Origin of the sequence: Xanthomonas codiaei, from assembly GCF_002939785.1 — a bacterium.
GTDB classification, from domain to species: Bacteria; Pseudomonadota; Gammaproteobacteria; order Xanthomonadales; family Xanthomonadaceae; genus Xanthomonas; species Xanthomonas codiaei.
Map to the genome: position 1 here is coordinate 172,559 of NZ_MDEC01000001.1, position 56,557 is coordinate 229,115.

The 56,557-nt window shown below is 66.3% G+C and carries 49 protein-coding genes, 1 tRNA gene and 1 other RNA gene (2 of these 51 cut by a window edge); 32 read left to right on the top strand and 19 right to left on the bottom strand.

Annotated features, from left to right (window positions below):
* The 3 genes from XcodCFBP4690_RS00685 to XcodCFBP4690_RS00695 form a co-directional block, all read right to left on the bottom strand.
* Window positions 1–1,427, bottom strand: partial view of a TonB-dependent receptor plug domain-containing protein gene (locus XcodCFBP4690_RS00685; RefSeq protein WP_104539147.1) — the 5' portion only. Its footprint begins 961 nt before the window's first position; the window shows 1,427 of its 2,388 coding nt (coding positions 1–1,427); it begins with the start codon at window positions 1,425–1,427; its stop codon lies beyond the left edge, outside the window.
* 275 nt (window positions 1,428–1,702) lie between these two features.
* Window positions 1,703–2,128: a VOC family protein gene (locus tag XcodCFBP4690_RS00690; RefSeq protein ID WP_167394405.1), complete on the bottom strand. Its 426-nt coding sequence runs from the start codon at window positions 2,126–2,128 to the stop codon at window positions 1,703–1,705.
* 590 nt (window positions 2,129–2,718) lie between these two features.
* Window positions 2,719–5,100 (bottom strand): TonB-dependent receptor plug domain-containing protein, encoded by a 2,382-nt coding sequence (locus XcodCFBP4690_RS00695; protein WP_104539148.1) that lies wholly within the window; start codon window positions 5,098–5,100, stop codon window positions 2,719–2,721.
* A gap of 181 nt (window positions 5,101–5,281) precedes the next feature.
* On the opposite strand from XcodCFBP4690_RS00695, the gene XcodCFBP4690_RS00700 reads away from it, so the two are divergent.
* Together XcodCFBP4690_RS00700 and XcodCFBP4690_RS00705 are read left to right on the top strand one after the other, a co-directional pair.
* The gene (locus tag XcodCFBP4690_RS00700) at window positions 5,282–7,201 is read left to right on the top strand and encodes an ABC-F family ATP-binding cassette domain-containing protein (RefSeq protein ID WP_104539149.1); all 1,920 of its coding nucleotides are present in this window, start codon (window positions 5,282–5,284) and stop codon (window positions 7,199–7,201) included.
* Between the two features lie 50 nt (window positions 7,202–7,251).
* A complete protein-coding gene (locus tag XcodCFBP4690_RS00705; RefSeq protein WP_104539150.1) occupies window positions 7,252–7,752 on the top strand; it encodes a YcxB family protein in 501 nt (166 codons plus the stop codon).
* 23 nt (window positions 7,753–7,775) lie between these two features.
* Here XcodCFBP4690_RS00705 and ampR read toward each other — a convergent pair whose 3' ends face one another.
* Window positions 7,776–8,651, bottom strand: coding sequence for a LysR family transcriptional regulator AmpR (gene ampR / locus XcodCFBP4690_RS00710; protein ID WP_104539151.1), 876 nt, complete (start codon window positions 8,649–8,651; stop codon window positions 7,776–7,778).
* Window positions 8,652–8,751: 100 nt separating this feature from the next.
* Here ampR and bla point away from each other — a divergent pair, with 100 nt between their 5' ends.
* A complete protein-coding gene (gene bla, locus XcodCFBP4690_RS00715) occupies window positions 8,752–9,645 on the top strand; it encodes a class A beta-lactamase (protein WP_104539152.1) in 894 nt (297 codons plus the stop codon).
* Between the two features lie 152 nt (window positions 9,646–9,797).
* Here the strand turns inward: bla and XcodCFBP4690_RS00720 are convergent, their stop codons facing one another.
* The 5 genes from XcodCFBP4690_RS00720 to XcodCFBP4690_RS00740 all read right to left on the bottom strand — a co-directional run bounded on the left by XcodCFBP4690_RS00720 (window position 9,798) and on the right by XcodCFBP4690_RS00740 (window position 16,600).
* On the bottom strand, window positions 9,798–11,945 hold the full coding sequence (locus tag XcodCFBP4690_RS00720; protein WP_104539153.1) for a phosphocholine-specific phospholipase C: 2,148 nt from the start codon (window positions 11,943–11,945) through the stop codon (window positions 9,798–9,800).
* A gap of 337 nt (window positions 11,946–12,282) precedes the next feature.
* Window positions 12,283–14,706, bottom strand: coding sequence for a TonB-dependent receptor domain-containing protein (locus tag XcodCFBP4690_RS00725; protein WP_104539154.1), 2,424 nt, complete (start codon window positions 14,704–14,706; stop codon window positions 12,283–12,285).
* 289 nt (window positions 14,707–14,995) lie between these two features.
* On the bottom strand, window positions 14,996–15,436 hold the full coding sequence (locus XcodCFBP4690_RS00730) for a protein tyrosine phosphatase family protein (RefSeq protein ID WP_104539155.1): 441 nt from the start codon (window positions 15,434–15,436) through the stop codon (window positions 14,996–14,998).
* A 37-nt stretch (window positions 15,437–15,473) separates the two neighbouring features.
* Window positions 15,474–16,268 carry a sulfite exporter TauE/SafE family protein gene (locus XcodCFBP4690_RS00735; RefSeq protein ID WP_208622663.1) on the bottom strand — a complete coding sequence of 265 codons (795 nt, stop codon included), beginning with the start codon at window positions 16,266–16,268 and terminating at the stop codon, window positions 15,474–15,476.
* A complete protein-coding gene (locus XcodCFBP4690_RS00740; RefSeq protein WP_104539157.1) occupies window positions 16,256–16,600 on the bottom strand; it encodes an ArsR/SmtB family transcription factor in 345 nt (114 codons plus the stop codon). The genes XcodCFBP4690_RS00735 and XcodCFBP4690_RS00740 overlap by 13 nt, the downstream gene beginning before the upstream one ends.
* Window positions 16,601–16,685: 85 nt before the next feature.
* Here XcodCFBP4690_RS00740 and XcodCFBP4690_RS00745 point away from each other — a divergent pair, with 85 nt between their 5' ends.
* The 3 genes from XcodCFBP4690_RS00745 to XcodCFBP4690_RS00755 are packed head-to-tail and all read left to right on the top strand — an operon-like array spanning window position 16,686 to window position 18,390.
* A complete protein-coding gene (locus XcodCFBP4690_RS00745; RefSeq protein ID WP_167394407.1) occupies window positions 16,686–17,561 on the top strand; it encodes an MBL fold metallo-hydrolase in 876 nt (291 codons plus the stop codon).
* Complete coding sequence (locus XcodCFBP4690_RS00750; protein ID WP_104539159.1) at window positions 17,558–17,971, top strand: YeeE/YedE family protein; 414 nt, start codon at window positions 17,558–17,560, stop codon at window positions 17,969–17,971. Before XcodCFBP4690_RS00745 ends, XcodCFBP4690_RS00750 begins: the two co-directional genes overlap by 4 nt.
* A gap of 2 nt (window positions 17,972–17,973) precedes the next feature.
* The gene (locus XcodCFBP4690_RS00755) at window positions 17,974–18,390 is read left to right on the top strand and encodes a DUF6691 family protein (RefSeq protein ID WP_104539160.1); all 417 of its coding nucleotides are present in this window, start codon (window positions 17,974–17,976) and stop codon (window positions 18,388–18,390) included.
* A 225-nt stretch (window positions 18,391–18,615) separates the two neighbouring features.
* Here XcodCFBP4690_RS00755 and XcodCFBP4690_RS00760 read toward each other — a convergent pair whose 3' ends face one another.
* The gene (locus XcodCFBP4690_RS00760) at window positions 18,616–19,860 is read right to left on the bottom strand and encodes an MFS transporter (RefSeq protein WP_104539161.1); all 1,245 of its coding nucleotides are present in this window, start codon (window positions 19,858–19,860) and stop codon (window positions 18,616–18,618) included.
* A 393-nt stretch (window positions 19,861–20,253) separates the two neighbouring features.
* Between XcodCFBP4690_RS00760 and XcodCFBP4690_RS00770 the strand changes: the two genes are divergently transcribed.
* Both XcodCFBP4690_RS00770 and XcodCFBP4690_RS00775 read left to right on the top strand, forming a co-directional pair.
* Window positions 20,254–20,565: an FmdB family zinc ribbon protein gene (locus tag XcodCFBP4690_RS00770; protein ID WP_104539163.1), complete on the top strand. Its 312-nt coding sequence runs from the start codon at window positions 20,254–20,256 to the stop codon at window positions 20,563–20,565.
* 72 nt (window positions 20,566–20,637) lie between these two features.
* Window positions 20,638–21,225: a hypothetical protein gene (locus XcodCFBP4690_RS00775; RefSeq protein ID WP_244183552.1), complete on the top strand. Its 588-nt coding sequence runs from the start codon at window positions 20,638–20,640 to the stop codon at window positions 21,223–21,225.
* A 99-nt stretch (window positions 21,226–21,324) separates the two neighbouring features.
* On the opposite strand, the gene XcodCFBP4690_RS00780 is transcribed toward XcodCFBP4690_RS00775, so the two are convergent.
* Window positions 21,325–22,092: a DUF3011 domain-containing protein gene (locus XcodCFBP4690_RS00780; protein WP_104539165.1), complete on the bottom strand. Its 768-nt coding sequence runs from the start codon at window positions 22,090–22,092 to the stop codon at window positions 21,325–21,327.
* Between the two features lie 157 nt (window positions 22,093–22,249).
* Here XcodCFBP4690_RS00780 and aspS point away from each other — a divergent pair, with 157 nt between their 5' ends.
* The 19 genes from aspS to XcodCFBP4690_RS00875 all read left to right on the top strand — a co-directional run bounded on the left by aspS (window position 22,250) and on the right by XcodCFBP4690_RS00875 (window position 39,809).
* Entirely contained in the window at window positions 22,250–24,016 is a 1,767-nt protein-coding gene (aspS, locus tag XcodCFBP4690_RS00785; protein ID WP_104539166.1) for an aspartate--tRNA ligase, read from the top strand.
* 383 nt (window positions 24,017–24,399) lie between these two features.
* Entirely contained in the window at window positions 24,400–24,927 is a 528-nt protein-coding gene (locus XcodCFBP4690_RS00790; RefSeq protein WP_104539167.1) for a GNAT family N-acetyltransferase, read from the top strand.
* Window positions 24,928–25,084: 157 nt separating this feature from the next.
* Complete coding sequence (locus tag XcodCFBP4690_RS00795; protein WP_146091797.1) at window positions 25,085–25,762, top strand: esterase/lipase family protein; 678 nt, start codon at window positions 25,085–25,087, stop codon at window positions 25,760–25,762.
* A gap of 89 nt (window positions 25,763–25,851) precedes the next feature.
* A complete protein-coding gene (locus XcodCFBP4690_RS00800) occupies window positions 25,852–26,580 on the top strand; it encodes a YebC/PmpR family DNA-binding transcriptional regulator (protein ID WP_104539168.1) in 729 nt (242 codons plus the stop codon).
* Between the two features lie 112 nt (window positions 26,581–26,692).
* On the top strand, window positions 26,693–27,217 hold the full coding sequence (gene ruvC / locus XcodCFBP4690_RS00805) for a crossover junction endodeoxyribonuclease RuvC (RefSeq protein ID WP_104539169.1): 525 nt from the start codon (window positions 26,693–26,695) through the stop codon (window positions 27,215–27,217).
* Between the two features lie 157 nt (window positions 27,218–27,374).
* Window positions 27,375–27,959, top strand: a complete 585-nt coding sequence (gene ruvA, locus XcodCFBP4690_RS00810; protein WP_104539170.1) for a Holliday junction branch migration protein RuvA — start codon at window positions 27,375–27,377, stop codon at window positions 27,957–27,959.
* Window positions 27,960–28,012: 53 nt separating this feature from the next.
* Window positions 28,013–29,920, top strand: coding sequence for a potassium transporter Kup (locus XcodCFBP4690_RS00815; RefSeq protein ID WP_104539171.1), 1,908 nt, complete (start codon window positions 28,013–28,015; stop codon window positions 29,918–29,920).
* Between the two features lie 2 nt (window positions 29,921–29,922).
* Window positions 29,923–31,041, top strand: a complete 1,119-nt coding sequence (locus XcodCFBP4690_RS00820; protein ID WP_104539172.1) for an SMI1/KNR4 family protein — start codon at window positions 29,923–29,925, stop codon at window positions 31,039–31,041.
* A gap of 39 nt (window positions 31,042–31,080) precedes the next feature.
* A complete protein-coding gene (gene ruvB / locus XcodCFBP4690_RS00825) occupies window positions 31,081–32,118 on the top strand; it encodes a Holliday junction branch migration DNA helicase RuvB (RefSeq protein ID WP_104539173.1) in 1,038 nt (345 codons plus the stop codon).
* A 52-nt stretch (window positions 32,119–32,170) separates the two neighbouring features.
* On the top strand, window positions 32,171–32,629 hold the full coding sequence (gene ybgC / locus XcodCFBP4690_RS00830) for a tol-pal system-associated acyl-CoA thioesterase (protein ID WP_104539174.1): 459 nt from the start codon (window positions 32,171–32,173) through the stop codon (window positions 32,627–32,629).
* 11 nt (window positions 32,630–32,640) lie between these two features.
* Window positions 32,641–33,420, top strand: coding sequence for a protein TolQ (gene tolQ / locus XcodCFBP4690_RS00835; protein ID WP_104539175.1), 780 nt, complete (start codon window positions 32,641–32,643; stop codon window positions 33,418–33,420).
* Between the two features lie 157 nt (window positions 33,421–33,577).
* Window positions 33,578–34,027, top strand: a complete 450-nt coding sequence (gene tolR / locus XcodCFBP4690_RS00840) for a protein TolR (RefSeq protein ID WP_104539176.1) — start codon at window positions 33,578–33,580, stop codon at window positions 34,025–34,027.
* Window positions 34,017–35,057, top strand: a complete 1,041-nt coding sequence (gene tolA / locus XcodCFBP4690_RS00845; RefSeq protein ID WP_104539177.1) for a cell envelope integrity protein TolA — start codon at window positions 34,017–34,019, stop codon at window positions 35,055–35,057. The genes tolR and tolA overlap by 11 nt, the downstream gene beginning before the upstream one ends.
* 222 nt (window positions 35,058–35,279) lie before the next feature.
* Window positions 35,280–36,599 carry a Tol-Pal system beta propeller repeat protein TolB gene (gene tolB, locus XcodCFBP4690_RS00850; RefSeq protein ID WP_104539178.1) on the top strand — a complete coding sequence of 440 codons (1,320 nt, stop codon included), beginning with the start codon at window positions 35,280–35,282 and terminating at the stop codon, window positions 36,597–36,599.
* A gap of 57 nt (window positions 36,600–36,656) precedes the next feature.
* Window positions 36,657–37,175, top strand: a complete 519-nt coding sequence (gene pal, locus XcodCFBP4690_RS00855; protein WP_029220381.1) for a peptidoglycan-associated lipoprotein Pal — start codon at window positions 36,657–36,659, stop codon at window positions 37,173–37,175.
* A gap of 6 nt (window positions 37,176–37,181) precedes the next feature.
* Window positions 37,182–38,000 (top strand): tol-pal system protein YbgF, encoded by an 819-nt coding sequence (gene ybgF / locus XcodCFBP4690_RS00860; RefSeq protein WP_104539179.1) that lies wholly within the window; start codon window positions 37,182–37,184, stop codon window positions 37,998–38,000.
* 43 nt (window positions 38,001–38,043) lie between these two features.
* Window positions 38,044–38,727, top strand: a complete 684-nt coding sequence (queE, locus tag XcodCFBP4690_RS00865) for a 7-carboxy-7-deazaguanine synthase QueE (protein ID WP_104539180.1) — start codon at window positions 38,044–38,046, stop codon at window positions 38,725–38,727.
* Between the two features lie 284 nt (window positions 38,728–39,011).
* On the top strand, window positions 39,012–39,686 hold the full coding sequence (gene queC, locus XcodCFBP4690_RS00870) for a 7-cyano-7-deazaguanine synthase QueC (RefSeq protein WP_104539181.1): 675 nt from the start codon (window positions 39,012–39,014) through the stop codon (window positions 39,684–39,686).
* Window positions 39,687–39,733: 47 nt separating this feature from the next.
* Window positions 39,734–39,809 (top strand) — tRNA-Lys (locus XcodCFBP4690_RS00875).
* Between the two features lie 130 nt (window positions 39,810–39,939).
* On the opposite strand, the gene XcodCFBP4690_RS22980 is transcribed toward XcodCFBP4690_RS00875, so the two are convergent.
* On the bottom strand, window positions 39,940–40,257 hold the full coding sequence (locus tag XcodCFBP4690_RS22980) for a hypothetical protein (protein WP_244183545.1): 318 nt from the start codon (window positions 40,255–40,257) through the stop codon (window positions 39,940–39,942).
* Between the two features lie 476 nt (window positions 40,258–40,733).
* On the opposite strand from XcodCFBP4690_RS22980, the gene XcodCFBP4690_RS00885 reads away from it, so the two are divergent.
* A complete protein-coding gene (locus tag XcodCFBP4690_RS00885) occupies window positions 40,734–41,741 on the top strand; it encodes a sensor histidine kinase (RefSeq protein ID WP_104539183.1) in 1,008 nt (335 codons plus the stop codon).
* Complete coding sequence (locus XcodCFBP4690_RS00890) at window positions 41,738–42,100, top strand: response regulator (protein WP_104539184.1); 363 nt, start codon at window positions 41,738–41,740, stop codon at window positions 42,098–42,100. Before XcodCFBP4690_RS00885 ends, XcodCFBP4690_RS00890 begins: the two co-directional genes overlap by 4 nt.
* A 251-nt stretch (window positions 42,101–42,351) precedes the next feature.
* Here XcodCFBP4690_RS00890 and XcodCFBP4690_RS00895 read toward each other — a convergent pair whose 3' ends face one another.
* Window positions 42,352–42,558 (bottom strand): hypothetical protein, encoded by a 207-nt coding sequence (locus XcodCFBP4690_RS00895; protein WP_167394408.1) that lies wholly within the window; start codon window positions 42,556–42,558, stop codon window positions 42,352–42,354.
* Window positions 42,559–42,738: 180 nt separating this feature from the next.
* Here XcodCFBP4690_RS00895 and XcodCFBP4690_RS00900 point away from each other — a divergent pair, with 180 nt between their 5' ends.
* Together XcodCFBP4690_RS00900 and XcodCFBP4690_RS00910 are read left to right on the top strand one after the other, a co-directional pair.
* Window positions 42,739–43,449 (top strand): rRNA pseudouridine synthase, encoded by a 711-nt coding sequence (locus XcodCFBP4690_RS00900; RefSeq protein ID WP_104539185.1) that lies wholly within the window; start codon window positions 42,739–42,741, stop codon window positions 43,447–43,449.
* Window positions 43,450–44,838: 1,389 nt separating this feature from the next.
* Window positions 44,839–44,914: non-coding RNA, sX9 sRNA (locus XcodCFBP4690_RS00910), on the top strand.
* A gap of 105 nt (window positions 44,915–45,019) precedes the next feature.
* Here the strand turns inward: XcodCFBP4690_RS00910 and XcodCFBP4690_RS00915 are convergent.
* The 4 genes from XcodCFBP4690_RS00915 to XcodCFBP4690_RS00930 all read right to left on the bottom strand — a co-directional run bounded on the left by XcodCFBP4690_RS00915 (window position 45,020) and on the right by XcodCFBP4690_RS00930 (window position 48,883).
* The gene (locus XcodCFBP4690_RS00915; RefSeq protein WP_104539285.1) at window positions 45,020–45,424 is read right to left on the bottom strand and encodes a response regulator; all 405 of its coding nucleotides are present in this window, start codon (window positions 45,422–45,424) and stop codon (window positions 45,020–45,022) included.
* 78 nt (window positions 45,425–45,502) lie between these two features.
* Complete coding sequence (locus XcodCFBP4690_RS00920; RefSeq protein WP_104539286.1) at window positions 45,503–45,985, bottom strand: hypothetical protein; 483 nt, start codon at window positions 45,983–45,985, stop codon at window positions 45,503–45,505.
* A 137-nt stretch (window positions 45,986–46,122) separates the two neighbouring features.
* Entirely contained in the window at window positions 46,123–47,925 is a 1,803-nt protein-coding gene (recQ, locus tag XcodCFBP4690_RS00925; protein WP_104539187.1) for a DNA helicase RecQ, read from the bottom strand.
* A 409-nt stretch (window positions 47,926–48,334) separates the two neighbouring features.
* Entirely contained in the window at window positions 48,335–48,883 is a 549-nt protein-coding gene (locus XcodCFBP4690_RS00930; protein ID WP_104539188.1) for a Dps family protein, read from the bottom strand.
* A 105-nt stretch (window positions 48,884–48,988) separates the two neighbouring features.
* On the opposite strand from XcodCFBP4690_RS00930, the gene hrpA reads away from it, so the two are divergent.
* Complete coding sequence (gene hrpA, locus XcodCFBP4690_RS00935) at window positions 48,989–53,101, top strand: ATP-dependent RNA helicase HrpA (protein ID WP_104539189.1); 4,113 nt, start codon at window positions 48,989–48,991, stop codon at window positions 53,099–53,101.
* 158 nt (window positions 53,102–53,259) lie between these two features.
* Here hrpA and XcodCFBP4690_RS00940 read toward each other — a convergent pair whose 3' ends face one another.
* Entirely contained in the window at window positions 53,260–55,896 is a 2,637-nt protein-coding gene (locus XcodCFBP4690_RS00940; protein WP_104539190.1) for a TonB-dependent receptor, read from the bottom strand.
* Between the two features lie 99 nt (window positions 55,897–55,995).
* On the bottom strand, window positions 55,996–56,557 hold the 3' portion of the coding sequence (locus XcodCFBP4690_RS00945) for a glucokinase family protein (RefSeq protein ID WP_104539191.1). Its footprint extends 473 nt past the window's final position; 562 of the gene's 1,035 nt are visible here — the last part of the coding sequence; the start codon falls outside the window, past its right edge; it ends in the stop codon at window positions 55,996–55,998.

The following is a 56,557-nucleotide window of genomic DNA, read 5'->3' on the forward strand; positions in this document are numbered from 1 at the left end:
GCGGTGTCGCCGAAGTCGCTGTACTTCTCGTAGCGCCCGGCCAGGCCGGCCGACAGCTTCTCGGTCAGGTCCGCTTCCAGGTCCACGTACGCCGAGTGGCTGTTGCGGTTGTAGTACCCGGCATCGGAGAGCTTGAAGCCGGGAAACACCTGCGCGCCCGGGATCAGCGTACCGGCTGCCGAGGGAATGCCGCCGTTGGCCGAAGACGCGGCATCGCCCGGCGACTGGTTGAATTTCTCCCCGCGCCATTCCGCGCCGAAGGCCAGCGTGACCGGGTAGGCCAAGCCCCAATCGAGCGTCTTGGTGAAGTCGGCATTGAGCACGTTCTGCGTCACTTCCAGCGTACCGGCATGGAAGTCGGTGGGGCTGGCCAGCCCCAGGCTGTTGTTCAAGCTGTTGCGCACATCGAAGGTGAGATTGTTCTGGCCGTAGTTGTAGCTCAGATCGATGTTCAAGCCGCCTTCGGTGGAGGTCTTCAGGCCGCCCACCCACGACACGTCCTTGCTGACGTTGTAGATCTGCGGCAGGAAGCCGTCGGGATAGATTTCCGGGCGGTTGCGGTTGTCGCCGGCGAAACGGAAATAGCCGTTGGACAGCACTTCGCGCCGGCTGACCATGCCGAACGAGTAGAAGGTGAGGTAATCGGTGGGGCTGTATTCGCCGTTGAACGAGATGGCGCCCTGGTCTATCTCCGGATCGCCATAGCGCTGCTCCACGCGGCCCTGAAACGGCAGCGCGCGATTGGTCTGGTCCGAATGCCCGGCCTGCGCGGCCAGGTGCACCTTGCCGGTGCCGGCGAAGCTGAAGCCGGCATCGCCGGACAGCTGGTACTGCTCGCCGTCGCCGGCGCTGTACTTGCCGTAACGGCCATTGACGTTGCCGCCTTCGCCGCTGCCCTTGAGCACCACGTTGATCACGCCGGCGATCGCGTCCGAGCCGTATTGTGCCGACGCGCCATCGCGCAGCACTTCGATGCGCTCCACCGCGGCGATCGGGATGGTGTTGAGATCGGCCGGCGAGGAACCGCGGCCCTGGGTGTCGTTGAGATTGATCAGCGCGGTGCTGTGATAACGCTTGCCGTTGACCAGCACCAGCACCTGGTCGGGCGACAGGCCGCGTAGCTGCGCAGGGCGTACCGCGTCCGAGCCGTCGGAGATGGCGGGTCGGGGGAAATTGAGCGAGGGGATCGCGCGTGACAGCGCGGTGGCCAACTCGGTGGTGCCTGTCGATTCCAGTGCCTGTGGCGAGATGATGTCGATCGGCGATGCCGATTCGGCCACGGTGCGGTCCGCCACGCGGGTGCCGGTGACGATCAGCGTATCGAGGGTTTTCTGGGCAGGAGCCTGCGACTGCGCAACTGCGGTTGAAGCGGAAAACGACAAGGCGACAACAACAGCGACTGCGAGTGGACTGGACTTGCAATTCATGCGGTGACAACTCCGAGTGGGGAACGGATGCAGCGCAGTGGGCCCCCTCCCAGGCCGCGTCCGTGGCGGCAGCTGCGGTGCGTTCTCAACCATTAACCACGCGTAACCGCATGTCAAATTTTGGTTACGTTGCGCATGCAACTGTCATCGAACATATGCTGATGCCAACGTTGTCATCGTGCACCAAAGTGAGGCGTCGGTTGCATATCCCCAACTGGAGCAACGCATTGCGTCGCCCCATTTTGGATCTCGATACCAGTTATGAAAGTTGTGCATCAAAACGTGATCTGCACCGCATCGGCGCTGCGTTGCGCAGGGCCATGAAAGACCGCCTCGATATTGTTGCCATCCGGATCGAGCACAAAGGCGGCGTAGTAGCTGGGGTGATACGGGCGCAGGCCCGGTGCGCCGTTGTCGCGACCGCCGTGCGCCAGGGCGACTCGATGGAAGGCATGTACCATGGCGACGTCGCGGGCCTGGAAGGCCAGGTGATGGCGGCCGGTCAGCACGCCCTGCGCCACGGTGTCGCGGTCGGATACGAACAGTTCGTCGGCCCAGAAGAATCCTTCGCCTTCGCCGCCGATCGGCACGCCTAGCACGCCGAGCACGGCGTGATAGAAGCGCCGGCTTGCAGCCAGGTCCTGCACCACCAGGTGCAAGTGATCGATCAGGCGGCCACGGCTCAACTGCGATGCTTCCATCTGCATGCTCCGGCAATCATGAGGAGTCCGCGTGATAGCACGGAGCCGGCGCAGGTATCGTCACGGGCATCGGCGTGGTCCGTAGGCTGCGGCTCGGCTGCGCGTTGCAGGGTGCAGCGTGGCCTGGCGAGCCCATCATGGCGCCGGCCGCAAGTCGTACCTGCAGCGCCTGGTTGCCACCTGCCAAGCAGACGGTGCGTATGCAGGACGGTCGTGATCGCCCGCACGCATGGCAGGCGCGCGACACAACGCGAACGCCCCGGGCAAGCCGGGGCGTTTGGCGGAACCAGATTGCTGGCGATGCAAGACGCACGCATCGGCTGAACTCCAATGCGCGATCGTCAGGACGGGCGCGGTCGCTATGCAGGGTTTGCAGGCATTGACCGTGCGCGGCCGCTGCGATGCGCCAGCCAGGCACCGAGGAACGACCACCTTGGCTCCGGACGCGCTTCATGCCCGCGCCCGGCTCGAAGCCGCACCCACACCTCACGCATTCGACCGCAGCTGGCCCAAATCGAGGTCGGCACCACCGCCACCGACCTCACGACTGCCCCAACTGGCTGCGCAGCGCCTCTGCAGGGACGCAGCGCTTACCAGCGGTAGTTGATACGCCCGTACACGTACGCACCGTTGAAGCCGAACGGCGACAAGTTGCTGTACGGGAACTGCCCGCTGGTGGAGTTGGCGAAGTTGTTTTCGTCCGGATATTCGTCCAGCAGGTTGTCCGCGCCCAGGGTCAGCGTCCAGCGGTCCACCTTGTAGCTGGCCGACGCATCCACCACCCACTTGGCGCCAAAGGTCTGGTCGTTGATCGCCGCCGCCGGGCGCGTGCTGTACTTGCCGTAGCGGGTGGCACCCAGCGCCAGCGTCCAGTGCTCGGAATTCCAGCTGCCATTGAGCAGGAACTTGTCGCGCGGGAAGCCTTCTTCGATGCGGCCGCGCTCGGTGCGGTCGATACGCTCCAGGCTCAAGCCGTTGGCCGATAGCGCCGCCGGGTTGGCGGCCACGCGGCGCACCTCGGTTTCCGAGTAGTTGTAGCCGGCGGTCAGGTCCACAGTGCTGGCGGCCAGCTGCCAGCGGTAGCTGCCCACCACGTCCACGCCGCGCGTGCGCGTGTCCACCGCGTTGGTGAAGTAGCGCCCGCCGTTGATGCCGAAGATGCCCTGCGATTCCAGCAGCGTGCGCACGCCTGTGCCGGTGAGGTTGGACGACAGCACGATGCGGTCGTCCACATCGATCTGGTACGCATCCACGGTGAGGTAGAGCGCATCGGTGGGCTGCAGCACCAGCCCCAGGCTGTAGGACAGCGAGGTCTCCGCATCCAGCGGTTCGGCGCCGAAGGCGCGTGCCACCGCGCTGTCGGCCGGGAAGGTGCGGATCTCGAACGGGTTCGGGTTGCCGGCCAGGAAGGTGGTGCTGGTGGACTGGAAATACTGCTGCGCCAGCGACGGCGCGCGGAAGCCCGAGGCCACCGTGCCGCGCAGTGCGATCCTGTCGGTGAACGCATAGCGCGCCGACGCCTTGCCCGAGGCCTGGCTGCCGAAATCGCTGTAGTCCTCATAGCGTCCGGCAAGCCCGGCGGAGAACTTGTCGGTGAAGTCGGCTTCGATGTCGGCGTACACCGCGTAGCTGTCGCGCGAATACTGCCCGGACACGCTGGGCGCGAATCCGCCAAAGCCCTGTGCGCCGCCGGCCAGCGTGCCGGCCTGGAAGTAGGAGCCCACTTCGCCCGGCGACTGGTTCCACTTCTCGTTGCGGTACTCGGCACCGAAGGCCACGGTCACCGGGTACGCCAGGCCCCAGTCGAAACCGCGCTTGACGTCCAGGTTGACGATGTTCTGCGTGGTCTCCAGCGCGCCATCGTAGAACGACATGGGCGAGGTCGGCCCCAGGCTCACGTTGAGCGTGTTGCGGGTGTGGAAATCGATACGGTTGTAGCCGTAGTTGTAGCTGGCATCCCAGTCCCAACCGCCGGCGGTGGAGCCGCGCACGCCGGCCACCAGCGAGCGGTCCTTGGCGTAGCTCTGGATCTCCGGCAGGAAGCCCTGCGGGTAGATCGAGCGGATGTTCTGGCTGCTGCCCGGCGCGCGGAAGAACGCGAACGAGGTGATGTCGCGGTTGCTGGCGGTGGCGAAGGCGTAGCCGGTGATGCTGTCGCTGAACTGGTATTCGGTATTGAGCGAGGCGGCCTGCGCATTGACGTCCGGGTCGCCGATCTTGAATGCCTTCTGGCCCACGGCCGGCTGCGAGACGCTGGGCGCGCCGGCATAGCCGCGTGCGCGGTCGGTGGGATCCTGCTGGTTGAGCTGGGTGGCCACGTGCAGCCAGCCGCGGTCGCCGCCATAGGACACGCCGGTATCGCCGGACAGCTCGTAGTTGCTGCCGTCGCCGGCCGAGTACTGGCCGAAGCCGGCCTGCAGGCTGCCGCCCTGTTCCGCGCCCTTGAGCACGATGTTGACCACGCCGGCGATGGCATCGGAGCCGTATTGCGCCGAGGCGCCGTCGCGCAGCACTTCCACACGTGCGATCGCCGCCACCGGAATGGTGTTCAGATCCACCGCCGCGGCGCCGCGGCCGATGGTGCCGTTGAGGTTGAGCAGCGAGGAGGTGTGGCGGCGCTTGCCGTTGACCAGCACCAGCACCTGGTCCGGCGACAGGCCGCGCAGCTGCGCGGGGCGGATCGCGCTGGTGCCGTCGCTCAGCGCCGGGCGCGGGAAGTTCAGCGAGGGCAGGGCGCGCGCCAGCGCGGTGGCCAGTTCCGGGGTGCCGGTGGCCTGCAGCGATTCGGCGCTGATGATGTCGATCGGCGACTGCGATTCGGCCACGGTACGGTCGGAGACGCGGGTGCCGGTGACGATCACCGTGTCCAGGGTGTTGGCGGCGGTGGCCGGCGCGGCGGTCTGGGCCAGGGCGGGAGAGGCAAGCAGTGCAGCGACCACGGCGGTCGCAAGGCAGGACAGGGGGATGTTCATGACAACTCCGAAAACGGCAGCCCGAGCGGGGCCAACTAGACTGGGCGGGTGGCGATCACGGCCGTGCGAAGCGGGCGCGTCGCCGAACCTGAAGGCGCTAATTATTCGTTAACGCTAGAATGGCGTCGCAGGAATGCTGCTCATCTGCTCATTCCTTTTCGTTCTATCGGACTGTCCATCAATGATTTCCCTGCGCAACTTCTCCATGCGACGCGGCGAGCGTCTGCTGCTGTCCAACGTCGACCTGACCATGCATGCCGGCTACCGCGTCGGCGTGGTGGGCCGCAACGGTACCGGCAAGTCGAGCCTGTTCGCCGCGGTGAAGGGCGAGCTGGAGGCGGACAAGGGCGATGTCGACCTGCCCGGCAAGGTGCGCACCGCCAGCGTCTCGCAGGAAACCCCGTCCTTGCCGGACCCGGCGCTGTCGTTCGTGCTCGGCGGCGATATCGAGGTGTCCGCGGTGCTGCAGGAAGAGGCCGAGGCCACCGCCCGCGAGGACTGGGAGGCGGTCGCCAACGCGCACCAGAAGATGGCCGAGATGGGTGCCTACGATGCCGAAGCGCGCGCCGGCAAGTTGCTGCACGGCCTGGGCTTCCCGGCCGATACGCACCACCGCGCGGTGTCCTCGTTCTCCGGCGGCTGGCGGGTGCGCCTGAACCTGGCGCGTGCGCTGATGATGCCCAGCGACCTGCTGCTGCTCGACGAACCGACCAACCACCTGGACATGGACGCGGTGCTGTGGCTGGAGCAGTGGCTGCTCAAGTACCCGGGCACCTTGCTGCTGATTTCGCATGACCGCGAATTTCTCGACAACGTGGCGACCCACACCCTGCACCTGCACGGCGGCACCGCCAAGCTGTATGTCGGCGGCTATACCGATTTCGAGCGCCAGCGCATCGAGCACCTGCGCCAGCAGCAGATCGCGCACGAGAAGGAACAGGCCGAGCGCGCGCACCTGCAGAGCTTCATCGACCGCTTCAAGGCGCAGGCCAGCAAGGCCACCCAGGCGCAGAGCCGCATGAAGCGGCTGGCCAAGATGGCCGGCACCGAGGCGGTGCGCGCCGAGCGCGAGTTCCGCATCCAGTTCGCCCAGCCCAACCGGCTGCCGTTTTCGTTGATCCGGCTCAATCATGTGGAAGCCGGCTATCCGGCTCCGACCTCCCTTCCCCCGCGTGCGGGGGAAGGTGCCCAAAAGGCGGATGGGGGCAACGCGCCCACCGTCATCCTGCACGACGTCGGCTTCGGTCTGGAAGCGGGCGACCGCATCGGCCTGCTCGGTCCCAATGGCGCGGGTAAGTCCACGCTGGTCAAGACCTTGGTGGGCGAGCTGGCGCCCTTGGCGGGCGAGCGCAGCGCCCATCCGGACCTGCGTATCGGCTATTTCGCCCAGCACACGGTGGAATCGCTGCATGAAGGCCAGTCGCCGATGGACCACTTCCGCGACCTGTCCCCGGATGGCTCCAATCAGGCGTTCCGCGATTTCCTGGGCAAATGGAATTTTGCCGGCGACCGCGCCTTCGAAGTGGTGGACGGCTTCTCCGGTGGCGAGCGCGCGCGCCTGGCGCTGGCGCTGATCGCCTGGCAGCAGCCCAACGTGCTGCTGCTGGACGAACCGACCAACCACCTGGACCTGGAAATGCGCGAGGCGCTGGCCGAGGCGCTGAGCGATTTCGAAGGCGCCATCGTGATGGTCTCGCACGACCGCCATCTGATCGGCCTGGTCTGCGACAGTTTCTGGCGCGTGGCCGATGGTGTGGTGGAGCCGTTCGCTGGCGACCTGGACGAATATGCCGCGTGGTTGCGCAGCCGCCCGGCCGCGCAGGGCACCAAGCAGAAGATGGCCGAAGTGGCACCGACCCCGCCGCCGCCGACCAAGCCTCTGCCGCCGAAAAAAGCCGTCAACCCGCACAAGCTGGCCAGCGCCGAAAAACGCGTGGGCGAACTGGAGGCGGCGCTGGCCGAGCTGGACCGCGAACTGGCCAACCCCGGCAATTACGCCGACAGCGACAAGATGGCGGTGCTGGGCCGTGACCGTGAGGCGACGGCGCAGCAGCTGGCCGCGGCGGAAGCGGAGTGGATGGAGTTGATCGAGAGCGCGTAACGCGCACGCGTTACGCTATGCACCGAGTCACGCACAGGGATGTAGCAAGCATGATCAGCGCCACCATCAGTCTGGAAGACCATCTGGCCGCACAGCGGCTGCATGCGCGGTACACGGCCAAAGGCCTGATCGTGTTCCTGGTGGTCTTGCTACTGATCGGGGCAGGAGTGCTTCGACTGAGCGGGGCCAGTGAGATCATCGGTCCGGTATTGATCGGCGGCGGCGGTGGCGGCTTGCTCGGTCTGGCGCTGTTGCACGCCTGGGGCTTGCCACGCAGGATCAAGCGCCTGCACGCCCAGCAGGCTGCGCTGCGGCATACCTACACCTTTGCGTGGGACGAGACCGGGCTGGAAATCACCTGGGCGGACGGGCGGCTGCGCCGGCCGTGGTCCGACTACATCCGCTACCGCGAAAACGACCGCGTGCTGCTGCTCTATCACAACGACCGCCTGTTCGAGCTGTTCGCCCCGCACTGGTTCGCCGATCGGGCGCAGTACGAGGCGTTTCGCCGCGTGGCGGTGCAGGGGATCACGGCGTCCGCGCGCCGCTGAGCACGGAGCTGCAATGAGAGCGCTCAGCCGGAGCGCTGCTGCTCTGCCTGCAGCCAGTGACGCAATCGCGCATCGGCATCGCCTTCCGGGCGCGAGCGCAGCCGGGTGAGCCAATAGCGCCCGGCGTCGATCTGGATTGGGAACGGGCACACCAGGCGTCCGGCATCCAGATCCTGGCGAAACATCGGCAGCGGCAGCAATGCCACGCCGGCACCGGCCGCCGCCGCGCTGGCCAGCGTCAACGAGGAATCGAACATGGCCCCGCGTGCGGCGACCTCGGCCACGCCTGCGGCGCGAAACCACTGCGGCCATTCGTCTACGCGGTACGAGCGCAATAACGGCAGCTGCGCCAGATCGGTCGGCGTGCGCAGGCCGCGCGCCATGCTGGGTGCGCACACCGGCGCAAACGGTGCCTCCATCAGCGCATGCGCGATCTGGCCCTGCCAGTCGCCATCGCCGAAACGGATCGCCAGATCCAGCCCTTCGCCGGCCAGATCGACCCGGTTGTTGTGGGTGGACAGGCGCAATTCGATATCCGGATGCGCGGCATGAAAGGCCGGCAATCGCGGCAGCAGCCAGCCGGTGGCGAAGGTACCCACCACGCCCACGCTGAGCACCTCGCGATAGCGCCCATCGGCGAAGCGCTCCAGGGTGGCGGCGATGCGGTCGAAGGCCTCGCCCAGCACTGGTGCCAGCGCCGCGCCCTCGTCGGTGAGCGCCACGCCGCGCGGCAGGCGGTGGAACAGGCTGGTGCCCAGGCGTTGTTCCAGCGCCTTGATCTGGTGGCTGAGCGCGGCCTGGCTCACGCACAGTTCGCTGGCCGCACGGGTCAGGTTTTGGTGGCGCGCGGCGGCTTCGAAGGCGCGCAGGGCATTGAGCGGCAGGCGGGGGCGTGGCATGCGCAGAGATTAATTCAATTCATGCCTGTGATCGAAACATCGCGATGGTCGGCTGCTTTGTGCGCATCGATACTGCGGGCTCCCTCCAGGAGGCAGACGCATGTTGAATCGGCGAGAGTTCTTGTACGCAACCGGCGCAGGCATGCTGTCTGCGGCGTCCAGGCCCGCGCAGGCGCTCAGCCCGGCAGTGAATGTGGACGACCTGCTGCGGACGCAGTGGGCGGACATCGAGCGCGGCACCGGTGGTCGCCTGGGCATCAGCCTACTCGGCAGCGCCCCCGGCTGGCGCCTCGGGCAGCGCGAGAACGAGCGCTTTCCGATGTGCAGTACCTTCAAATTTGTATTGGCTGCCGCAGTCTTGCGGCAGGTGGACCGGGGCAGGCTGACGCTGGCGCAAGCGGTCAGGATCCGTGCCTCGGACATGCTTGAGCATGCCCCGGTCACCAAGGGCCATGTCGGCGGCGCGCTCAGTGTTGGCGAGCTGTGCCGGGCCACCATGATCTACAGCGACAATCCGGCCGCCAACCTGTTGTTCCCGCTGGTCGGCGGCCCGCCCGGCCTGACCGCCTTCCTGCGCAGCATCGGCGATGCCAAGACCCGCAGTGACCGCTACGAGCCGGAGATGAACGGGTTCGCCCCCGGCGAGCCGCGCGACACCACCACCCCGGCGGCAATGGCGTCCACGCTGCGCACGCTGTTGCTTGGCGGTGCGCTGCAGCCTGCCTCGCGCAAGCAGCTGACCGACTGGATGATCGACAACCGTACCGGCGACGATTGCCTGCGTGCAGGGCTCACACGCGACTGGAAGATCGGCGACAAGACCGGCAGCAACGGCACCGATACCCGCAACGATATCGCCATCCTCTGGCCGCCGAAGGGCCGGCCGCCACTATTGCTGACGACGTACTTGAACGGTGCCAAGGTCGACGATGCTGCACGCGATGCGGCGCTGAAGGCAGTGGCGGTCGCAGTGCGGGAATGGTTTGGAAGGTGAGCCTGCCGAAGCGACACGCGGCGATAGCGGCGCATGTCGATTCGGCAGGCACGATGCCGGCTAGGGAGGTTGCGACGTTCTTCCACGCAGCGGCGTGCTGCGGAGCGATGGTTGCCGCTGGCCAGCGGCAACATTCGACCTGGCACGGCCACTCAACCCAGCGCGCCGATCACCACGGGGTCGTCCTGCTGCAGCCGCGCCGGCCCCCCCATGGCCGGATCGTTGACGCTGTCGGCGCCGGTTTCGATACGGCCAGCCAGGCGCTGGGCCGCGCCGTCGTGCTTCACCCACAGGTCGTACCAGCCGCCGGTTGCTGCCGCTTTCCAACGGCGCTGCTCGGTCGTGCCGGGCGCAATGCTCAGACGTTCGTGCGGTTGTGCGGCTGCATAGGCGCCCGGTTGCAGCTCTACCTGCACCGCAGCGCTGCCGCCATTGCGCAGCGATAGCAACACGGACGTGGCGTCGTTCGGATCTGGTGTGATCTCGGTCACCAGCAACGGTGCGCCAAGGTCGCCGCGGTAGTGACGATGGAATCCGTTCGGGCCGATCAGCCACAGATCGTAGCGGCCGTCGTAGGTGGTCCAGTCGCCGTCCAGCGTGGCATCGGGACCTACGGTGTAACGGCGTGGGATCGCCGCCAGATCGTAGCGGTCGTAGACATGCAGCACCGCCGCCGCGCCGCGGTTGTGCATGCGTAGCCGGACCTCGCCACGCTCGGGCACCTGCGCCAATTGCACGCTCGGGCGATACGGCACGGCGCGCGAACGGCGCACGCCGAACGCTTGCGCGGGCGGCTGCAAGGTGGCCGGCAGCGGCGGCAGCGTGTGCTCGCGCAAGGCTGCCGCACGCAGTGCCGCATCGCCCACATCGGGCAGCGCCGCGACGAACGGGCGTGCATCGGCGCTGCGGAAGTTGAACGCATTGGTCAGGTCGCCACACACTGCACGCCGCCATGGCGTGATCTGCGTGGCCTGCACGCCGAACCGCCGTTCCAGCAGGCGCAGCACCGAGGTGTGGTCGTACACCTGCGAATCCACCCAGCCACCGCGGCTCCATGGCGAGATCACATACATCGGTACGCGCGGGCCGAGCCCGTATGGGCGGCCGTGCAGGTCCGGCAGATCCACTTTCTGCTCCCCAGGTGCGCGATTGCGGTGGTAGTCGTCGTCGGTGGCGATGCTGGAGGCGCCGGCAAACCCGCCGGCTGCGCGCAGGTCCGGCGATGGCGGGGCGGGCGGCGGTACATGGTCGAAGAAGCCGTCGTTCTCGTCGAACATCAGCAGCAATGCAGTGCGGCTCCACACCTGCGGATCGGCGGTGAGCGCATCCAGCACGCGCGCGGTATAGGCCGCGCCCTGCGCCGGGCTGGACGGGTCCGGGTGCTCGCTGCCGGCCGCGTCGGCAATGACGAAACTCACCGAGGACAGCCGGCCGGCCACTACGTCCTCGCGCAGCTGCTCCACGCCTCGCGTGCTGACACCGCGCGCGCGCAGCTGTGCATCGTGACCCGGCGCGTTGCGGTAAGCCTGCCGAAACGCCTCGAACCCGGCCAGCGGGTTGTCGGTGAAGTTGTCGGCCATGTCCTGGTAGATCTGCCAGCTCACGCCCGCGCGCTGCAGCTGTTGGACATATGTGGTCCAGCGATAGGACTCGGCAAAGCCGCCCAGTTCCGGAAAGTTGTCGTGCGAGTTGCCGATCACCGGCCCGCCATTGCGGGCCTGCGGATCGTTGCCGCCGGTCCACAGGAACACGCGATTGGAATTGGTGCCGGTCTGGATCGAGGCGTGGTACGCGTCGCAGAGGGTGAACGCATCGGCGAGCGCGTACTGGAAGGGAATATCTGCACGCCCGTAGTAGCCCAGCGCGTGGTTGTGCTTGGCCGCCGCCCAGTGCCCGAGCCGGCCATGATCCCAGGCCTGCTGTGCATCCGGCCAGCTGTGCGGCGTGCCCTTGACGCGCATGAAGCCGAATTGCGCGGCCGTATCCAGTGCAAATGGGGTCAGCCATTGCATGCCGTCTTCGCTGGGCTGCAGCCACACTGTGCGCGAGGGCGCGCCGGGCAGCGGCGGGGCCGGAATCGGAAAGCGATCGCCGAATCCGCGCACGCCGGGCAGGGCGCCGAAGTAATGATCGAACGCGCGATTTTCCTGCATCAGGATCACCACGTGCTGCAGGTCCTGCAGCGTTCCGCTGCTACGATCTGGCGCGATGGCCGCGGCCCGCGCAATGCTGGGTAGCAGTGCCGTCGTGCCGGCGCTCAGTCCGGCCTGGAGGACGCGGCGGCGGGGAAGATCGATCATCGTGTCACCTGATTGGCTGAAACTTCACGAGTCCCTTCCACCGCCTGCGGGGGGAAGGTGCCCGAAGGGCGGATGGGGGCATGGTCGGCATAAGCAGCTAGTTGCAGGCGTAGGCGCGGGCTTTCTGGACCCCCGGTGTCCAAGCCCCGCCGGCCCCGCCCTCATCCGGCGCTACGCGCCACCTTCTCCCGCCAGCGGGAGAAGGGAAACGCTGCCTTCCACCGCCTGCGGGGGAAGTGCCCGAAGGGCGATGGGGGCGCAGCACTCGCACCTAAAAATCTCTCACTAGCGTAAGTCAGCAGCAGCGCCCGTGCACCACGCACCGGTCGATCCGCCGTTACAGATCCAGCGTCAGCGTCAAACCGACCGTGCGCGGCGCCGCGATAAACGCGCTGTCGCTGCCGTCCACGCCTTCCAGGTAGCGTTTGTCGGTGAGGTTGCTGACGTTGAGCGCCAACTGCAGGCCCTTCAGCTGCGAGGACAGCTGCGACAGTTCCAGCCCCAGGTTGGCATCGAAGGTGGTCACGCCATCGAGCGCGGCGCGGTTGGAAGCGTCCAGGTAGCGCTTGCCCAGATAGCGACCGGACACACCGATGCGCCATGCCTGCCCGCGCCAGTCGGCCGACATGACCACGGTATTGCGCGGTTGGCCGATCACCTGCGCGCCTGGGGTGATCTCCAGCGCGGCATCGCGCGCCGCATCGCCGCTGCCCAGGTAATCGGCCTTGTTGTAGGTGTAGGCGCCATTGAGGCGCCAACCGTTGTCCCAGCCATAGCCCAGCGCCGCTTCCACGCCGCGTGCATGCACGCCGCCGAAGTTTTCGTACACGCCGTCGGTCTCGCCCAGATAGTCGATGCCGGTGACGAAGTTGGCCGGCACGTAGACGATGCGGTTGTCGAAGCGGATGTCGTACAGGGTGACGCTGCCGGTCAACGGCCAACGGCTGATGCGCAGGCCTAGTTCGATATTGTCGGCGGTTTCCGGCTGCACGCGGCTGAGTGCGACCGGGTCGGTTTCACCGAGCACGCCGGAGGGAATCGCGGCGAAGTTCTGCGAATACCCGGCGAAGGCTTCCAGGCCCTGCACCGGCGTGGTCCAGGTCAGGCCGGCCGACAGCAATGGGTCCGAATGCGCATCCGACTCCACGTGCTGCGCATCGCCGATGCGGCGGTCGCGGGCCTGGTCGAGAAAGAATTGCTTGACGCCCACGCGCCAGGCGAAGGCGCCGTACCGCATCACGTCTTCCACGTAATACATCTGCTCGTCGGTTTGATAGTCGTCCTTGAACTGCACCCAGTACGGCTGATGGTCGAAGGCGATGTTGGTGCCCACGTTGAGCAGGCGATGCCAGTCGCGGGTGACGCTACGGTCGTAGCGCTCCAGCCACGCGCCGGCACGCACGGTGTTGTCGATCGGCCCAAGGGCGTGTCGCCATTCCACATCGGCCATGGCGCCGGCGCGGTGGTTGTCGTAATGGCTGTGGCGATACGACTGCACCGGCACCGAGCCGGCCGGATAGCAGGCCGGGTTGGACTCGGCCGGCACCGCATCGCTGCCGCTGCAACCGGCCAGCATCGTCGCGGCTGCGCCGCCCGGGGTCAGGTAATACAGCTTGCCAAGATCGCTGCCGCCATACACGGTGCTGCCGCCGCGCGCCTCCGATTCCCGCGCACCCACACCATCGTTGGTGACGTCCACCAGATATGGCGGAATCCAGTCACCGCGGCCCTGCATGCGATGCGCATAGCCGGTGAGCGTGGTCTTGAACCCGTTGCCGCCATCGAAGGCGCCGCGCAGGTAGCCGAAGGTATTCTTGCGCAATGCACGCGAGCCGGAGCGGTAGTTCTGGTCCAGATACGGGATGCCGGTGAGCGTTCCAGTCAACAGGTCGTGCTCGGGGTCGCGCGCGAACTGCTCCGGCGTCACGCTGGTGTATTCGGATTCGTCGGCATCGTCGTAGGAGGCGTAGCCGCTGAGCGTCCACGTGTCCAACGCACTGGCGAACTTGCCGGCCAGATGATCGCGGCTGGTGTGGCCGCTACCGTCGATCCAGTCGTCATTGCGTGCCGACGAGCCGCTGATCCAGGCGCGGGTGCTCCCACCGAGCAGGCCGGTGTCGTAGCGCGCGTAGTACTTGCGCGCCTGGTTGTCGCCGATGCCGCCGATCACCCGTACGCGCTGTTCTTCCAGCGGCTCGCCGGTGAGGTAGTTCAAGGTGCCGCCCAGCGCTTCGTTCGAGCGCGAGCCGATATCGGCGGTGCCCTGGCTCACTTCCACCGTCTCCAGGTCCGGCATGTCGATGAAGCGGTTGGCCTTGGAGCCGCCGCCATAGGCCGAACCGCCATTGGGCACGCCATCGATGGTGGTGCCGATCTGCTGCGTATCGCGGTTGCTGACAAAGCCGCGCATGCTGATCTGCGTGCCCCAATCGGACGAGCCGAATGCATCGGCTTCGGTCACCACCACACCCGGCAGCTCGTTGAGTGCGTCGTTGACGCTGCCCATCACGAACTGGCGGTCCAGCATCTCCTTGCTTACCGTGGTCTTGGAATAGGTCATCGCCTGGCCGACCACCTGCACCTGATCCAGCGTGGAGACCTGCTCGCCATTGCCATTGCCATTGCCATTGCCGGCTGCAAGCGGCGCGGATGGTGCTGCGCCGTCGGGGACCTGTTGCGCGTATGCGGGAAAGGTCAGCGGAACCAGCAGCAAGGCAAGCGTGGCCGGATGGCGCACGCGCGGGCAGGACATCGAATCCATTGCAATCCAGCAGGCGAAGGAGGGGATGGCCGCAGCCTGCCGCGCTTGCGTTGCGTGATGATGACCGCGCAACCGATGCGGCTGTGATCACCCAATCGATGCTGCCCCGGGGCCGGTTGCCAGGGCGAGCGGTTACCGCTGTCTGGGTGCCGAAGCGCAGTGCTTTGGCGTGAGATGCCAGGGCCGTGGTATGGGTCCCAGATGCTGGAAGGGGCTTCGCCGTTACGGCTTTTGACGGTGCAATCGACGTCACGATCACCGGATCATAAGCGCCTATCCACAGCGCGGGTCAGCGCTGCGTACCCGCCGTTTGAGCAAGCGCGATCACGGCAGGTTCCAGTGTCTTCAGGCCGGCAGCGCGTCCATGTTCGAGTGCCGCGGCAAGCGGTGTTCCCCGGTTGAACACCTGGTCGAGCGCAACCATCGCACCTACGCGGTTGGAGCTGGCGCAGTGGATCAAGACCTCGCCCTCGCGGCGGGCCTGATCGAGCAGCCGTCCGAACGCATGTATCCGGGTGGTGTCAAGATCACTGGCATCGGCGATCGGTAGCGTGGCGTATCGCAGGCCAAGTCGGTCAGCTTCCATCGCTTCGTCGTAGTCCACCGGCTCCTCGGGTGTGCGCAGGTTGATCACCGTTCGCACACCCTTGCGGGCAAGCTCGGCCAATTGAAGCTGCGTCGGTTGGCCGCTGGCGTAATGGCCTTCGAAAAACAGTATGGGAGTCGTCATCGAATGGCTTCCGGCGACACGTGGGCGGGAATGACGTTTAGAGCCAGCCAAACGCGCTGGCAGCACGCAACAGCATGTAGAGCGCAACAGCAACGATCAGGCCGGCGAGAACGAGGTTGAGCAAGCCATTGCGGTGGGCCAGGCGCGTGGCCAGACGCGCGCCGAACAGGCTGCCGATCGCTCCACCGGAGATGAAGATTCCAGCCAACGACCAGGCGACCAGGCCGGAACTGGCATAACTGATGGCGGTTGTCAGGCCAAACGCGCTGACCGCCACCAGTGAGGAGCCGACCGCGAACAGAATCGGCATGCCGGTCGACGCGATAAGGCCGGGAACGACCAGAAATCCCCCGCCGATGCCAAAGAAGCCGGAGAGCAGGCCGGTGGCTGCGCCGGCTCCCAGCAGCTTGGGCGCATTGCTCAGGTTGAACATCACGGAAGGGTCGCCATCGCGGCCGCGCGAGCGCACCATCATGCCGGCCACGGCCAGCATCAACAGGGCAAACAGCGCGAGCAACCTCTGCCCATCCATCGTCTTGCCCAGCGTCGCACCGAACCATGCGCCCACCACGCCGGCTGTCGCAAATGCCGCTGCACAGCGCCATTTGACGTTGTGCTTGCGAGCATGATTGGTCAGGCCGATCAGCGCGTTGGCCGCTACCGCCAGTGCGCTGGTTCCGATCGCCACGTGCGGATCCTGCACGCCCACCAGATAGACCATGAGCGGCACCGCCAGGATCGAACCGCCGCCGCCGACCAGTCCGAGCGTGAATCCCACTGCGCCTCCCGCCAGTGCGGCCAGCACGATTTGCAGGGAGGTCACTGCCTGGATTCCTGGCCACCGCAATACGCGGCGCACAACGCATCGATGACGCTGACAGCCGGGCCCTCGGCGAGCGCGTAGTAGATGGTCTGCGACTCGCGGCGCGTGGTGACAAGGGCCATCTCGCGCAACACCGCAAGATGCTGCGAGAGCGCCGACATGCTCAGGCCCGTGATTGGCTGCAGATCCCCTACCGAGGATTCGCCTTCGACAAGCTGGCAGAGCACAAGTAGGCGCGCCGGATGCGCCAACGCCTTGAGCAGCGCTGCCGCCTCATCGGCATAGCGCAACATCTGTTCGGGAGACGGGATCGACCTCTTTTGCTTCGGTGAACGGCTCATGGCTGCTTGCTTGAGAATTTTCTTGAAAACAGGTGTAGGAGGACCTAATTTAGGTAAAACTAAATAAAAGCGCAAGGCAATCCGGATGAATCCGCAGGTTCGAAGCTTCTACGATTCAGCGACGTCCACCTTCACGCATCTGGTGTATGACCAGGACGGCGGACGCTGCGCCATTGTCGACCCGGTATTGGACTACGACTCCGCCCAGGCCCGGACCCAGACCACATCGGCAGATCGCGTGCTTGCGTTTGCGGACCAACACGCCTTGCGCGTGAACTGGATCCTGGAGACCCATGCACATGCCGATCACCTGACCGCTGCGGCCTACCTCAAGCGCAAGACCGGAGCGCGCGTGGCCATCGGCCATGGCATTACCCGGGTGCAGGAACGTTTCAAGGCGTTGTTCGGACTTGAGCGTGAGTTTGCGACAGATGGTCGCCAGTTCGACCGGCTGTTTGCCGATGGGGAGACGTTTGCGATCGGCCAGCTGCAGGCGCGTGCAATCGCCACGCCGGGCCACACCGACGACAGCCTCACCTATCTCATCGGCGATGCGGCGTTCGTGGGTGACACGGTATTTGCTCCCGAAACAGGAACCGCGCGGGCGGATTTTCCGAGTGGCGATGCGCGCAAACTGTATCGTTCCATCCATACGCTATTCGATCTGCCGCGCGATACGCGCCTGTTCCTGTGCCACGACTACCCGTCCACCGGACGCCAGGCGCACGCGCTAAGCTCGCTGGAAGATCAGGCGCAGCGCAATGTCCATATTGGCGGCGGAATAGACGAAGCTGCATTCGTGAAGATGAGGACCGAACGCGATGCCACCCTGGCAGCGCCCAGGCTGATCCTTCCCTCCTTGCAGGTGAATATCCGTGCGGGCGAGTTGCCCCCGCCTTGCGCCAATGGCATCCGGTACTTGCGGCTTCCTTTGAACCAGCTGGGAGTCGACGCATCGTGACATGGCTCATCCCCCTTTCCGGTGGCGTACTGATCGGCCTGTCCGCAACGCTTCTGCTTTGGCTGAATGGTCGCATCGCCGGCGTCAGCGGAATCCTCGCCGGCCTGCTGGTTCCGAAAGCAGGGGATGTGTGGTGGCGGGCGATGTTTCTGCTTGGCTTGATCGTCGCCGCGGGCCTGTACATGCGGCTGGTTCCAGGTGCGCCGCTACCACGTAGCGACCATGCTCGCCTGGGTCTGATTGCCGCCGGTCTGCTTGTAGGCCTGGGCACCCGCATGGGCAATGGCTGCACCAGCGGTCACGGCGTGTGCGGGCTCGGTCTGTTTTCGTTGCGCTCCGCGGCCGCAGTCCTCACGTTCATGGTCACTGCGATGGCGACGGTGTTCGTCGTCAAACACCTGTGGAATTGACGATGAAGAAGCTTTCGTTTGCGGCCTTGCTGTCCGGGGTGCTGTTCGGGCTGGGGCTGGCCATGTCCGGCATGACCGATGCGCGCCGCGTCCTCGGTTTCCTCGACGTGTTCGGTCAGTTCGACCCATCCTTGGTCCTCGTTCTCGGCGGTGCCGTTGCTACCACCGCCATGGCGTTCCGCTTCGTGCTACGCCGCAACAGGCCCGTGTTTGCCGAGACGTTTCAACTGGCCAGCGCGCGACCGGTAGACCGCCGGTTGCTGGCCGGCGCAGCCCTGTTCGGAATTGGTTGGGGTCTTGCCGGCTATTGCCCGGGACCTGCGCTCGCCGGGCTGGGAACCGGCTCGGTGGAGGCCTTGTGGTTCGTTCCCGCGATGCTTGCCGGAATGGCGATGCATCGCGTCCTTGAGCGCGCATGACACTTGCACCGCTCAGCCTTCAGTGCGACATGTGGCCGTGTGGCCGCGGCGGCATCGCAACAGTGCCGGATGCCTTGCGAGGTGTGAGCGCAGTGCAGGGTGCACTTGCTGCTTGCGCGATGCGTCCGGGCATGCAGACGCTCTGTCGGTGTCCAGGCTGCCGGAGATCTTCGAAGGCGGCACGGTGCTGAAGCAGACCTGGCGGTTGCCGCTTGTTCGCTGTCGTCAGCCGCGCGTGCTGCTTCGCGCCGCTTCGGTTTGCTGCGTTTCCGGCATCAATTCCAGTGCCGATGGCGTGGTGCGCAGCATCGGACGGAACGCAATGGGGTGCGTGCGACGGCGCGCAAAGCGTAGCAGCCGCGACAGCGTAAAGCCGGCCAGCGCCAGCAACATCACGGCGAAATACACCGGCAAGGCGGCCGGGCCGAACTTCTGCATCGCACCGCCGGCCAGTGCCGGGCCGATGGCCGCGCCCACGCCATGCACCAGCAGCAGGCTGCTGCAGCCGGACAACAGGTCTTCGCGCGGCAGATAGTCCAGCATGTGCGCCACCGCAAACGGGTACAGCGAAAACGCCAGGCCGCCATAGACGAAGAACAGCACGAACAGCAGTGTGGTCTGCGCCTGCACCATCGGCACGGCCGCGGCGATGGCAGCGCCGGCAGCCAGTACGCTGACCGCGACCAGGCCGATCCGGCGGTCGTGGCCATCGCTGATGCGCCCGATCGGCCACTGCAATACCGCGCCGCCCACGATGGCGGTGAGCATGAACATCGCCACGCCGTCGGCATCCAGCCCGATGCGGTTGGCGTATACCGGCAGCAGGCCCCAGAACGCACCCATCGCCAGGCCGGAAAGGCCGGCGCCCATCGTCGCCACCGGCGCCAGCGCATACAACGTGATCAACCGCAGCCGCGAGACCTGCGGCACCTCGGGCGGGATCAGCCGCGTGGTCATCACCGGCATGACGGCTGCACAGAACAGGATCGCCGTCAGCGTGAACATCGCCGGTGCGCCTGCATCGCCAATGGTGAGCAGGATCTGCCCTAGTGCCAGCGCCGACAGGTTGATCGCCATGTACACCGAAAACACCCGGCTGCGCCGGCGCGCATCCGGCTCGGCGTTGAGCCAGCTTTCGATCACCGTGTACAGGCCCACCAGCGCTGCACCGGTGACCAGCCGCAGCACGCCCCAACCCCATGGGGTCAGCCAGATCGGATGCAGCAGCACCGCAATGGCCGCTAGCGATGCATAGAACGCGAAGGCGCGGATATGCCCGATGCGCCGAATCAGCGGCGGTGCGAAGAAGGTGCCCAGAAAGAAGCCGGCAAAGTAGCCGGACATGATCAGCCCCAGCGCACGCGCGTCGAAGCCGGCCAGGCCGCCGCGTACGGCAAGCAAGGTACCCAGCAGCCCGCTGCCGGTCAGCAACAGGGCAACGCCAAGCAGCAGGGCGGTCAACCGCAGCATGGATGCGGCACTCGTGGGGAGAACGTCGCGTCGATCACGGCATCGAGTGTAGCAGTCCGGTGGATGCGGCCAGCGCGGCCCGGCGTGATGCGGCTGGCAGATTCGCAGCGAACCACCCGCAGCAACGGGACCCGGGCAGACGAAGCGAATCGCCATATGCATGCAGTCCCGCACGCGCAGTGGCTGCGTATGCGTCGCACCGGCCGGCCATGCGCGCGTGCGCGCCAACGGACGTTGCGTGGCGACGCTGCTGCGCGCGGCATCTGCGGCGAGCATTTCGACAACACGGCGAGGTTGCCGGCCTTGCCGCGCATCGCGGCGCGCCGTTGCGCCAGCGCCTGCGCATCCGTCTAGAATCTGCGCCCCCCGCATCGTCTTCCAATAGCCTTCGTCATGCCCATCTACGCGTTCCAGTGCACCACCTGCGGCCACACATTCGACCGCCTGCAGAAGATGGCCGACCCCGATCCGCAGACCTGCCCGGCCTGCGCCGCAGCCACCATCAAGCGCCAGGTCACCGCGCCGGCGTTCCGCTTGTCCGGCAGCGGCTGGTACGAGACCGATTTCAAGTCGGCCGGCGAAAAGAAGAAGAACCTCACCGAAACCAGTGGCGGCGGCGACGCCAAGCCAGCAGCTGCCAGCGACAGCAAACCGGCCGCTCCGGCCGCCCCGGCTCCGGCCAAGCCGGCGTCCGACAAGGCGTGATCACGGCAAGGCGTGATCACGGCAAGGCGCGGCCTGGTCGCCAGGCTGGCTCTGCGCTGCTGGCCAGGGCTGCTGGTCGCGGTACTGAGCGGATGCATCGTTTCCGCCCCGTCGAGCCGCGCCAACCCGGACGCGCCGGCGGATCGCTTCCTGGCTGCGCTCGCCGCCTCCTGCGGGCAGGCCTTTGCCGGCCGCGTGCTGGTCGACACGCCCGCATCGGCCACGCCCGGCCCGTTTGCCGGCAAGGCATTGGTGATGCATGTGCGCGGTTGCCAGGAGCCGACGCGCACGCTGCGGGTGCCGTTGCACGTGGGCAAGGACCATTCGCGCACCTGGGTGCTGACCCGCACCCCGGCCGGCCTGCGGCTCAGGCACGACCATCGCCATGCCGACGGCAGCGCCGATGCACTGACCGGCTACGGTGGGGACAGCACGGGCGCCGGCAGCGCCAGCCGCCAGGAATTCCCGGTGGATGCCGACTCGATTGCCTTGTTCAAGCGATTGGGTGCCACTGCCTCGTTGCACAACACCTGGGCCATCGAGGTCGAGCCAGGCCGGCGCGTGGTGTATGAGCTGAGTCGCCCGGACGGGCGGCTGTTTCGAGTGGCGTTCGATCTTACCCAGCCGGTCGCGTTGCCGCCCGCGCCGTGGGGCGGTTGAACGGGGCGGGCGGCTGCTGCCTGTCGCCGACGGTACGCGCCCGGCCTGCGCCGCATGCGGCGTGGGCCCGACTACGGCGCATCCATGCGCCGCTCCGGATCAGCGTGCGTCGAAGCGTGCGCGGCAACCGTCGTTGACCCAGACGGTGGAGCGGCGCGGGTCGTAGCCCCAGGTGCGACCTTCTTCGCAACGGGTGTTCGAGAGTTGCCGGGTCAACACCGGGCGGCCGGCGCGGCCGTTCCAGTCGCAGGTGCGCAGGCGGCGGTCGTCGCTGCTGCAGGTCACCGAGTAATTGCCGTCGGGGCGGCCGCCGTACCCGTCATCGCGATCCCAGCCGCCGCCGCGGGCCTGCGCAAACTCGGCCCGGCACCCGTCGTCCACCCAGATCCGGCCGTTCTCCTGGTGCCAGTTGCGGCCCTCCACGCAGGGGGTGCCCGAAAGCTGGCGCACGATCATGGCGCGCCGCCAGCCGGTGTTGCAGATCGCCTGGCGCTGGTCGCGGCTCTCGCAGCGCACGGTGCCGGCGGCGGCGTTGCCAGGGCGGTCGTCGCCGCCATTCCAGCCGCCACCGCCCCAGCCGCCACGCGCCTCGACGAAGCGGCCACGGCAACCGTTATCCACCCAGATCCGGCCGCGCTCGCTGCCCCAGTTGCGGCCTTCGATGCAGCGGGTGCCGGAGATGTTCTCCACCAGCGCGGCGCGCCCGCGAAACGGGGTGTCGCACTCGCGGCGGCGGTTGTCGTTGCTGGAACAGGTGATGCTGGGGCCATTGAAGCCGCGGTCCTGCGCGGCGGCGGGGCGGCTGCCCAGTGCGCCAGCGAGGGTGATCAGACTGAAGCTGGAGATCAGCAGGGCGGTGCGCAGCATCGAGGCGTCCTTGGTGCGGGAGGGGCGTGGCGCCTATTCAGCCGGGCCCTGACTTAAGCGCCGGTGACCGCCGCCGCATTTGCTCCCGCCGGCCGCCGGCCCCAGAATATCCGGCTTTCCGGCGCCGTCCTGCGTCGGGTTTTCAGCGGAGCTTTCGATGCGTACCCACTTCTGCGGCCTGGTCGACGAGACCATGATCGGCCAAACCGTCACTCTCGCCGGCTGGACCGACGTGGCCCGCAATCTGGGCGGGGTGTGCTTCATCGACCTGCGCGACCACGAAGGCATCGTGCAGGTGACGGTGGAGCCGGCCGAAGGCGACGCCAACTCCGCCGAGGTGTTCAAGGTCGCCGCCAGCCTGGGCTACGAGGACGTGCTGCAGGTCGAAGGCGTGGTGCGTGCGCGCCACGCGGTCAACGACAAGCTGCGCTCCGGCAAGGTGGAGGTGATCGCCACGCGTATCAGCATCCTCAACAAGGCCGCGCCGCTACCGTTCCATGCGCACGAAAACCCCGGCGAGGACACCCGCCTGAAGTACCGATATCTGGACCTGCGCCGTCCGGAGATGCAGCGCATGCAGCGCACCCGCATCAAGCTGGTGCAGGCGCTGCGCCGGCACCTGGATGCGCGCGGCTTCCAGGACATCGAAACCCCGATCCTGACCAAGGCCACCCCGGAAGGCGCGCGCGACTTCCTGGTGCCGGCGCGCATGCATCCGGGCGAGTTCTACGCGTTGCCGCAGAGCCCGCAGCTGTTCAAGCAGATCCTGATGGTGGCCGGCTTCGACCGCTACTACCAGATCGCACGCTGCTTCCGTGACGAGGCGCTGCGTGCCGATCGCCAGCTGGAATTCACCCAGCTGGACATGGAGTTCGCCTTCGTGCGCGAGCGCGACGTGCAGGATTTCGTCGAAGACATGATCCGCGCCATCTTCAAGGAAGTGGTGGATGTGGAGCTGGCCGCGCAGTTCCCGCGCATGACCTGGGCCGAGGCGATGCGTCGCTATGGCTCGGACAAGCCGGACCTGCGCATCGCGCTGGAACTGGTCGATGTGGCCGAGCTGGTCAAGAGCAGCGAATTCCCGGTGTTCACCGCCGCCGCCAACGATGCCGACGGTCGCGTGGCTGCGCTGCGCATTCCGGGCGGTGCCACGCTCTCGCGCAAGCAGATCGACGACTACGCCGCGCACGCCGCCAAATACGGCGCCAAGGGTCTGGCCTACATCAAGCTGTCGGAGACCGGCGAAGTCAGCTCGCCGATCGCCAAGTTCTTCTCCGAAGACGCGTTCGCCGCGCTGCTCAAGCACGTGGGTGCAGGCAATGGCGACATCGTGTTCTTCGGTGCCGGCGGCTACACCAAGGTGTCCGATTTCATGGGCGCGCTGCGCCTGAAGGCCGGCAAGGACTTCAACCTGGTCGCCGATGGCTGGGCGCCGCTGTGGGTAACCGACTTCCCGATGTTCGAATGGGACGAGGAAGCGCAGCGCTACGTCGCCCTGCATCACCCCTTCACCGCACCGGCGGTGGACGATATCGCCGACCTGCGCGCCAATGCCCGCACTGCGGTATCGCGCGGCTACGACATGGTGCTCAACGGCAATGAAATCGGCGGCGGCTCGATCCGTATCCATCGCCCGGACATGCAGAGCGCGGTGTTCGAACTGCTTGGCATCGGTGCCGACGAAGCGCGGGCCAAGTTCGGCTTCCTGCTGGACGCATTGAACTACGGCGCACCGCCGCACGGCGGCATCGCCTTCGGCATCGACCGCATCGCCGCGCTGATGGCCGGCACCGAATCCATCCGCGACGTGATCCCGTTCCCCAAGACCACCGGCGCGCAGGACCTGATGACCGACGCCCCGTCGCCGATCGCCGCCGAGCAACTGGCCGAAGTGCACGTGCAGGTGCGTCCCAAGCAGGCCTGACCTGCATCGGGCCTGGCCACGCCGAGTGCGTGGCCGGGTGGCGCTGCCGGGCCACACGCAGCCAGCACCGCGCTCCGATTCGGCGCCGTTGATGCCTTCATAGAAAGCGTTGGGCAGGACCCGCCACGCAAGGCATGGCACACCGCGCCGCCATGTCACCGCGCCCCCGGTCCCCGCTGCAAGCAATACCGAAGCCGGCGCCCATCGCAGATCCGGCACAGCCTGCCGCTTACCGGGCCGCGGCCCCTGCTTGTCGCTCTCCCGACTCCCGAATCCCGACTCCCGAATCCCGAATCCCGAATCCCGAATCCCGAATCCCCCCGCTTGCACCACCAACGCCGCATGCGACAAGCTGCCACGTCCATCCGGCACGAGAAGCCCGCATGACCCGCATCCGCCGCGCCACGCCGGACGATGCCGAAGCCTTGTCGCTTCTGGCTGCGCAGACCTTTACCGAAACCTTCGGTCATCTCTACCCGCAGGAAGACCTGCGCGGCTTTCTCGAAGAGACCTACGCGGTCGAGCGCGCACGCATCGTGCTGGCGCAGCCGGACTATGCGATCTGGCTGCTGGAGCTGGACAACCTGCTGGTCGGCCACGCCGCCGCCGGTCCGTGCGGCTTGCCGCATGAGGACGTGCGCCCCGGCGATGGTGAGCTCAAGCGCTTGTATCTGCTCAAGGACTATCAAAGCAGCGGCTGGGGCAGCCGCTTGTTCGAAACCGCGCTGGAGTGGCTGGAGCGCGACGGCCCGCGCACGCTGTGGATCGGGGTGTGGTCGGAAAACTTCGGCGCCCAGCGCTTCTATGCCCGCTACGGTTTCGAGAAGGTGGGCGAGTACGATTTTCCGGTCGGCAAGATCATCGACCGCGAGTTCATCCTGCGGCGTGGGCCGATCGCTGCCGCGGGCTGAGCGAGGGGCGGGGATTGGGGGATTAGAGATTCGGGATTGGCGTGGTCCGCCGCACCGCCTCCGTTCATGCGCCAGCACCGGGCGCTCGTACACTGCAGGTCCTGCGCCGCGTCCGCCTTGCCCGACGCCCGCGCGCCACGTTCCGGTCCTCCTGCCCTTGTCCAGCGCATCTTCGGCCCTTGCGGTCGCCCCGCGACGCAGCGCGCGCAAGCAATCGACCACCACCACGGCCGATGTGCTGCTGGTGCATGGCATCTGGAATACCGCGCACTGGCTGCTGCCACTGGCCCGCCGGCTACGTGGCGACGGGCTGGCGCCGGCGCTGTTCGGCTACGCCAGCGTGCTGGGCGGTCCGGCGCAGGCGGTGCCGCAGCTGATCGCGCGCGTGCGCAGCAGTGGTGCGCAGCTGCTGGTCTGTCACAGCCTGGGCGGGCTGATGGCGGTGCAGGCCTTGCATGAGGCGCCCGACCTGCCGGTGCGGCGGGTGGTCTGCCTGGGCTCGCCGCTGTGCGGCAGCGCTGCCGCGCGCGGGCTGGCCCGGCGTGGCGGCGTCTGGGCCATGGGTCGCAGCGCCGCGTTGCTGCAGCAGGGCTTTGCGCAGTGGGAAGGTGCGGCCGAGATCGGTCAGGTGGCCGGCTGCATCCCGCGTGGCGTCGGCCGCTGGCTGGCGCCACTGGACGGCGACTCCGACGGCACCGTGGCGCTGGCCGAAACCCGCCTGCCCGGGCTGCGCGACCACTGCGTGGTGCAGGCCAGCCACAGCGGCCTGCTGCGCTCGCCGGCTGCCGCCGCGCAGGCGCTGGCCTTCCTGCGCCAGGGCCGCTTTCGGCAGTGAACATCCGCTGGCGCATGTCGCGGCCCCGGTGAGTGCAAGCAATCAGGTAAAATCCGCGCCCTGTCATCCAAGCCAGTCTGGAACCACCCATGGGTAGAGGCCCCTCCATCGAAGGCCGCAAGAACGCCTCCGACGCCAAACGCGGCAAGATGTTCACCAAGATCATCCGCGAGATCAGCGTGGCCGCCCGCGCCGGCGGCGGCGACCCGTCCAACAACCCGCGCCTGCGCACCGCCATGGACAAGGCCCTGTCGTCCAACATGTCCAAGGACGTGATGGAGCGCGCCATCAAGAAATCCACCGGCGAGCTGGAAGGAGTGGAGTACGAGGAAATCCGCTACGAAGGCTATGCGCCCGGCGGCGTGGCGGTGATCGTGGACTGCCTCACCGACAACCGCGTGCGCACCGTAGCCGATGTGCGCCACGCCTTCAGCAAGTGCGGCGGCAACATGGGCACCGAGGGCTCGGTGGCCTTCATGTTCAAGCGCCTGGGCGTGCTCAGCTTCGCCGCTGGCGTCGATGAAGACGCGCTCACCGATGCCGCCATCGAAGCCGGCGCCGACGATGTGGTGGTGTACCCGGAGGATGGCGCCATCGACGTGCTGACCGCGCCGGACGCCTTCGCCCAGGTCCGGGACGCCCTGGCCGCCGCCGGCCTGGAGCCCGCGCACGCCGAAATCACCTTCCGCGCCGAGAACGACATCGCCGTCGACAGCGACACCGCCGTGCAGGTCCGCAAGCTGCTGGACATGCTCGAAGACCTGGACGACGTGCAGGACGTGTATTCGAACGTCGATCAAGCGGCGCTTGGCGCCTGATGCAGGCCGGGATGGCGGGATTGGGCATTCGGGATTCGCGACAGCGATGGACGCACCGCGCTGCGCGCAGGTTACCAATCCCGAATCTCCAATCCCCAATCCCGGCCCCCCAATGATCCGCATCCTGGGCATCGATCCCGGCTCGCAGCGCACCGGGGTCGGCATCATCGATATCGACGAGAGCGGTCGCAGCCGGCATGTGCACCACGCGCCGCTGATGCTGCTGGGCGAGGGCGACTTCTCCCAGCGGCTCAAGCGGCTGCTGCACGGGCTGGGCGAGTTGATCGATACCTACCGGCCGCAGGAAGTGGCGATCGAGAAGGTCTTCATGGGCAAGAGCGCCGATTCGGCGCTCAAGCTCGGCCACGCCCGCGGTGCGGCGATCTGCGCGGTGGTCATGCGCGAACTGCCGGTGCACGAGTACGCGGCCACCGAAATCAAGCTCGCGCTGGTCGGCAAGGGCGGTGCGGACAAGCTGCAGGTCCAGCACATGGTCGGCATCATGCTCAACCTGAAAGGCAAGCTGCAGCCCGACGCCGCCGATGCACTGGCCGTCGCCATCACCCACGCCCATGTGCGCGCCACCGCGCAGCGCCTGGGCGTCAACACCCAACTGGCCTGGAGCCGGAAGAAATGAGAATCGGGAGTCGGGATTCGGGATTGGGGATTCGCAAAAGCGGGTCCGCCTGCGCTGAGTTGATGGGGCTGTATGCGGCAGTCGTTAACGGCCGCGAGGGAAATAACCAATCCCCAATTCCGAATGCCCAATCCCGGCACCGCCGCGGCGGTGCCCAATGATCGGCCGTCTGCGCGGCATTCTGGCCTACAAGCAGCCGCCGTGGCTGGTGATCGATGTGGGCGGAGTGGGGTACGAGCTGGAGGCGCCGATGAGCACCTTCTACGACCTGCCCGATGTCGGCCGCGACGTCATCCTGTTCACCCACTACGCGCAGAAGGAAGACAGCGTCGCGCTGTACGGCTTCCTGCGCGAGGGCGAGCGGCGCCTGTTCCGCGACGTGCAGAAGGTCACCGGCATCGGCGCAAAGATCGCGCTGGCGGTGTTGTCCGGGGTCAGCGTGGACGAGTTCGCCCGGCTGATCACCAGCGGCGACATCACCGCGCTCACCCGCATTCCGGGCATCGGCAAGAAGACCGCCGAGCGCATGGTGGTGGAGCTGCGCGACCGCGCCGCCGACTTCAGCAGCGGCGCGCCGATCACCGGCCAGCTCGGTCCGGATGCGGTGTCCGAGGCCACCGTCGCGCTGCAGCAACTGGGCTACAAGCCGGCCGAGGCTGCGCGCATGGCACGCGACGCCGGGGCGGAAGGCGACGATGTCGCCACGGTCATTCGCAAGGCCCTCCAGGCCGCGCTGCGTTAAGCAGTCTCGGCCTTTCCCATTCTTCACGCCCTTCGGCGATACCCTGCGCACCCATGTCACAGACCTCCACTCCTGCAGCGGGCCACGGCCACGCGCCCGCCAACGGCCACATGGCCCTGGTCATCGGCGCCATCGGCGTCGTGTTCGGCGATATCGGCACCAGCCCGCTGTACACCCTGAAGGAGGCGTTCTCGCCGCACTACGGGTTGACCAGCGACCACGACACCGTGCTGGGCGTGCTGTCGCTGGCGTTCTGGGCGCTGATGATCACGGTGACGCTGAAGTACGTCACCATCATCATGCGCGCCGACAACGACGGCGAGGGCGGCATCATGGCGCTGATGGCGCTGGCCCAGCGCACTCTCAGGCATGGCTCGCGTTCGGCCTACGTGGTGGGCATCCTCGGCATCTTCGGCGCCTCGCTATTCTTCGGCGACGGCGTGATCACTCCGGCCATCTCGGTGATGGGCGCGGTGGAAGGCCTGGAGATCGCCGCGCCCAGCCTGCACCCGTTCATCGTGCCGATCACCGTGGTGGTGCTGCTGCTGGTGTTCATGGCCCAGCGCTTCGGTACCGAGAAGGTCGGCAAGGTGTTCGGGCCGATCACCTGCCTGTGGTTCCTGTCGCTGGGGGCGATCGGCGCCTGGAACATCGTCGATGCGCCGGAAGTGATGAAGGCCTTCAATCCCTGGTGGGCAATCCGCTTCTTTCTGGAGCACGGCTGGCACGGCGTGTTCATCCTCGGCGCGGTGGTGCTGGCGGTGACCGGCGGCGAGGCGCTGTATGCGGACATGGGCCACTTCGGTGCGCGCCCGATCCGCCACGGCTGGTACTTCTTCGTGCTGCCGATGCTGCTGCTGAACTATCTGGGGCAGGGCGCGCTGGTGCTCAACCACCCGTCCGCGCTGAAAAACCCGTTCTTCGAAGCGGTGCCGGGCTGGGCGCTGTATCCGATGATCATCCTGGCCACGCTGGCGGCGGTGATCGCCTCGCAGGCGGTGATCACCGGTGCCTATTCGGTGGCGCGCCAGGCCATGCAGCTGGGCTACATCCCGCGCATGCTGGTCAAGCACACCTCGCGCGACACCATCGGGCAGATCTACGTGCCCGGTATCAACTGGCTATTGATGGTGATGGTCATCGCGCTGGTGCTGATCTTCCGCAGCTCCACCAACCTGGCGGTGGCCTACGGCATCTCGGTGTCGATGACCATGCTGATCGACACCCTGCTGCTGGCGCTGGTGGCGCGCGCGCTGTGGCCGCGCTGGCGCAGCTGGGTGCTGCCGCTGTGCGTGGTGTTCTTCATCATCGAGCTGGCCTTCGTCGTCGCCAATGGCGCCAAGCTGTTGCAGGGCGCCTGGTTCCCGCTGGCACTGGGCATCGTGGTGTTCACCCTGATGCGCACCTGGCGCCGCGGCCGTGCGTTGCTGCGCGAGGAGATCCGCAAGGACGGTATCCGCATCGACAGCTTCCTGCCCGGGCTGATGCTGGCGCCGCCGGCGCGCGTGCCGGGCATGGCGGTGTTCCTCACCGCCGACCCGATGGTGGTGCCGCATGCGCTGATGCACAACCTCAAGCACAACAAGGTGCTGCACGAACGCAACATCTTCCTCAACGTGGACACCCTGCCGATTCCCTATGCGCCGGTGGACAAGCGTCTGCAGATCGAATCGATCGGCGATGAGTTCTATCGCGTGTACGTGCGCTTCGGCTTCATGGAAACGCCCGACGTGCCCTTGGCCTTGATGCGCTCCTGCGACCAGGGCGGCATCCACTTCGACCCGATGGACACCACCTTCTTCGCCAGCCGCGAGACCATCGTGGCCAGCGCCAACCGCGGCATGCCGATCTGGCGCGACAAGCTGTTCGCACTGATGCATCGCAATGCCGCACCGGCGACCGGGTTCTTCCGCATCCCCGGCAACCGCCTGGTCGAGTTGGGCGCGCAAGTGGAGATCTGAGCATGGCCGCGCTCAAGTGGATGGTCTACGGTCGCTCGCCGAGCCTGGACACCTTCTGGGACGAAGCACTCAACCTGGGGCGCGTGCCGGCCACCGATGCCGCGATCGCTGCAGCGCAAGAGCGTCTCGGCGTGCGCCTGCCGGCCTGGTTGCGCGGGCTGTACGCACGCTACGACGGCGGCGCGGTGCAGATGGCGCGTGGTCAATCTCTTGAGGAGCCGGACAACTGGCTCAAGGCCGAGTGGCTGATCCCGCGTGCACGCTTACTCGGCAGCGCGGAGCTGTTTTCTTTCGCCGAGGTCTGTGTTCGCGAGGAGTATCGCGATGACGCCTATGCCGGGCTGGCCATCGGCGACGACGACCGCCGCCTGATCGCCATCGCCGCCGATGACCGCTCGCCGAGCCGGGCGCTGTGCCTGGACTATTCGGCACCGGATACCGAGCCCACCCTGGTCTACGTCGATGCAGGCAAGAATCGCCGGTTGTGCGTGTTCGCCACTGTCGATGCCTTGCTCTCGCAACTGGTCGACGTCCACTACTGGTCGCCGGCCTTGCAGGCCAAGCATGATGGAAATACGGTGCAGTGGCAGCCGCAGCCGCCCGCAGTGAACACGTTCTGGAGCGGCCCCGGGCACTGGAACGAGGCCGGGACTGCGGCCGGCAGCGATGCGCTGGCCGCCGCCGAAGCCCGGCTGGGCGTACGCCTGCCGGCACTGTTCAAACGCCTTTACGGCGTGCAGGACGGCGGCGACACCGGCTGGTGCTGGGTGCCGCGGACCCGTTTTCCCTCCGACCACTACGTGGATTGGGAATGCGTGCTGGTGGATCGCTATCTGCTGCCGTTGGCGAGCATCGGCAGCGTGCTGGATCTGGCTGCGGGCTTCGAAGACCCCTCCGACTTCCGCGCTGCGGCGTGCCTGCATGCCGGTCTGGATCAGGTGCTGGTGCTGTCGTGTCACAACGTCGATTGCCTGCTGTGCCTGGACTATCGCGCGCGCGGCCCGCAGTGCGAGCCGGAGGTGGTCTATTTCGAGCTGTGGGAGCAGCTGGTGCCGACCTGGCGCGCACCGAGCTTCGACGCGTTCTTCAGCGTGCTGCGGCAGGCCGAGCTTGATTTCTAGACCCTGGGCCATCGGTGCGCGGCATGAGAAGATGGCGGGATGACCGAGCAGCGCATCATCGCCAGCAGCTCCACCCGCGAAGACGATGCCGCCGATGCGAGCATCCGGCCCAAGCGCCTGGCCGACTATCTCGGCCAGCAGCCGGTGCGCGAGCAGATGGAAATCTACATCCAGGCTGCCAAGGCGCGCAGCGAGGCGATGGACCATGTGCTGATCTTCGGGCCGCCGGGCCTGGGCAAGACCACGCTGAGCCACGTCATTGCCAACGAGCTGGGCGTCAGCCTGCGCGTGACCTCCGGCCCGGTGATCGAAAAGGCCGGCGATCTGGCCGCGCTGCTGACCAACCTGCAGCCGCACGATGTGCTGTTCATCGACGAGATCCATCGCCTGTCGCCGGTGGTGGAAGAAGTGCTGTATCCGGCGATGGAAGATTTCCAGATCGACATCATGATCGGCGACGGCCCGGCCGCGCGCTCGATCAAGATCGATCTGCCGCCGTTCACCCTGATCGGTGCCACCACGCGTGCGGGCCTGCTGACGGCACCGCTGCGCGATCGTTTCGGCATCGTGCAACGGCTGGAGTTCTATTCGCCGGCCGAGCTGACCCGTATCGTGATCCGCTCGGCGGCGATCCTGGGCATCGATTGCACGGCCGAAGGCGCGGGCGAGATCGCGCGTCGCGCCCGTGGCACGCCGCGGATCGCCAATCGCCTGCTGCGCCGGGTGCGCGACTACGCGCAGGTCAAGGCCGCCGGCCATATCGATCTGCCGGTGGCGCAGGCGGCCATGCAGATGCTGAAAGTGGATCCGGAGGGCTTCGACGAGCTCGACCGCCGCATGCTGCGCACCATCGTCGAGCACTTCGATGGCGGCCCGGTAGGCGTGGAATCGCTGGCGGCCTCGCTGTCGGAAGAACGCGGCACGCTGGAAGACGTGGTCGAGCCCTACCTGATCCAGCAGGGCTTTCTGATCCGCACCGCGCGCGGCCGCATGGTCACGCCCAAGGCCTATCTGCACCTGGGCCTAAAACCTCGGGACCCGGGACCCGGGACCGGGGACCCGGGGGAACTGTTTTGATGGCGCTCCTTTGCTCGCCCGCCCGGGCGGTCCCGATCAAAATTTCGTCCCCATGACCATCGAATCCCGATTCCCGACTCCCGACTCCCCGGCTGTATTCAGTTGGCCGACACGCGTCTACTGGGAAGATACCGACGCCGGTGGGGTGGTCTACCACGCGCGCTACGTCGCCTTTCTGGAGCGTGCGCGCAGCGAATGGATGCGCGCGGCCGGTTACGGGCAGGAGGCGATGCGCCAGCAGCATGGTCTGGTGTTTGCGGTCCGCTCGATGCAACTGGATTTCCTCAAGCCGGCCCGGCTCGACGACGCGTTGTCGGTGTCGGCGGTGTTGTTGAAGTGCAAACGGGCCAGCCTGCTGTTCGCGCAGTCGGTGCGCCGCGAAGGCGAAGTGTTGCTGACCGCACAGGTGCGCATTGCCGCGCTCGGTGCCGGCGACTTCCGCCCATGCGGCATGGACGACGCGGTATACGACGTTTTGAAAGCTCTAGAAACTCCAGAATCCGATTACTGAGGAACGAACGGATGTCGATTGCATTGCTCCTGGCCCTGCAGGACACGGTAGTGGAAGCACTGCCGCAGGAAGTCACCGCGGCCGCGGCGCAAACCGCCACGGCGGCGCACAACAGCAGCATCAACTACGTGGACCTGATCCTGCGGGCCAGTATCCCGGTCAAGATCATCGTGCTGTTGCTGCTGATCGGTTCGTTCATCAGCTGGGTGATCATTTTCCGCAAGGCGCGCGCGTTCAAGCTGGCCAATCGCGAGGCCGACGAGTTCGAGAACCGCTTCTGGTCGGGTGCCGATCTGGCCAAGCTGTACGCCTCGGCCACCGACCGCAACCGCAGCGTCGGTGGTCTGGAAGCGATGTTCGAAAGCGGTTTTCGCGAATTCTCGCGGCTGCGCGACCGCCGCCGCCTGGATGCGCGCGTGCAGCTGGAAGGTGCCCAGCGCGCCATGCGCACCACCTTCACCCGCGAAGTCGATCAGCTCGAGCGCAACCTGGAACTGTTGGCCAACATCGGCTCCACCGCGCCGTATGTCGGCCTGGTCGGCACCGTATTCGGCATCATGGTGACCATGCACGACATGGTCAGCAGCGGCGAGCAGGCCGGCATCGCCGCGGTGGCGCCGGGTATCTCCGAAGCGCTGTTCGCCACCGCGATCGGCCTGTTCGTGGCGATCCCGGCGGTGTGGGCCTACAACCGCTTCACCACCCGGGTGGAACGGCTGTCGGTGCGCTATGAAACCTTCGCCGACGAGTTCAGCTCCATCCTGCAGCGCCAGGCTGGCGCGGACGAGTGATGCGCGCTCCCGGCATGCATCCGCGCAGTTTGGTGCGGGAGATGGCCGGGCGAGCCAGTCGCGTCGATGCACAGCGCCCTGCGCGGCTGTCCCTCTCCCGGGCGCCGCGCCATCCCGCTGCCGCCCGGCGCCGAGGATCAATTAGGAACGTTTCGCGATGATTTCCGGTATTTCCCGCCGCAAGAAGCGCAAGCTCAAATCCGACATCAACGTCGTGCCGTACATCGACGTGATGCTGGTGCTGTTGATCATCTTCATGGTGACCGCACCACTGTTGACCCTGAGCACCGACGTCAACCTGCCGAGCTCGCGCGCCAAGGCGCTGGACAGCAAGCAAGACCCGGTGATCGTGGTGGTGGCGGCCGATGGCCAGCTGGCCCTGCAATTGCCCAAGGGCAAGCCGCAGCCGATGGATGTGGCGGCGCTGCAGGCGCAGCTGGCCGCCATCGTGGCCCAGGACAAGGACGCGCGCGTGGTGGTGGCCGGCGATCGCGCAGCGCCGTACCAGAAGATCATGGACGCCATCGATGTGCTCAAGCAGGCCAAGGTCGAGAAGGTCGGCCTGATTTCCGACTCCGGCGGCACCGCAGGCAGCGATGCACGCTGACGCATTCCCCACCCAAGGTGCGCGCGAGGATGGCTGGCTGCGGCCGGTGGTCCTGGCCCTGGTCGTGCACGTACTGGTCGCGCTGGTGTTCATCGCCGGCTGGCTGTGGTCGCCGGAACGTTCGGTGGAACCGGCCGCAGGCGATCCCAGCATGGAGGCCTCGCTGGACGTCTCCGCTGCCGAGGCCCGCGTGGCGCGTCAGGCGCTGAAGGCCACGCCGGTGGAAGCACCGCCGCCGCCGGCGCCATTGCCCGAGCCCGCACCGGAAGACAGCGTGCCGCCGCCGCAGCCGATTCCCGAGCCGCGCCCGCAGGACGCGCCCACCCCGCAGCAGGCGCAGGCGCAGGAGCGCGTGGCCCAGCCGGACAAGGTCGATCAGGACAAGGTCGATGCATTGGCCATTTCCGCCGAAAAGGCCAAGCAGGAACAAGAAGCCAAGCGCCGCCAGGAGCAGATCGACCTGACCGAGCGCAAGCGCCAGGAAGAGGCCGAGCAGAAACTGCGCCTGGCCAAGCAGCAGGAAGAAGCCGACGCCAAGAAGAAGCAGGCCGCCGCCCAGCAGGCGGCCGAAGAAGCCGAACGCCAGAAGAAGATCGCCGAGATCCGCCGCCAGCGCGAGCAGGCCACCAAGGAAGCGGCGCTGGCCGAGCAGAAGTTGCGCCAGGTCGCCGCTGCGCGTGCGCAGCAGGCCTCTGCCGCCGCGGCGACCAGCGCGCAGCCGACCGCCGGGCAGGGCGGGACCAGTACCGACCTGTCGGCCAAGTACGCCGCCGCGATCCAGCAGAAGGTGCTGGCGCAGTGGGTGCGTCCGCCATCGGTGCCGCCCGGCCAGAAGTGCACCATCAACATCCGTCAGCTGCCCGGTGGCAGCGTGATGGAGGCCAAGGTCGCGCCGGGCTGCCCGTACGACGAGGCGGGCCAGCGCTCGATCGAAGCGGCGGTATTGAGCGCGCAGCCGCTGCCGTATCGCGGCTTCGAATCGGTGTTCCAGCGCAACCTGACCTTCGTGTTCACCGCGCAGGATCAGTAATCGCCGCATGCCGCCCCGGGCGTCGGTGATCGACGTCCGCTGGCGCCAGGTCGCCCGCGGCAGGCCGCAGGCGATCTGGCGCGATCTGCCTCCAAGCCTCACGGAGATGTCTTCCCGTTGTTCGCTCGCTCCATTTTCACGCTGTCGCGTTCACGATTGCGAGTATGTTCACTCGCTGATTGGTATCCCTTGCCCACTTTTCCTGCCCGATCCGAGCCGTCCATGAAAAAACCGCTGCGTTGGCTAGCCGCCCTGACCGCCCTGTTGTTGCCGCTGAGCGCACTCGCGCAACAGCAAGGGCTCACCATCGATATCGTCGGCGGTAGCGCCTCGGCCACCCCGATCGCCGTCATCCCCATGCCCTACCAGGGCTCCGGAGCCGCGCCGCAGACCGATGTGTCGGCCGTGGTCGGTGCCGACCTGGACCGCTCCGGCCAGTTCCGCACGCTGCCTGCCGCACAGATCGTCGAAAAGCCGACCCGCGGTACCGAGGTGCAGTTCCAGACCTGGCGCACGCTCAAGCAGAACTACATCGTGGTCGGCCGCGTGATGGACGCAGGCGAGGGTGCCTATCGCGTCGAGTACGAACTGTTCGACGTGGCCAAGGGCGAACGCCTGCTCGGCCTGGCCATGACCGCGCGTGCCAACGCGATGCGCGATGTCTCGCATCAGATGGCCGATGCGATCTACGAAAAGATCACCGGTGTGCGCGGCGCATTCTGGACCCGCATCGCCTACGTCACCGCCAGCGGCAAGGGCGGCGCCATGCGCTATGCGCTGATGGTGGCCGATTCGGATGGCTACAACCCGCAGACCATCGTGCGGTCGGCCGAGCCGCTGCTGTCGCCGAACTGGAGCCCGGACGGCAAGAAGCTGGCCTATGTGAGCTTCGAGCGCGGCAATTCCTCGATCTATCTGCAGGACATCGCCACCGGTGCCCGTGAATTGGTGTCCAGCTTCCGTGGCATCAACGGCGCGCCCTCGTTCTCGCCCGATGGCCGCCGCCTGGCGCTGGCCCTGTCGCGCAGCGGCAACCCCGAGATCTACGTGATGGACCTGGGCAGCAAGCAGTTGACCCAGCTCACCAACCACTTCGGCATCGACACCGAGCCGACCTGGTCACCGGACGGCGGCAGCATCTACTTCACCTCCGATCGTGGCGGTCGTCCGCAGATCTACCAGGTGGCCGCCAGCGGCGGCAGCGCCAACCGCGTGACCTTCCAGGGCAACTACAACGCCACCGCCAGCGTCTCGTTCGATGGCAAGAAGATCGCCGTGGCGCAGGGCAGCGGCAACAGCTACCGCATCGCGATGATGGACCGCAGCCTGGGTTCGCCGAGCTGGAGCACGCTGTCGCCGGGTTCGCTGGACGAATCGCCGAGCTTTGCGCCTAACGCCAGCATGGTGCTGTACGCAGCGCGCGAGGGTGGTCGTGGCGTGCTGTACGCGGTCTCTTCCGACGCTCGGGTCCGCCAGCGCCTGGTCCTGGCCGACGGCGATGTGAGAGAACCCGCATGGGGGCCTTACCGAACCGCGCATTAATGTTAATATTTCGCTGCGTTAAACCACTCATTGGCCCAGAGCCTCCATAGGTATCCCATGAACAAGTCCACCCGCGTCTTGCTTGTCTCCCTGTTGTCCGTTGCCGTGCTGGCCGGTTGCTCCAAGAAGGTGAAGGAAACTCCGCCTCCGGCAACCGATACCACCGCCGGTTCCTCCGTGCCCACCGGTCCGTCCACCTCCGGCCTGTACGGCCCGGGCGACCTGGATACCGATGCTTGCCTGCGCCAGCGCGTTGTCTACTTCGATCTGGATCAGGACTCCCTGAAGCCGGAATTCCAGGCCATCATGGCGTGCCACGCCAAGTACCTGCGTGACCGTCCCTCCTCGCGCATCACCCTGCAGGGCAATGCCGACGAACGCGGTTCGCGCGAGTACAACATGGGTCTGGGCGAGCGTCGCGGCAATGCCGTGTCGTCGGCGCTGCAGGCTGCCGGCGGTTCGGCCAGCCAGCTGACCGTGGTCAGCTACGGCGAAGAGCGTCCGGTCTGCACCGAAACCAGCGAAAGCTGCTGGTCGCAGAACCGTCGCGTCGAAATCGTGTACACGGCTCAGTAAGAAGCGATGCGCTTTCGAGTGACATCCCTGTTCGTCGCGGCGGCCCTCGTGGTCGCCGCGCCGGCATACGCCCAGCGAGCCAGTCTCGCTGATCGTGTGGCCGTGCTCGAGCAACAGCAGGCCAACAGCCAGGCCAACAACGATCTTCTCAACCAGCTGCAGCAGGCGCGTTCGGACCTGCAGGCATTGCGGGCGACAGTTGAACAGCTGCAGCACGACAACGAGCAACTCAAGCAACAGTCCAAGGACCAGTATCTGGACCTGGACGGACGTCTGAACCGGTTGGAAGGCGCTGGCGGCGCAACGCCTCCGCTGCCTTCCGCCACTGGCAGCGTCCCCCCAGCCCCGGCTCCGGCCGCGCGGCCTGCAGCGGCGGCCACTTCCGAAAAGCCGCCCACCGTCCATGGTGATCCGGGCACCCTGGCCGTCAGCAACGAAGAACGCACGGCCTACAATGTCGCGTTCGATGCCCTGAAGAATGGCAAGTACGACGACGCGTCGCAACTGTTCCTGAGTTTTCTCGAGCTGTATCCCAACGGCGTCTACACACCCAACGCCTTGTATTGGCTGGGTGAGAGTTATTACGCCACCCGCAATTTCCAGCTGGCCGAGGCGCAGTTCCACGATCTGGTCAGCCGCTATCCCACGCATGACAAGGCCGCTGGCGGCCTGTTGAAGCTTGGCCTGTCGCAGTACGGTGCGGGCAAGAACAACGAAGCCCAGCAGACCTTGCAGCAGGTGGCAGCGCAGTATCCCGGCACCGACGCCGCGCGCGTTGCGCAGGAGCGCCTGCAGTCCATCCGCCTCGGTCAGCAACTGCGCTGAACCGCGTCGCGCTCGCGCCTGTGGCGCGGCGCATACTTTGCCCATGAATGCCGCCGCCGTCCCCAGCGAGATCGTCCAGTCGCCCTTGCCGCGGCTGAAGATCACCGAGATTTTTCTTTCCTTGCAAGGCGAGGCCGAAGCGGCCGGCTGGCCGACCGTGTTCGTGCGCCTGACCGGCTGCCCGCTGCGCTGTACCTACTGCGACACGGCGTACGCCTTCCATGGCGGTCAGTGGCATGACATCGACGCCATCGTTGCCGAGGTCGCCAGCCACGGGGTGCGCCATGTCTGCGTGACCGGCGGCGAGCCGCTGGCGCAAAAGCGCTGTCTGGCGCTGCTGCAGCAGCTCTGCGATGCCGGCTTAGACGTCTCGCTGGAAACCTCCGGCGCGTTGGACGTGGCGGGTGTCGATGCGCGCGTGTCGCGGGTCGTGGATATCAAGACCCCTGAATCGGGCGAGGCGCATCGCAACCGTTGGGACAACCTGCCGCTGCTGACTGCGCGCGACCAGATCAAGTTCGTGATCTGCAGCCGTGCCGATTACGAGTGGGCGCGCACCTGCGTTGCCGAGCACCTGTTGGACCGTCGCTGCACGGTGTGGTTCTCGCCCAGCAAGGGCCAGGTGAGCGCACGCGAACTGGCCGACTGGATTGTCGCCGACCGGCTTCCGGTGCGCTTCCAGATGCAGTTGCACAAGATTCTCTGGGACGACGAACCGGGGCGTTGAGGTCCGCTGACGCGTTATCGCCTCGGCGACTCCAGCCTGATATCCACGAATCCCGCGCGCCCCCTGGAACTTGCGTGCAGGCATTGCGATATCGTTGGGGAGTCGTCGCCTTGCCGCGCGAAGTATGGCGCGGCCTATCACTGGGCTGGTCGCCTCATGCAGCGACCGTCGCGATGAATTCGTACGGCCATTGGCGGGGGAGGTCTTCGTTTCACCTGACGCGCTAACCCCTCGCTGGCCGACCCTGCTAGCCTTTCCGTTCTGCTGTCATCGTCCGATCCGTCATGAAGAAAGCCGTTGTGTTGTTGTCCGGGGGCATGGATTCCGCCGCCGTCATTGCGCTCGCCCAGGAGCAGGGTTTTGCCGTGTACGCACTGAGCGTGCGCTATGGCCAGCGGCATACCTCCGAACTGGATGCCGCCGCTCGGGTGGCTGCGGCACAGGGTGTGGTGGCGCACAAGCTGGTCGACGTGGATCTGCGCAGCATCGGCGGCTCGGCGCTGACCGACGATATCGAAGTACCTGAGGCCGGTGGCGATGGAATCCCGGTCACCTACGTGCCGGCGCGCAACACCATCATGCTGTCGCTGGCGCTGGGCTGGGCCGAAGTGGTTGGCGCCAACGACCTGTTCTGCGGCGTCAATGCGGTCGATTATTCCGGCTATCCGGACTGCCGGCCGGAATTCGTGCGGGCATTCGAGGTGCTGGCTAACCTGGCGACCAAGGCCGGCGTGGAAGGCGCGGGCCTGCGCGTGCATGCGCCGCTGCAGTTCCTGAGCAAGGCCGACATCGTCCGTGAAGGCGTGCGCCTGGGCGTGGATTTCGGCCTGACCGTGTCCTGCTACCGCGCCGACGCCGAAGGGCGCGCCTGCGGCCACTGCGACGCCTGCCGCTTGCGCGCCGCCGGCTTCGCCGATGCGGGCGTCCCGGACCCCACCCACTACGCCATTTCGTCTTGACGCCCGGGTAGGGTAGAATGCGCACCCCGACGCGCAGTCGGGGCAGTGGGCCGTTAGCTCAGTCGGTAGAGCAGAAGACTTTTAATCTTTTGGTCGATGGTTCGAATCCATCACGGCCCACCATTTCAATCCGCAGTGCAGCTGGCGCCGATGGCGCCTTTTTTGTGCGTTTGCGCTTTGCGGCCGCTGCCGCGGCGATATCCATTTCAGCGTCGCTCGACCGCTGGAACGCGTCGAGTCTGGGATGAGCCGATCAGCCTCGGCAGATCCATTTGCCGGTGACCTTGAAGGTCTTTGCGTTAATCGCACGCGTACTGACCTGCCCGAGCTGCACGCTCTTGGTCTGCGGAAATGCGTCCCGGCACTGCGCGGCGCCATCGGCCCACTGGTGATTGAAGACTTCGATCCTGCTCGGGCCGCCACTGGTGAGCGAAGTCATCTGCTCGGTACGGGAAACGACATGAATGGTCTTGGCAGATGCTGCGGTGGCGAGCGTAGAACAGCAGACGATTCCAAAAGCCAGAATGGAGCGCTGAAAGGTTTTTCCAAACGAGAAGGTCGGCGTTTTCATCGGCGATGATCCGAAAGAAGGGAGAGGTGCTGTGGAAAATCGCCGCGAGGCTACGACGCGGATAAGACGCCGGCGTGACGGGAGGCTTGCGCGACGGATGGATTATTGCGACGTTCAGCGTTGCGGAGTCTGGTGCCTCAACCTGCGCAAAGCAGCGTGCCGCGCGATGTTCGGTTGACCAGCAGGCGCGCAGTTACGGCTTCGTCATGCAGACGGTCGGGCGGGCCGGAAGGGCGGCGATATGTCGCCTCGCTGCACCAGCCACTTATCGGCGTGTGATCGTCGCGACGCAGCCGAGTGGACACGGCGTTCTGCGCTGCTCAACGCATCGGGTGCGAGTGTTTTCGATTTGGACGCGCGTCGCAAAACTTTTGGTAGATATGCTTTTTCAAGCAATCCTGGCTTCCGCGGCGGCATGATCGTGCGTTCACGGCTAGCGCTCTATTGTTTGCTCCAACTTCAGGACCACGACGTGAATGGCCGCGCATCAGGAAGACGCCGCAAGGTCGCGGATCTACGAGGCCTTGTTGCAGGCAACGCCGGATCTTTTATACGTGTTCGACACCCAGCATCGCTTCGTCTACGCCAACCAGGCGCTACTGACGATGTGGGGCATGCGCTGGGAGGACGCCGACGGAAAGACATGTCTCGAGCTGGGCTATGAGCCCTGGCATGCGGCGATGCACGACGAGGAAATCGAACGGGTGATCGCCACCGGCCAGCCGATACGCGGCGAGGTTCCGTTCCCGCATACGGTCAAGGGCCTGCGCATCTACGACTACATCTTTACGCCAGTGTTCGGGCCCGATGGCGAGGTCGAGGCGATCGCCGGGGCAACGCGCGACATCACCGAGCACAGGCAGCATGCGCAACATCTGCAATTGCTGATCAACGAGCTCAACCATCGGGTCAAGAATTCGCTGGTGATGGTGCAGTCGTTGGCGCGTCAGTCGTTCGGCAATGCCCACAGCCTTGCCGACGCCCAGGACAAGATCGATGCGCGCCTGCTGGCCTTGTCGCGCGCGCACGACACCTTGACCCGGGAAAACTGGGTCAGCGCCGATATCCTGGAGTTGACGCGCGACGCGGCGGCGCTTTACGAATCGCGCGACAGCCAGCGATTCATCCTGCACGGTGAGTCCTGTCACCTGGATCCACGCCGCGCGTTGGCGCTGTCGATGGCGCTGCACGAGCTGTGCACCAATGCGCTCAAACACGGGGCCTTGTCCTCGTCCGAAGGCAAGGTGCAGATCGTATGGGAGCGCTGCGTGCGCGATGGCCAGGAGGTCCTGGAACTCACCTGGCAGGAGTCCGGTGGCCCGACCGTGCGGGCCCCTGCGCGCAAGGGGTTCGGCTCGCGGCTGCTGGAGCGTGGCTTGAAGCACGATCTCAAGGGCGAAGCGCAGCTCGCCTTCGATCCTGACGGCGTGCGCTTCCAGGTTTCGATCCCATTGCCGACTGTACCCGCCGAGATGCAGCCATGAGCATGCGTGTATTGCTGGTCGAGGACGAATCCCTGGTGGCGATGCTGCTGGAGGATTGCCTGGTCGAACTGGGCTATGACATCGCCGCGACCGTTGGCGACGTCGATGCCGCGCTCGAGGTGGTGCGGCAGGGCAACCTGGATCTGGCGGTGCTGGATGTCAATCTGGGAGGCACGCTCTCGTTTCCGATCGCAGAAGCATTGGACGCGTGCGGCGTGCCCTACCTGTTCGTCACCGGCTACGCGCAGAGCGGGATCCCGGAGAAGTTTCGCCATCGGCATGGGTTGCAGAAACCGTTCCAGTTTCGCGACCTGCAAAACGCCTTGTCTGCGCTGGAGCGCAGGGCCAGCGCAGACTGAGGCTGGCCGTCACCGGGACCGCAGCGACAGTGCTATCACCGAGGGCAGTGGCGCCTGCACGCGTGCAGGGCGACGTCCATTCCTGGCCATGGCGCGGACGCGGTGGACGCGATGCCTGTCTCGTCGGTGCACCGGTAGCGGGTCAACGCAAAAACAACAGCGTCGGCGTGCCCTGTGCAGCGCGATCCAGGTACTGCGCGTGAGCAACAGCCGATGCCGCTGCCATCGGGTCTACGCGTTGACGTCGTAGATCAATTTTCCAGTGCGGCCAGCACTTCGGCATGCAGCTGCTGGGCACCGGCTTCGCTATTGAAGCGTGCAAAGACCTCTTCGCCGGAGAGCAGGCCGACCCGAACCGAATGGCAGTACGAGCCGAAACTTTCGCCGGCGTTGAACGGATCGCTGATGACGGAGATATGGTTGAGCCGTACCCGGGTGGTGCCGAACTTGATGAACATCTGCGATCTCCTGAGTGAGCGCCGAGTGTCCCACTTTGCAGCGCATGGCAGAAGCATGCGTGCGATGCGGCGCCACGACGCGGCGGCACACGCCAGTATCGCCACTTGCCAGGCAGCCCACGCCTCACGCAGCCGGCGACCCAGCACGTACACTGCCGTCCCCGATGCCGAGCCTGCCCGATGTCCGATCCCATCCGTCTGGATAAATGCGTTGCCGCGCACGTCGGTTGCTCGCGGGGCGAGGCGCAGCAATACATCGAGGGTGGCTGGGTCAGCGTGGACGGGGTGGTGGTCGAGGAACCCCAGGCCCTGGCCACTGCCGCACAGGTGACGCTGGCGCCGGATGCGGTGCTCGAACCTGCCGAGCCTGCCACCTTGCTACTGCACAAGCCTGCGGGAATCACGTCGGCTGCAGCGATGGCACTGGCAAGTCCGGCAGCCCGCAGCGAGCTGGACCTGTCGGAGGTACGCGTGCTCAAGCGGCACTTCGCGCGTCTCAGCGCGCCGCTACCGCTGGAGGACGCGGCCAGCGGCCTGCTGGTGCTGAGCCAGGATGGCCGGGTGCTGCGCAGATTGACGGCCGACGCGCATTCGATCGAGCAGGAGTTTCTGGTGGAAGTGCGGGGCGAGCTACGTCCATACGGTATGGCGCGCCTGGCACAGGGTCTGGTCTATCAACAGCGCAGTCTGCCGCCGTGCAAGGTGAGCTGGCAGAACGAAGAACGGCTCCGTTTTGCGATCAAGCAGGTACAGCCGGGGCAGCTCCGCTTCATGTGCAGCGAGGTGGGACTTGAGGTGGTCAGCATCCGCCGGCTACGCGTGGGGCGCGTGTCGTTGGGCAAGTTGGCCATTGGCCAGTGGCGCTATCTGCCGGCGGGCGAACGCTTCTGAGCCCGGCTTGCGCTACGCCGCTGCCGCCTGCAAGCAAGCAGTGCAGGCAGGTGGAAAGGTTGCAGCGATTCATTTGGATGTTGCAGGCGGCGCGTGTCGCAGTCGTATGCTCGCTGCAATGCCGTCCGCACTGACCACGATTCCAACCTCGTGCCCAAGACCGCGGTTCAGAACCGCGGAAAGAGCGTGCGTGGTGGGCCAAAGTCGATGAGAGTTTCAAGGCGATGCTTGAGCAATCGATCATGGGCACACCAGTCGCGCAGTATTCTGTTGTCTATCGGTCGATCGAACGCCAGATTGGTGCCGGAGCAGTGCCGCCTGATCGTCCGTCGTACCTCACACACCGGCATCTGCCGAGCGGCGCGTGCAGCTCACTTCTTGTTGCGCTTTTTCTTGGCGCGGGTCACCAGCCAGATCACTACGGCAATGATGCCGATGACCAGGATGACGAAAGCTGGTGAGAGAAATGCATTGTCGCCCATGAGGATCTCCTGAAATCGTCTGCAGCGAATCACTGCACTGACGTTAGCCTAGCGAGCGGCCTGCTTGATCGCGTGAAATGCGTTGAATCGGCGAGCAGCCACATCGTGCGCGTGCTTGGCATGATGATGGGTTCGATACCGTGTCGATCGGCAGGATGGCAATGATCAAGCCTGCGTCGATGATGTTGATGATGTCGCAAGCGCCTTGCCGTGCTGCTCTCGCAGTGTCTGGATGGGCGATGCGTATGTCATGCAACGGCAACTGCACTCCCGCGCGACGACACGCACGCCGAAGCACGCCACAGATGACGAACAGAGCCACGCTGGCGATGTACCCATGACCGACGATGCACCGGCAAGGGCGTGCTCAGCGCCTCGCGAGTCGAGCGGCCCAACAGGCTTCGCGTCCGGTAGCGGCAGTTTAAGTGAGGCATGCATCACGTAAATCGGGGTTGCGCTGACGTGGAGTCGGGAGTTTCCTGACGTGTGGTGACTGGATGACGTTTGCAGGTGGGGTAGACGCTGCTGCGATGATGGCGTGCGATGTGCGCTGGCCATGCATGGCGGCGCTCGGCGAGAAAGACGCAGGAATATCCACGTGTCTGACCGTTGATGCACGTGCACGCCTCGCTTCAAATCGACCGCATCGTGCCTCTCGACGCTGAGGCTTCAGCGTTTCCCATGCTGTGCGCCACCTGCGGTCGTCGGTTTGACCCGGCAGGCGGGGATGCCGCGATCACCGCACTGCACCGGCTCACCGTTGCCTGGACGGTTGCTGATTAGTTGTCGCTCACTGTGCCGCGACTTTTGCACCTGCTTGGCTACGCCGTATGGATATCAGCACTTGGAGTAGCTAGCAAAACGACTGCGCGGCTGCCAGGCGGGCGCGGTCGGTGCTCGGTGCGGCATGTACCACGCGTACACTGCGGTTCCTCCGCGCCGGACGCACCCACCTGACGAACGCTCGCTACGTTTTGTTAGCCGCTCTCAACCGCCGGGACAGTCGCGCTCGATGACAGACAACGTGCTAACGAGCGGGTCGGCTGTCATGCAGTGCTTGCAGCAGTCGTTGAATCGCGGGCCTGGTATCACGCGCCGGGCGTGGCGAGCATGCGGCGCTTGGCCATCACGCTGCGGATGGCGGTGAGCAATTGCTCGGGGGTATAGGGCTTTTCCAGGAACGCCACGCCGTCGGGCAGGATTTCTTCGACGTATTCGACCGCCAACCCGGAGGTCAACAGTACCGGCAGGTTGTACGGAGCGTGCGCCATCTTCAGCGCCAGATCGACACCCGTCAGGCCGCCTGGAAAATGGATGTCGGAAAACAATACATCCACGCGTGGGTCACTTTCGATCAACGCCAGCGCTTCTTCGACCGAACCGGCGCTGCGGCAGGTAAAGCCGTAACTTTCCAGGACAAGGCAGCTGAGTTGTCGGGTGCCATCGCCGTCTTCGACAACGAATACAACCGGCCGATCCTTGTTCTGTGACATGAGCATGTCTCGTGAGGCAGACCACATTCTCAGCGATGCGGCAGTGAATCCTCCGTCAACGCAGACGCAGCCGTATGGTCACCAGCCGAACGGGCCGGGACCGTAGCCGCCAGGAGCGAACCGCGGCCCGAAAACAGGTCCTTCGCCGCGGCCGACGCTGATGCTGACGCCGATCTGGTGCGCCTTGCCGTCGTCGTCGTAATAGGTTTTGCAGGAATTGAGGTTGGCGGCCTGCCAGTTGCTGTTGCCACCGCGACTGGAGTAGCCGATGCCGGTCTCGACTGCGCCGTGCAGTTTGCCCTGGCATTGTTCGGCTCGTTCGGCCGCGATCAAGGCCGCGCTCGGGCGTGCCAGTGCAGGCCTGGGGCCGCTCTTGTCGCCATAGAACGTGCCCGGCGGATCGGTGCTGTATTCCGGGTCCGAGCGGTACTGCACCGGTGCCTGCGGGACGCTGAGGTCCAGGGCACGGGCGGATGCCGGCTCGGCGCTAGCGTCGCCGTTCTGGGCGAGTGCGCCACCGGCGGCCAATAGAGTGGCCAGGAGAAGCAGACTGCGTTTCATCGGTTCGACTCGACTCAAGGGACTGGCAGCGCGTGCCAGCTCGCCCTGTGAAACTAGCAACGGTTGATTGAATGCCCGCTGTCGATTCAGGCCGATGGTGTGCCGGCCTGTGGCTCCCGCTGGCACATACGGTTGCATCAGCCTTGCTCGCGCACGATGTCGATCAACTGCGCCCCATAACGGGCCAGCTTGCCACCACCGATGCCGCCCACGCGCGAGAGCGCATCGATACTGGTGGGGCGCTGCTCGGCGATGTTGCGCAGGGTGCTGTCGTGGAAGATGACGAAGGCCGGCACGTTTTGTTCCTTGGCCAGTTCCGCGCGCAGCCCGCGCAAGGCGTTGAACAGCACCAGATCCTGCGGCTGCACCGGCAGGCCGGTCCGCTGTGTGCTGCGGTCGCGCTCGCGGCCGGCCGAAGGGTTCTCCCGCCGCATCATCACCTGGCGCTCGCCCTTGAGCACCTGGCGGCTGGCATCGGTCAGGCGCAGGCCGCCGTGGCCTTCGCTGTCGACCTCCAGCAGGCTGGCGGCCACCAGCTGGCGGAACACGCTACGCCAGGTGCGTTCGTCCAGGTCGCGGCCGATGCCGTAGGTGCTCAGCTGGTCGTGGCCCAGCTGTTTGATGCGCTCGTTCTCGCTGCCGCGCAGGATGTCGATCAGGTGGCCCACACCGAAACGCTGGCCGCTGCGATACACGCAACTCAGCGCCTTCTGCGCCGCCACCGTGGCATCCCAGGCGGCAGCCGGGGTGAGGCAGTTGTCGCAGTTGCCGCAGGGTTTGGAATAGGTCTCGCCGAAGCCGGCCAGTAGCACCTGGCGGCGGCATTGCATGGATTCGCAATAGCCGAGCAGGTGGTCGAGCTTGGCGCGCTCCAGTCGCTTGCGCTCCTCGGCCGCTTCGCCCTGTTCGATCATCTGCTTGAGCAGCACCACATCGCCCAGGCCGTAGCACAGCCAGGCCTCGGCGGCCTCGCCGTCGCGGCCGGCGCGGCCGGTTTCCTGGTAGTAGCCCTCCAGCGACTTGGGCAGATCCACGTGCGCCACGAAGCGCACGTCGGGCTTGTCGATGCCCATGCCGAAAGCGATGGTGGCGGTCATGATGATGCCGTCCTCGCGCAGGAAGCGGCGCTGGTTCTCGGCGCGCACCTCCGCCGGCAGGCCGGCGTGGTAGGGCAGGGCATTGAAGCCTTGCGCGCACAGCTGCTGGGCGGTTTCTTCCACCTTGCGCCGCGACATCGCATAGACGATGCCGGCGCAGCCGCGATGGCGGCCCAGGAACTCCTGCAGCTGCTTGCGCGCGTTGTCCTTCTGCACCACGGTGTAGCGGATGTTGGGGCGGTCGAAGGAGCTGACGAAGTGGTGCGCGTCCACCAGGTCCAGGCGCTCGGCGATCTCGCGCTGGGTGGGCGGGTCGGCGGTGGCGGTCAGCGCCATGCGCGGGATGTGCGGCCAGCGCTCGTGCAGCACGGTGAGCTGACGGTATTCCGGGCGGAAGTCGTGACCCCATTGCGAGACGCAGTGGGCCTCGTCGATGGCGAACAGGGCGATGCGGCTGCGCTCCAGCAAGGACAGGAAGCGCTGGGTCAGCAGCCGTTCCGGTGCCACGTACAGCAGGTCCAGATCGCCGGACAGCAATGCGCGCTCCACCCGCTGGGCGTTTTCCGCATCCAGGGTGGAATTGAGGAATTCTGCGCGCACGCCGAGCTGGCGCAGCGCCTCGACCTGGTCCTGCATCAACGCGATCAGCGGCGAGACCACGATGCCGACGCCATCGCGCAACAGTGCCGGGACCTGGTAGCACAGCGATTTGCCGCCGCCGGTGGGCATCAGCACCAGCGCGTCGTTGCCGGCGGCGACGTGTTCGACAATGGCCTGCTGCGGGCCGCGGAAGGCGTCGTAACCGAAGACGCGGCTGAGCAATTCGTGGGCGGGGGAAGACATCGGCCTAGGATACCGCGCGGTTCAAGCCCTGGCTGGCGTGATGCTGGGCGGGATTGCGCGAAGCGGCATCAGGGATTGACGTGATGCGGCTACCGGGATAGCTGGCACTTTGTGAAGTTTTGTGCGGCGTAAGCGCCATGGGGCGTCGCCCCGCACCCTCACCCCAACCCCTCTCCCGGCGGGAGAGGGGCTCAATTTTCGGCAATCGATGCAGGGGTTGTGGCAAAAGACTGCCGCGTCCTTCAGAGCCTGTACACCCTGCGCTCCATCGTCGTGAACCTAACCATCAATAGCCCCTAGAGTCAGGGGGCGCGCCGAAGGCGCGGGGTGTGGCAGGCAATTGAGCAGGGGCCCAAGGTCTCGCAGCAGCGAAACCTTGGGCAAACCCCAAGGGGCGACGCCCGCGGGTTTACTGCAGCAGCGAGCGCAGCATCCAGGCGTACTTTTCGTGGGTCTGCAGGCGCTGGGTCAGCAGGTCCACGGTCGGGTCGTCGCCGGCATCGTCGGCGGTGCCCAGCACCTTGCGCGCGGTGCGGCAGACCGCTTCGTTGCCGCTGACCAGCTGGCGCACCATCTCGCGCCAGTCGGCGCTGTCGCTCAGGCCCGGCTCTTCCGGGATCGAGGTCAGCGCGACGAATTCGCGGTAGGAGCCCGGTGCGTTGTAGCCCAGGGCGCGGATGCGCTCGGCCACTTCGTCCAGTGCCGCCCATTGCTCGGTGTACTGGGTTTCGAACATGGTGTGCAGCGAATTGAACATCGACCCGGTGACATTCCAATGGAAGTTGTGGGTCTTCAGGTACAAGGTGAAGGCGTCAGCCATGTAGCGGGCCAGGCCGTCGGAGATCTGCTTGCGATCGGCGTCCTTGATCCCGATATCGATATGCGGCGCGGATACGGCAGCGGCCGGCAGGGCATCGTTGACGACGACGGGCTTGTTGGCGTTCTTTTTCTTGGACATGGGATGGTCCTTACCGAGGGTTGGATGTCTGGTGGAACAGATATGGCGTCACAATAGACAGGCTAAAGGATCAAACGTCATTCAATCTTTCACATTCCTCGATCAATGAGCGCTATCGACACCGATCTTGCCACCACCTTGCGCGAGCGCCGCCGCGCGGTCGACGGCGCGATGAGTCGCGATCGTGGGCGCTTGCTTGGCCTGTGGTCGCGTTGGCAGGGCAAGCCCGGGAATATGCAGGCGCGCGAGGCATTCGAGCAAGCACTGGCGGCGTCGCAGGCGCAGCGCCAGGCGCGTGCCGAGCAGCAGCCGGCCGTCACCCTGGATGAGCAGTTGCCGATCGCGCGCGAGGCCGAGCGCATCATCGCGTTGATCCGCGACCATCAGGTGGTGGTGATCGCCGGCGAGACCGGCTCGGGCAAGACCACCCAGTTGCCCAAGCTGTGCCTGGCAGCGGGGCGCGGTGCGGCCGGCATGATCGGCTGTACCCAGCCGCGCCGGATCGCCGCGCGCGCAGTGGCCGCACGCGTGGCCGACGAGCTGAAGACCCCGCTCGGCACCACGGTGGGCTTCCAGGTGCGCTTTACCGACCGGGTGGGCGAGCAGTCGCGCATCAAGTTCATGACCGACGGCATCCTGCTGGCCGAGATCGCCAGCGACCGCTGGTTGTCGGCGTACGACACCATCATCGTGGACGAGGCGCACGAACGCAGTCTCAACATCGATTTCCTGCTGGGGTACCTCAAGCAGCTGCTGAAAAAACGCCCCGACCTGAAGCTGATCGTCACCTCGGCCACCATCGATACCGAGCGCTTTGCCCAGCATTTCGACAACGCGCCGGTGATCAGCGTGGAAGGCCGGACCTTCCCGGTGGAAGTGCGCTACCGGCCGCTCGAAGGCGAGGCGGGCGGCGATGACGACGCTGCCGGGCGCGACGGCGAGCGCACCGTCAACGAGGCCATCGTGGCGGCGATCGACGAGATCACCCGCATCGATCCGCGTGGCGATGTGCTGATGTTCCTGCCCGGCGAGCGCGAGATCCGCGATGCCCACCATGCGCTGGAGCGGCGCAAATACCGCGATACCGAAGTGGTGCCGCTGTATGCGCGCCTCTCTGCCGCCGACCAAGACCGGGTATTCAACCCCGGCCCACGCCGGCGCCTGGTGCTGGCGACCAACGTGGCGGAGACCTCGCTGACGGTGCCGCGCATCCGCTACGTGGTGGACCCGGGGTTTGCGCGGGTCAAGCGCTACAGCCCGCGGCAAAAGCTGGACCGCCTGCATATCGAACCGATCTCGCAGGCCAGCGCCAACCAGCGCATGGGCCGTTGCGGGCGCATTGCCGAGGGCATCTGCTACCGGCTGTATGCGGAGGCGGACTTTGCCGCGCGCCCGGCGTTCACCGACCCGGAGATCCGGCGCTCGTCGTTGTCCGGCGTGATCCTGCGCATGCTGCAGCTGGGGCTGGGACGGATCAAGGAGTTCCCGTTCCTGGAAGCGCCGGACGAGCGTGCGGTGGCCGACGGCTGGCAGCAATTGCTGGAGCTGGGCGCGATCGATGCCGATCGACGCCTGACCGCCATCGGCCGGCAGATGGCGCGCCTGCCGGTGGACGTCAAGCTGGCACGCATGCTGGTGGCCGCGCAGCAGCATGGCTGCTTGCGCGAGATGATCATCATCGCCTCGTTCCTGGGCATCCAGGACCCGCGCGAGCGCCCGCCCGAAGCACGCGAGGCCGCCGACAACGCACATGCGCTGTTCGCCGATGCGCGCTCGGAATTCGTCGGCATCCTGCGGCTGTGGGAGGCGTACCGGCAGGCGCACGAAGACCTCACCCAGTCCAGGTTGCGCGATTGGTGTGGCCGGCATTTCCTGGGCTTTTTGCGCATGCGCGAGTGGCGCGAACTGCATCGGCAGCTGCGTCTGTTATGCGAGGAACTGGGCTGGAGCGAGGAGCCGGCCACGGCAATGCTGGCGCCGCTGTTGGCTGGCCCCAGCGCGCCTGCGCGCGCCGATGGCCACAACGCCAACCGGCCCACGCGCGGTCAACTGCACCGTGCGGCACGGCTGGCACGCGAAGGCAGGGCCGATCCGTCGGCGACACCGGCGCAGCCTGCAGCGATGGCGCCGGATCGGCAGGCCGAGGCCGCCGAGGCGGCGGCACGCAGCAGCGAGCGCGAACGGGCGGCCGCCTATCAGGCGCTGCACCGCGCGCTGCTGGCCGGGCTGCCGACGCAGATCGGCCACCGCACCGAGAAAGGCGATTTCCTGGCGGCACGCCAGCGCCGGTTCGTGCCGTTCCCCGGCTCGGCGCTGGCACGCAAACCGCCGCCGTGGATCCTGGCGGCCACGCTGCTGGATACGCAGAAGGTCTGGGGCATGACCAATGCGGCGATCGAACCGGATTGGGCCATCGCCGAGCTGGGACATCTGCTGGCGCGCAAGCATTTCGATGCGCATTGGTCGCGTGCGCAGGGGCAGGTGGTGGCGTCCGAGCAGATCAGCCTGTTCGGGCTGGTACTGGCGCCGAAGAAGCCGGTGCACTTCGGCAAGATCGACCCGGCGGCCTCGCATGACCTGTTCGTGCGCCAGGGCCTGGTGACCGGCGAGATCAACACGCGTGCGGCATTCGTGGCCGACAACCTGCGGGTACTTGAGCAAGCGCGCGAGGAAGAAGCCAAACTGCGGCGCGCCGGCATCGTGGCCGACGAGGACTGGCAGGCGCGCTGGTATCTGGACCGCATTCCGGCCGAGCTGCATTCGGCCAGCGGGCTGGACGCCTGGTGGAAGACGCTGCCGGCCGACAAGCGCCGCAGCCTGCACTGGAGCTTGACCGATCTGCTGCCCGGTGAAGGCAGCGAGGCCGATCGATTCCCGAAGTATTTCGCGCTGGGCGATGCGCGGCTGCCGTTGCATTACCGCTTCGAGCCGGGCGCCATCGACGATGGCGTGACGCTGGAAGTGCCGCTGCATCTTCTCAACGCGCTGGATCCGGCGCGTCTGTCGTGGCTGGCGCCGGGCTTCGTCGCCGACAAGGCCTCGGCATTGATCCGCAGCCTGCCCAAGGCGCAGCGACGCAATTTCGTGCCGGCGCCGGATTTTGGCCGTGCGTTCTACGAGGCCTACACCCTGCCGTCGGCCGACGACATCCGGGGCGAGCTGGCGCGCTTTTTGTCCAAGGCCACCGGCGTGCAGCTGGCGGCGCTGGATTTCGACGAACCAGCGCTGGATACCCATTTGCTGATGAACCTGCGGCTGCGCGACGACGGCGGCAAGGTGCTGGCCGAATCGCGCGATCTGGCCGGGCTGCGTGCGCGCTTTGGAGAACGTGCGGGACAAGCGTTTGCCGCGCGCGCGGGGCGTGCGCTGGCCGCCGAAGGCCTGCGCGAGTTCCCGGCTGCGCCGATCCCCGAGCAGGTGGCCGGGGAAGCCGGCGTGCCGGCGTATCCGGCGCTGGTGGATCAGGGCGAGGATGCGGCGCTACGCATCTTTGCCGACCGCAACGACGCGGCGCAGGCGCATCCGCGCGGCGTGCGGCGGTTGCTGGAACTCGCCCTGGCCGACAAGATCAAGCAGGCGCGCAAGCAGTTGCCGGTGTCGCCCAAGACTGGCCTGCTCTATGCGGCGATCGAGTCGCAGGAGCGCCTGCGTGGCGATCTGGTCGACGCCGCACTCAATGCGGTGCTGGACGAGGGGCTTGGCGCAATCCGCGACCCGGGCGCGTTTGCGCATCGGCGCGACGATGCCGGCAAGCGCCTGTTCGGCGAAGCGATGGAGCGCCTGAAACTGGCCGAAAACATCCTGGGCGCGGTGGCCGAACTCAAGCCGCTGCTGGAAGCGCCGCTGATGGGCTGGGCACGCGGCAACCTGGACGACATGGTGCAGCAATTGCGCGGCCTGGTGCATGCCGGCTTCCTGCGCCAGACCCCGGCCGCGGCACTGGCCAACTACCCGCGCTACCTCAAGGCGATGATCCTGCGCACCGAACGCGCCAAGCGCGACCCGGCGCGCGACCAGGCACGCATGCTCGAACTCAAGCCGTTCGTGGATGCGCTGGACGATGCGGCCGCACGCGGGCTGCAGCAGCGCCCCGACTGGCAGGCGCTGCGCTGGGATCTGGAAGAACTACGGGTGTCGGTATTCGCGCAGGAGCTGGGCGCCAAGTCCGGCATCTCGGCGAAGAAACTGGCGCAGCGGGTGGCGGCGTTGCGCGGATAGCCGCAGCGCCCGAGCGTAGGCAGAGGCCGGTGGCGAGCGGCGCTGCACGCTCATCGCGTGCGACGACAGGGCGCAAGAAAAACTGTACGACCCCGCGCGACTACGCGATGCATCGGGCCACCCGACGGGGTGGCCCGATGCATCGCGCCAACCACCGCTCAGAACTTCAGATGCAAGGCGGCCATGTAGCGTCGCCCGCTCTTGTAGCGGCCGGCCAGGTGGTCCTTGTCGCCGAGATACTGCAGGTACTGCTCATCCAGCAGGTTTTGCGCATCCAGCTGCAGCGACCAGGTCGGGCTGAATGCATAGCCGATGCTGGCACCAAGTTCGGCATAGTCGTCCACGCTGGCCGGAGCGGCGCCGGCCACGTAACCGCCGGCCAGGTAGCTGTCGCGCCAGTTGTAGGTCAGCCGTGCATTGAGCGGGCCTTTCTCGAAGTACGGGCTGAAGGCCACGCTGTTGCGCGACTGGTAGGGCAGGGCATCGCCGGTGTTGTTCTCGCCGTTGGCGTAGGTGTAGTTGCCGGTCAGGCCAAAGCCGCTGTCGCCGAAGGGTTGCTGGAACGAGAGATTGAAGCCCTTGACCTTGCCCTGCCCGGCGTTGCGCGGCCGCTGGATGCTGTAGTCGCAATAGCCGTCGGCGGTGCAGCCATTGCTGCCCACCAACTGCGCCCAGCTCTGCGGCGCGGTGTCGCGCAGTGCGTTGTACTGGCGCTCCACGCTGGCACTGGTGTCGATGTAGTTGTCGATCTTCTTGTAGAACACCGACCAGGCCACCACCGCTTGCTGGGCGAAGTAGTACTCGGCCGACAGGTTGAAATTCCACGACTCGTACGGCGACAGCTCCGCATTGCCGCCACTGCCGGTCAGCGTGGTGTCGTTGAGGAAGGTGTTGTTGACCATTTGGTTGTACGGCGCCCAGGCGATCACCTTGGCCGCGGCGAAGCGGAACACCCAATCGGTGCTGGTGTCGTAGGAAAGGGTCAGCGAGGGCAGCAGGAAATCCTCCTTGCGGGTGCGGGTCTGCCACAGGCTGTCGGCGTTGGCCAGCGAAGGCGTGCCGCTGTAGACGAAGCCGCTGCCTTCGGTCTTGGAGTCGACATAGCGCACGCCAAGACTGCCGCGCAGGCCGCCGCCGGAGAAGTTCAGCTGCGCGTAGGCGGCATTGTTGGTCTGCTGCAGCGCCCAGGTGTTGTTGAGATAGCTGGCCGGGTCTGGAGCGGCGTAATCCACCGGGCTGTTGCGGATCCAGTTCAGCACATTGTTGCGGCCCGCCTGCACATGCCGGCCGTGGTCGGGATAGAAACCGTCCAGATCGGTGAGGCCGATGGTGCCCACGTCGGCCAGTGTGCCGGGTGTGACGCCGCCATAGACATTGAGCTCGAAACGCTCGTCGTGTTTGCCGTGGCGCACGCCCAGCAGCAATTGATTGAACACGCTGTCGAACTGCAGGTTCAGATCCAGCTGGCCGTAGGTGTCCTTGCTTTGCGTGGAGAAGATGCCGTTGTTGCCGAACCAGCCGCCGGCCGAGCCCCAGTTGGCCGGGTCGCGCGCGGCGGCCGGGTCGTCGAAGCGGATGCCGCGGCGGGTATCCCAGCTGAAGCCACCGTTGTAGAACGGCTCGATGAAGTACTGCGACAGATCCTTGTTCTCGGACTTGCTTTGGCCGATCTGTCCATTCAGGCCCCAGCCCTCGCCGCGAAACGCCCCTCGCAGGTCCAGGCCCTTGGTGGTGACTTCCGATTCGCGCACGTTATTGTCGTAGAGCACCGTGCCGCCCAGCGGGTCGGCATTGGCGCTGGAATGGCCGCTGGTCACCACGCCGTTTCGCACATCGCCCAGCCGGTCCACCGCGGCAACGGTGCCGGGATTCCAGGTCAGAAAGCTGTACATCGACTGGTTGTAGTTGTCGAAATTTTCGTTGATGTACAGGCCGCTCAGATTGAACTCCAGCGCCTCGCTGGGTTTGAGCTGCAGGTTGACCACGGCGCTGTCGCGCTCGCGGTCCTGCTGGAACCAGGCCGCATTGATCGAGTTGGGCACATCGGCATCGGGCGGCACCGTGCCTGCGGCATTGGCGAAACTGCTGGCCGGTGCGTAGCCGAACACTTCCATGCCGCGGCGGTCCACGCGCTCTTCGTAATGCTGCGCCGACACCGCGATGCCAAAGGTCTGCGCGCTGTTCTTCCAGCTGTAGAGCAATGCCGCGTTGGGCTTGCCCTGGCTGGCCTGGTCGCTGTAGCTATAGCCGATCGATGCGGCCACTTCGTTGACATCCAGATCCAGCGGCTGGCGGGTGTGCATCAACACGGTGCCTCCCAGGCTGCCTTCGGTCAGCCGCGCTTCGGAGGATTTGAGGATTTCCGCCCGGCCCAGGATCTGCGGCGCAAGCAATGTGTAGTCGAAGCCGCGATTGGGTTGTTCGCCATACAGCCAGATTGCCTGCGCCACCGGGTGGCCGTCCAGGAACGACAGGTTCAGGCTGGGGTCGGTGCCGTCGATGCTGACCCGCTCGCCCTGGCCGAAGCGCCGGTCCAGGGTGACGCCGGGAATCTGCGACAGCGCTTCGGCCACGTTGGTGCTGGGGAACTTGCCGATGTCCTCGGCAGTGATTGCTTCGGAAATGCCGGCGTTGTTGCGTTTGGTGTCGAGCGATTTTTCCAGGCTGGCACGGATGCCGACCACCTGTACGGCGTCCAGGTCGGTGGCTTGCTGGCCTGCAGCGTCCTGGGCTTGCACGGTGAATGCCAACGACAACGCAATCGCACTGGACAGCAGGGTGGTGCTGTATTTCATGATGTCTCTCCTCATCACGCACAGGGATGGACGGCGGGCTGCTGCTCGCCGGATGCGGGGTCTTGCCGCCGCGCGCTAGAAAAACGCGCGGCCAATCGCTTACGACACGTCAGCGCGGTGCTGCAGATACCAGTTGGCTGCGCCGAGCACGCCCAATTGCCCGTGCTCGACCAATTTGACCGGGATGCGTTCGAGCACCTCGCGCATGCCGCCCTTGTCGAGCAAGCGCGCACGAAACGCGCTGGCCGCCAGGAAGCTGCCGATGCTCGGCAGGATGCCGCCGGCCAGATAGATGCCGCCGGCCGCGCCGTAGGCCAGGGCCATGTCGCCCACGGCATGGCCGAGCAGCGCGCAGAACACCTGCAGCGTTTCGCATGCCAGCGCATCGTCTTCGTGCAGGGCGGCATGGGTGATCGCCGCGGGCAGCGCGAGCCGCGGGGTGGCGCCATGCAATTGGCAGGTGGCGGTGTAGAGCCGCAGCAGGCCGGGGCCGGACAGCACATGTTCCAGTGGCAGGTAGTGCCGATCGCGCAGCAGGATGTGCAGCAATTGCGCTTCGTGCGCGTGCGTGCTGGCCAGCGCGACCTGGCCGACTTCGGTGGCCAGCACGATCGGGCGCGGCCTGGCATCGATCCACACTGCCGCCCCCAGCCCGGTGCCG

Coding starts and splice junctions, on each gene's coding strand:
- XcodCFBP4690_RS00690 (WP_167394405.1), bottom strand. CDS start 2,128: ATGGAAGCATCGCAGTTGAGCCGTGGCCGCCTGATCGATCACTTGCAC.
- XcodCFBP4690_RS00695 (WP_104539148.1), bottom strand. CDS start 5,100: ATGAACATCCCCCTGTCCTGCCTTGCGACCGCCGTGGTCGCTGCACTG.
- XcodCFBP4690_RS00700 (WP_104539149.1), top strand. CDS start 5,282: ATGATTTCCCTGCGCAACTTCTCCATGCGACGCGGCGAGCGTCTGCTG.
- XcodCFBP4690_RS00705 (WP_104539150.1), top strand. CDS start 7,252: ATGATCAGCGCCACCATCAGTCTGGAAGACCATCTGGCCGCACAGCGG.
- ampR (WP_104539151.1), bottom strand. CDS start 8,651: ATGCCACGCCCCCGCCTGCCGCTCAATGCCCTGCGCGCCTTCGAAGCC.
- bla (WP_104539152.1), top strand. CDS start 8,752: ATGTTGAATCGGCGAGAGTTCTTGTACGCAACCGGCGCAGGCATGCTG.
- XcodCFBP4690_RS00720 (WP_104539153.1), bottom strand. CDS start 11,945: ATGATCGATCTTCCCCGCCGCCGCGTCCTCCAGGCCGGACTGAGCGCC.
- XcodCFBP4690_RS00725 (WP_104539154.1), bottom strand. CDS start 14,706: ATGGATTCGATGTCCTGCCCGCGCGTGCGCCATCCGGCCACGCTTGCC.
- XcodCFBP4690_RS00730 (WP_104539155.1), bottom strand. CDS start 15,436: ATGACGACTCCCATACTGTTTTTCGAAGGCCATTACGCCAGCGGCCAA.
- XcodCFBP4690_RS00740 (WP_104539157.1), bottom strand. CDS start 16,600: ATGAGCCGTTCACCGAAGCAAAAGAGGTCGATCCCGTCTCCCGAACAG.
- XcodCFBP4690_RS00745 (WP_167394407.1), top strand. CDS start 16,686: ATGAATCCGCAGGTTCGAAGCTTCTACGATTCAGCGACGTCCACCTTC.
- XcodCFBP4690_RS00755 (WP_104539160.1), top strand. CDS start 17,974: ATGAAGAAGCTTTCGTTTGCGGCCTTGCTGTCCGGGGTGCTGTTCGGG.
- XcodCFBP4690_RS00760 (WP_104539161.1), bottom strand. CDS start 19,860: ATGCTGCGGTTGACCGCCCTGCTGCTTGGCGTTGCCCTGTTGCTGACC.
- XcodCFBP4690_RS00770 (WP_104539163.1), top strand. CDS start 20,254: ATGCCCATCTACGCGTTCCAGTGCACCACCTGCGGCCACACATTCGAC.
- XcodCFBP4690_RS00780 (WP_104539165.1), bottom strand. CDS start 22,092: ATGCTGCGCACCGCCCTGCTGATCTCCAGCTTCAGTCTGATCACCCTC.
- aspS (WP_104539166.1), top strand. CDS start 22,250: ATGCGTACCCACTTCTGCGGCCTGGTCGACGAGACCATGATCGGCCAA.
- XcodCFBP4690_RS00790 (WP_104539167.1), top strand. CDS start 24,400: ATGACCCGCATCCGCCGCGCCACGCCGGACGATGCCGAAGCCTTGTCG.
- XcodCFBP4690_RS00800 (WP_104539168.1), top strand. CDS start 25,852: ATGGGTAGAGGCCCCTCCATCGAAGGCCGCAAGAACGCCTCCGACGCC.
- ruvC (WP_104539169.1), top strand. CDS start 26,693: ATGATCCGCATCCTGGGCATCGATCCCGGCTCGCAGCGCACCGGGGTC.
- ruvA (WP_104539170.1), top strand. CDS start 27,375: ATGATCGGCCGTCTGCGCGGCATTCTGGCCTACAAGCAGCCGCCGTGG.
- XcodCFBP4690_RS00815 (WP_104539171.1), top strand. CDS start 28,013: ATGTCACAGACCTCCACTCCTGCAGCGGGCCACGGCCACGCGCCCGCC.
- XcodCFBP4690_RS00820 (WP_104539172.1), top strand. CDS start 29,923: ATGGCCGCGCTCAAGTGGATGGTCTACGGTCGCTCGCCGAGCCTGGAC.
- ruvB (WP_104539173.1), top strand. CDS start 31,081: ATGACCGAGCAGCGCATCATCGCCAGCAGCTCCACCCGCGAAGACGAT.
- ybgC (WP_104539174.1), top strand. CDS start 32,171: ATGACCATCGAATCCCGATTCCCGACTCCCGACTCCCCGGCTGTATTC.
- tolQ (WP_104539175.1), top strand. CDS start 32,641: ATGTCGATTGCATTGCTCCTGGCCCTGCAGGACACGGTAGTGGAAGCA.
- tolR (WP_104539176.1), top strand. CDS start 33,578: ATGATTTCCGGTATTTCCCGCCGCAAGAAGCGCAAGCTCAAATCCGAC.
- tolA (WP_104539177.1), top strand. CDS start 34,017: ATGCACGCTGACGCATTCCCCACCCAAGGTGCGCGCGAGGATGGCTGG.
- tolB (WP_104539178.1), top strand. CDS start 35,280: ATGAAAAAACCGCTGCGTTGGCTAGCCGCCCTGACCGCCCTGTTGTTG.
- pal (WP_029220381.1), top strand. CDS start 36,657: ATGAACAAGTCCACCCGCGTCTTGCTTGTCTCCCTGTTGTCCGTTGCC.
- ybgF (WP_104539179.1), top strand. CDS start 37,182: ATGCGCTTTCGAGTGACATCCCTGTTCGTCGCGGCGGCCCTCGTGGTC.
- queE (WP_104539180.1), top strand. CDS start 38,044: ATGAATGCCGCCGCCGTCCCCAGCGAGATCGTCCAGTCGCCCTTGCCG.
- queC (WP_104539181.1), top strand. CDS start 39,012: ATGAAGAAAGCCGTTGTGTTGTTGTCCGGGGGCATGGATTCCGCCGCC.
- XcodCFBP4690_RS22980 (WP_244183545.1), bottom strand. CDS start 40,257: ATGAAAACGCCGACCTTCTCGTTTGGAAAAACCTTTCAGCGCTCCATT.
- XcodCFBP4690_RS00885 (WP_104539183.1), top strand. CDS start 40,734: ATGGCCGCGCATCAGGAAGACGCCGCAAGGTCGCGGATCTACGAGGCC.
- XcodCFBP4690_RS00890 (WP_104539184.1), top strand. CDS start 41,738: ATGAGCATGCGTGTATTGCTGGTCGAGGACGAATCCCTGGTGGCGATG.
- XcodCFBP4690_RS00895 (WP_167394408.1), bottom strand. CDS start 42,558: ATGTTCATCAAGTTCGGCACCACCCGGGTACGGCTCAACCATATCTCC.
- XcodCFBP4690_RS00900 (WP_104539185.1), top strand. CDS start 42,739: ATGTCCGATCCCATCCGTCTGGATAAATGCGTTGCCGCGCACGTCGGT.
- XcodCFBP4690_RS00915 (WP_104539285.1), bottom strand. CDS start 45,424: ATGTCACAGAACAAGGATCGGCCGGTTGTATTCGTTGTCGAAGACGGC.
- XcodCFBP4690_RS00920 (WP_104539286.1), bottom strand. CDS start 45,985: ATGAAACGCAGTCTGCTTCTCCTGGCCACTCTATTGGCCGCCGGTGGC.
- recQ (WP_104539187.1), bottom strand. CDS start 47,925: ATGTCTTCCCCCGCCCACGAATTGCTCAGCCGCGTCTTCGGTTACGAC.
- XcodCFBP4690_RS00930 (WP_104539188.1), bottom strand. CDS start 48,883: ATGTCCAAGAAAAAGAACGCCAACAAGCCCGTCGTCGTCAACGATGCC.
- hrpA (WP_104539189.1), top strand. CDS start 48,989: ATGAGCGCTATCGACACCGATCTTGCCACCACCTTGCGCGAGCGCCGC.
- XcodCFBP4690_RS00940 (WP_104539190.1), bottom strand. CDS start 55,896: ATGAAATACAGCACCACCCTGCTGTCCAGTGCGATTGCGTTGTCGTTG.